The 57,671-nt window shown below is 58.2% G+C and carries 46 protein-coding genes, 7 tRNA genes and 3 pseudogenes; 47 read left to right on the forward strand and 9 right to left on the reverse strand.

Annotation, left to right across the window (positions count from 1 at the left end):
* Window positions 1-81: 81 nt before the first annotated feature.
* From HMPREF3098_RS05255 to HMPREF3098_RS05280, 6 genes are all read right to left on the reverse strand, one after another.
* Window positions 82-154, reverse strand: a tRNA-Gly gene (locus HMPREF3098_RS05255).
* Window positions 155-180: 26 nt separating this feature from the next.
* A tRNA-Val gene (locus tag HMPREF3098_RS05260) sits at window positions 181-255 on the reverse strand.
* A 19-nt stretch (window positions 256-274) separates the two neighbouring features.
* Window positions 275-346: transfer RNA gene (locus tag HMPREF3098_RS05265), tRNA-Cys, on the reverse strand.
* A 60-nt stretch (window positions 347-406) separates the two neighbouring features.
* Window positions 407-482 (reverse strand) — tRNA-Gly (locus tag HMPREF3098_RS05270).
* Between the two features lie 26 nt (window positions 483-508).
* Window positions 509-583, reverse strand: a tRNA-Val gene (locus HMPREF3098_RS05275).
* Window positions 584-621: 38 nt separating this feature from the next.
* Window positions 622-697: transfer RNA gene (locus tag HMPREF3098_RS05280), tRNA-Gly, on the reverse strand.
* A gap of 472 nt (window positions 698-1,169) precedes the next feature.
* On the opposite strand from HMPREF3098_RS05280, the gene HMPREF3098_RS05285 reads away from it, so the two are divergent.
* From HMPREF3098_RS05285 to HMPREF3098_RS05360, 16 genes are all read left to right on the forward strand, one after another.
* A tRNA-Val gene (locus HMPREF3098_RS05285) sits at window positions 1,170-1,244 on the forward strand.
* A 24-nt stretch (window positions 1,245-1,268) separates the two neighbouring features.
* Window positions 1,269-1,733 (forward strand): aminoacyl-tRNA deacylase, encoded by a 465-nt coding sequence (locus HMPREF3098_RS05290; RefSeq protein ID WP_035112946.1) that lies wholly within the window; start codon window positions 1,269-1,271, stop codon window positions 1,731-1,733.
* 556 nt (window positions 1,734-2,289) lie between these two features.
* Window positions 2,290-2,835, forward strand: a complete 546-nt coding sequence (locus HMPREF3098_RS05295; RefSeq protein WP_052094682.1) for a copper resistance CopC family protein — start codon at window positions 2,290-2,292, stop codon at window positions 2,833-2,835.
* A gap of 5 nt (window positions 2,836-2,840) precedes the next feature.
* Window positions 2,841-3,182, forward strand: a complete 342-nt coding sequence (locus tag HMPREF3098_RS05300) for a hypothetical protein (protein WP_070434267.1) — start codon at window positions 2,841-2,843, stop codon at window positions 3,180-3,182.
* Between the two features lie 110 nt (window positions 3,183-3,292).
* Window positions 3,293-3,934 carry a copper chaperone PCu(A)C gene (locus HMPREF3098_RS05305; protein WP_035112950.1) on the forward strand — a complete coding sequence of 214 codons (642 nt, stop codon included), beginning with the start codon at window positions 3,293-3,295 and terminating at the stop codon, window positions 3,932-3,934.
* 84 nt (window positions 3,935-4,018) lie between these two features.
* Window positions 4,019-5,239 carry a Dyp-type peroxidase gene (locus tag HMPREF3098_RS05310; RefSeq protein WP_070434268.1) on the forward strand — a complete coding sequence of 407 codons (1,221 nt, stop codon included), beginning with the start codon at window positions 4,019-4,021 and terminating at the stop codon, window positions 5,237-5,239.
* Window positions 5,240-5,440: 201 nt separating this feature from the next.
* Window positions 5,441-7,429: a threonine--tRNA ligase gene (thrS, locus tag HMPREF3098_RS05315; protein ID WP_246815856.1), complete on the forward strand. Its 1,989-nt coding sequence runs from the start codon at window positions 5,441-5,443 to the stop codon at window positions 7,427-7,429.
* A gap of 155 nt (window positions 7,430-7,584) precedes the next feature.
* The gene (locus HMPREF3098_RS05320) at window positions 7,585-8,145 is read left to right on the forward strand and encodes an HIT family protein (RefSeq protein ID WP_070434269.1); all 561 of its coding nucleotides are present in this window, start codon (window positions 7,585-7,587) and stop codon (window positions 8,143-8,145) included.
* On the forward strand, window positions 8,138-8,803 hold the full coding sequence (pgsA, locus tag HMPREF3098_RS05325; RefSeq protein ID WP_070434270.1) for a phosphatidylinositol phosphate synthase: 666 nt from the start codon (window positions 8,138-8,140) through the stop codon (window positions 8,801-8,803). Before HMPREF3098_RS05320 ends, pgsA begins: the two co-directional genes overlap by 8 nt.
* A 48-nt stretch (window positions 8,804-8,851) precedes the next feature.
* Window positions 8,852-9,862, forward strand: a complete 1,011-nt coding sequence (locus HMPREF3098_RS05330; RefSeq protein WP_070434271.1) for a phosphatidylinositol mannoside acyltransferase — start codon at window positions 8,852-8,854, stop codon at window positions 9,860-9,862.
* Window positions 9,863-9,868: 6 nt separating this feature from the next.
* Window positions 9,869-11,023 (forward strand): glycosyltransferase family 4 protein, encoded by a 1,155-nt coding sequence (locus HMPREF3098_RS05335; protein WP_070434272.1) that lies wholly within the window; start codon window positions 9,869-9,871, stop codon window positions 11,021-11,023.
* A 5-nt stretch (window positions 11,024-11,028) separates the two neighbouring features.
* Window positions 11,029-11,499: a hypothetical protein gene (locus HMPREF3098_RS05340; RefSeq protein ID WP_070434323.1), complete on the forward strand. Its 471-nt coding sequence runs from the start codon at window positions 11,029-11,031 to the stop codon at window positions 11,497-11,499.
* A gap of 91 nt (window positions 11,500-11,590) precedes the next feature.
* Entirely contained in the window at window positions 11,591-12,529 is a 939-nt protein-coding gene (gene pdxS, locus HMPREF3098_RS05345; protein WP_052094685.1) for a pyridoxal 5'-phosphate synthase lyase subunit PdxS, read from the forward strand.
* 12 nt (window positions 12,530-12,541) lie between these two features.
* Window positions 12,542-13,426 carry an acyl-CoA thioesterase gene (locus HMPREF3098_RS05350; RefSeq protein ID WP_070434273.1) on the forward strand — a complete coding sequence of 295 codons (885 nt, stop codon included), beginning with the start codon at window positions 12,542-12,544 and terminating at the stop codon, window positions 13,424-13,426.
* 2 nt (window positions 13,427-13,428) lie between these two features.
* Complete coding sequence (gene pdxT, locus HMPREF3098_RS05355) at window positions 13,429-14,052, forward strand: pyridoxal 5'-phosphate synthase glutaminase subunit PdxT (protein WP_246815854.1); 624 nt, start codon at window positions 13,429-13,431, stop codon at window positions 14,050-14,052.
* Window positions 14,053-14,194: 142 nt separating this feature from the next.
* The gene (locus HMPREF3098_RS05360) at window positions 14,195-14,947 is read left to right on the forward strand and encodes a YebC/PmpR family DNA-binding transcriptional regulator (protein WP_070434274.1); all 753 of its coding nucleotides are present in this window, start codon (window positions 14,195-14,197) and stop codon (window positions 14,945-14,947) included.
* A 27-nt stretch (window positions 14,948-14,974) separates the two neighbouring features.
* Here the strand turns inward: HMPREF3098_RS05360 and HMPREF3098_RS05365 are convergent, their stop codons facing one another.
* Window positions 14,975-15,448 (reverse strand): DUF3817 domain-containing protein, encoded by a 474-nt coding sequence (locus HMPREF3098_RS05365; RefSeq protein WP_070434275.1) that lies wholly within the window; start codon window positions 15,446-15,448, stop codon window positions 14,975-14,977.
* A 404-nt stretch (window positions 15,449-15,852) separates the two neighbouring features.
* On the opposite strand from HMPREF3098_RS05365, the gene ruvC reads away from it, so the two are divergent.
* From ruvC to HMPREF3098_RS05405, 9 genes and pseudogenes are all read left to right on the forward strand, one after another.
* On the forward strand, window positions 15,853-16,410 hold the full coding sequence (ruvC, locus tag HMPREF3098_RS05370; protein WP_070434276.1) for a crossover junction endodeoxyribonuclease RuvC: 558 nt from the start codon (window positions 15,853-15,855) through the stop codon (window positions 16,408-16,410).
* Between the two features lie 82 nt (window positions 16,411-16,492).
* Window positions 16,493-17,119: a Holliday junction branch migration protein RuvA gene (gene ruvA / locus HMPREF3098_RS05375; protein ID WP_070434277.1), complete on the forward strand. Its 627-nt coding sequence runs from the start codon at window positions 16,493-16,495 to the stop codon at window positions 17,117-17,119.
* Window positions 17,120-17,236: 117 nt separating this feature from the next.
* Window positions 17,237-18,325 carry a Holliday junction branch migration DNA helicase RuvB gene (ruvB, locus tag HMPREF3098_RS05380; RefSeq protein ID WP_070434278.1) on the forward strand — a complete coding sequence of 363 codons (1,089 nt, stop codon included), beginning with the start codon at window positions 17,237-17,239 and terminating at the stop codon, window positions 18,323-18,325.
* Between the two features lie 124 nt (window positions 18,326-18,449).
* A complete protein-coding gene (gene yajC / locus HMPREF3098_RS05385; protein ID WP_070434279.1) occupies window positions 18,450-18,839 on the forward strand; it encodes a preprotein translocase subunit YajC in 390 nt (129 codons plus the stop codon).
* Between the two features lie 206 nt (window positions 18,840-19,045).
* Window positions 19,046-20,815: pseudogene (gene secD / locus HMPREF3098_RS11840) on the forward strand (protein translocase subunit SecD); the annotation flags it as partial.
* Window positions 20,816-20,884: 69 nt separating this feature from the next.
* Window positions 20,885-22,315, forward strand: a pseudogene (secF, locus tag HMPREF3098_RS11845) (protein translocase subunit SecF); the annotation flags it as partial.
* Between the two features lie 68 nt (window positions 22,316-22,383).
* Window positions 22,384-24,054 carry an ABC transporter substrate-binding protein gene (locus HMPREF3098_RS05395; protein WP_070434324.1) on the forward strand — a complete coding sequence of 557 codons (1,671 nt, stop codon included), beginning with the start codon at window positions 22,384-22,386 and terminating at the stop codon, window positions 24,052-24,054.
* Window positions 24,055-24,154: 100 nt separating this feature from the next.
* Window positions 24,155-24,793 carry an adenine phosphoribosyltransferase gene (locus tag HMPREF3098_RS05400; protein WP_070434280.1) on the forward strand — a complete coding sequence of 213 codons (639 nt, stop codon included), beginning with the start codon at window positions 24,155-24,157 and terminating at the stop codon, window positions 24,791-24,793.
* The gene (locus HMPREF3098_RS05405) at window positions 24,786-27,056 is read left to right on the forward strand and encodes a RelA/SpoT family protein (RefSeq protein WP_070434281.1); all 2,271 of its coding nucleotides are present in this window, start codon (window positions 24,786-24,788) and stop codon (window positions 27,054-27,056) included. Before HMPREF3098_RS05400 ends, HMPREF3098_RS05405 begins: the two co-directional genes overlap by 8 nt.
* Window positions 27,057-27,096: 40 nt before the next feature.
* On the opposite strand, the gene HMPREF3098_RS05410 is transcribed toward HMPREF3098_RS05405, so the two are convergent.
* On the reverse strand, window positions 27,097-28,002 hold the full coding sequence (locus tag HMPREF3098_RS05410) for a peptidylprolyl isomerase (RefSeq protein ID WP_235700633.1): 906 nt from the start codon (window positions 28,000-28,002) through the stop codon (window positions 27,097-27,099).
* Between the two features lie 147 nt (window positions 28,003-28,149).
* Between HMPREF3098_RS05410 and HMPREF3098_RS05415 the strand changes: the two genes are divergently transcribed.
* The 4 genes from HMPREF3098_RS05415 to HMPREF3098_RS05430 all read left to right on the forward strand — a co-directional run bounded on the left by HMPREF3098_RS05415 (window position 28,150) and on the right by HMPREF3098_RS05430 (window position 35,447).
* Window positions 28,150-28,938 carry an MBL fold metallo-hydrolase gene (locus tag HMPREF3098_RS05415; protein ID WP_070434282.1) on the forward strand — a complete coding sequence of 263 codons (789 nt, stop codon included), beginning with the start codon at window positions 28,150-28,152 and terminating at the stop codon, window positions 28,936-28,938.
* Between the two features lie 49 nt (window positions 28,939-28,987).
* Complete coding sequence (gene hisS / locus HMPREF3098_RS05420) at window positions 28,988-30,274, forward strand: histidine--tRNA ligase (RefSeq protein ID WP_070434283.1); 1,287 nt, start codon at window positions 28,988-28,990, stop codon at window positions 30,272-30,274.
* 166 nt (window positions 30,275-30,440) lie between these two features.
* Window positions 30,441-32,585: a bifunctional metallophosphatase/5'-nucleotidase gene (locus HMPREF3098_RS05425; protein WP_070434284.1), complete on the forward strand. Its 2,145-nt coding sequence runs from the start codon at window positions 30,441-30,443 to the stop codon at window positions 32,583-32,585.
* Between the two features lie 105 nt (window positions 32,586-32,690).
* The gene (locus HMPREF3098_RS05430; protein ID WP_083284161.1) at window positions 32,691-35,447 is read left to right on the forward strand and encodes an ExeM/NucH family extracellular endonuclease; all 2,757 of its coding nucleotides are present in this window, start codon (window positions 32,691-32,693) and stop codon (window positions 35,445-35,447) included.
* Between the two features lie 254 nt (window positions 35,448-35,701).
* Here HMPREF3098_RS05430 and HMPREF3098_RS05435 read toward each other — a convergent pair whose 3' ends face one another.
* Window positions 35,702-36,631 (reverse strand): KPN_02809 family neutral zinc metallopeptidase, encoded by a 930-nt coding sequence (locus HMPREF3098_RS05435; RefSeq protein WP_070434285.1) that lies wholly within the window; start codon window positions 36,629-36,631, stop codon window positions 35,702-35,704.
* Window positions 36,632-37,605: 974 nt separating this feature from the next.
* On the opposite strand from HMPREF3098_RS05435, the gene aspS reads away from it, so the two are divergent.
* From aspS to HMPREF3098_RS05530, 18 genes and pseudogenes are all read left to right on the forward strand, one after another.
* A complete protein-coding gene (gene aspS, locus HMPREF3098_RS05445; protein ID WP_070434287.1) occupies window positions 37,606-39,393 on the forward strand; it encodes an aspartate--tRNA ligase in 1,788 nt (595 codons plus the stop codon).
* Between the two features lie 29 nt (window positions 39,394-39,422).
* On the forward strand, window positions 39,423-40,685 hold the full coding sequence (locus tag HMPREF3098_RS05450) for a phosphotransferase family protein (protein ID WP_070434288.1): 1,263 nt from the start codon (window positions 39,423-39,425) through the stop codon (window positions 40,683-40,685).
* 231 nt (window positions 40,686-40,916) lie between these two features.
* Complete coding sequence (locus tag HMPREF3098_RS05455) at window positions 40,917-42,272, forward strand: replication-associated recombination protein A (RefSeq protein ID WP_371440959.1); 1,356 nt, start codon at window positions 40,917-40,919, stop codon at window positions 42,270-42,272.
* A 90-nt stretch (window positions 42,273-42,362) separates the two neighbouring features.
* Entirely contained in the window at window positions 42,363-45,026 is a 2,664-nt protein-coding gene (gene alaS / locus HMPREF3098_RS05460) for an alanine--tRNA ligase (protein ID WP_070434289.1), read from the forward strand.
* Window positions 45,019-45,564, forward strand: a complete 546-nt coding sequence (gene ruvX, locus HMPREF3098_RS05465; RefSeq protein ID WP_070434290.1) for a Holliday junction resolvase RuvX — start codon at window positions 45,019-45,021, stop codon at window positions 45,562-45,564. Before alaS ends, ruvX begins: the two co-directional genes overlap by 8 nt.
* Before the next feature lie 92 nt (window positions 45,565-45,656).
* The gene (gene mltG / locus HMPREF3098_RS05470; protein ID WP_070434291.1) at window positions 45,657-46,793 is read left to right on the forward strand and encodes an endolytic transglycosylase MltG; all 1,137 of its coding nucleotides are present in this window, start codon (window positions 45,657-45,659) and stop codon (window positions 46,791-46,793) included.
* Complete coding sequence (locus HMPREF3098_RS05475; RefSeq protein ID WP_070434292.1) at window positions 46,794-47,861, forward strand: shikimate dehydrogenase family protein; 1,068 nt, start codon at window positions 46,794-46,796, stop codon at window positions 47,859-47,861. It abuts the gene before it with no gap.
* 206 nt (window positions 47,862-48,067) lie between these two features.
* The gene (locus tag HMPREF3098_RS05480) at window positions 48,068-48,535 is read left to right on the forward strand and encodes a prepilin peptidase (protein WP_168155993.1); all 468 of its coding nucleotides are present in this window, start codon (window positions 48,068-48,070) and stop codon (window positions 48,533-48,535) included.
* Between the two features lie 13 nt (window positions 48,536-48,548).
* Complete coding sequence (gene aroC / locus HMPREF3098_RS05485; protein WP_210385940.1) at window positions 48,549-49,775, forward strand: chorismate synthase; 1,227 nt, start codon at window positions 48,549-48,551, stop codon at window positions 49,773-49,775.
* Window positions 49,772-50,308, forward strand: coding sequence for a shikimate kinase (locus tag HMPREF3098_RS05490; protein WP_070434295.1), 537 nt, complete (start codon window positions 49,772-49,774; stop codon window positions 50,306-50,308). The genes aroC and HMPREF3098_RS05490 overlap by 4 nt, the downstream gene beginning before the upstream one ends.
* Window positions 50,309-50,332: 24 nt before the next feature.
* On the forward strand, window positions 50,333-51,406 hold the full coding sequence (gene aroB / locus HMPREF3098_RS05495) for a 3-dehydroquinate synthase (RefSeq protein WP_070434296.1): 1,074 nt from the start codon (window positions 50,333-50,335) through the stop codon (window positions 51,404-51,406).
* A gap of 22 nt (window positions 51,407-51,428) precedes the next feature.
* Complete coding sequence (gene aroQ / locus HMPREF3098_RS05500) at window positions 51,429-51,866, forward strand: type II 3-dehydroquinate dehydratase (protein ID WP_070434297.1); 438 nt, start codon at window positions 51,429-51,431, stop codon at window positions 51,864-51,866.
* Between the two features lie 35 nt (window positions 51,867-51,901).
* The gene (locus tag HMPREF3098_RS05505; protein WP_070434298.1) at window positions 51,902-52,993 is read left to right on the forward strand and encodes a M24 family metallopeptidase; all 1,092 of its coding nucleotides are present in this window, start codon (window positions 51,902-51,904) and stop codon (window positions 52,991-52,993) included.
* Between the two features lie 123 nt (window positions 52,994-53,116).
* On the forward strand, window positions 53,117-53,680 hold the full coding sequence (gene efp, locus HMPREF3098_RS05510) for an elongation factor P (RefSeq protein WP_035113131.1): 564 nt from the start codon (window positions 53,117-53,119) through the stop codon (window positions 53,678-53,680).
* 108 nt (window positions 53,681-53,788) lie between these two features.
* Window positions 53,789-54,316: pseudogene (gene nusB, locus HMPREF3098_RS05515) on the forward strand (transcription antitermination factor NusB); the annotation flags it as partial.
* Window positions 54,317-54,598: 282 nt separating this feature from the next.
* Window positions 54,599-55,192 carry a bifunctional pyr operon transcriptional regulator/uracil phosphoribosyltransferase PyrR gene (gene pyrR / locus HMPREF3098_RS05520; protein ID WP_035113132.1) on the forward strand — a complete coding sequence of 198 codons (594 nt, stop codon included), beginning with the start codon at window positions 54,599-54,601 and terminating at the stop codon, window positions 55,190-55,192.
* Window positions 55,193-55,198: 6 nt separating this feature from the next.
* Window positions 55,199-56,176, forward strand: a complete 978-nt coding sequence (locus HMPREF3098_RS05525; protein ID WP_052094730.1) for an aspartate carbamoyltransferase catalytic subunit — start codon at window positions 55,199-55,201, stop codon at window positions 56,174-56,176.
* Window positions 56,177-56,216: 40 nt separating this feature from the next.
* A complete protein-coding gene (locus HMPREF3098_RS05530; RefSeq protein WP_070434327.1) occupies window positions 56,217-57,614 on the forward strand; it encodes a dihydroorotase in 1,398 nt (465 codons plus the stop codon).
* Window positions 57,615-57,671 lie beyond the last annotated feature (57 nt).

Consider the following 57,671-nt stretch of genomic DNA (forward strand, 5'->3'; position numbering starts at 1 on the left):
CTGGCTGCGTGGATGCAGTAAACCGTGGGGTGGGTGGCGCGCAGCAAAGCCCCGAGGCTTTACGCCTTGGGGCTTTAGTTGAGCGGATGACGAGACTCGAACTCGCGACCCTCACCTTGGCAAGGTGATGCGCTACCAACTGCGCTACATCCGCATTCACCCAACGATTGCTTCGTTGGTTGGTGCGCGATACTGGGATCGAACCAGTGACCTCTTCCGTGTCAGGGAAGCGCTCTCCCGCTGAGCTAAACGCGCTTTAATTCAGTTGTTCTTGAGGTGGAAACGGGAATCGAACCCGTGTACACGGTTTTGCAGACCGTTGCCTAAGCCACTCAGCCATTCCACCAAGGCAGTGTTTGCCGTATGTGGCCCACCTTAGTGAACCTCGGTTCAACAAGGTGAACCTTGGAGCGGATGACGAGACTCGAACTCGCGACCCTCACCTTGGCAAGGTGATGCGCTACCAACTGCGCTACATCCGCATTCACCCAACGATTGCTTCGTTGGTTGGTGCGCGATACTGGGATCGAACCAGTGACCTCTTCCGTGTCAGGGAAGCGCTCTCCCGCTGAGCTAAACGCGCTTATCTTCTCTTTTCTACCCGGTGACCCTGGAGAAAAGTGGAGCGGATGACGAGACTCGAACTCGCGACCCTCACCTTGGCAAGGTGATGCGCTACCAACTGCGCTACATCCGCGTTGCAACACTGCAATGAATCGTTGCGACTCAGAACATTAGCCCGATTGTTGTTTATTTCACAAATCAGCAGGTCATAGCTAGCTGCGATGAGGGGAGAAGATGTGATCAAGGCGGAGTTCGAATTACAACGGTGACATTCAGTGGCCGAGTTAACGCCGGGGGCTACCGCGGTTGCTTTAAAGCTGGTCCCTTGAGGGGGATACGACAGTTAAGTGGTGGGCAGTGGAACAGGGAAACGGTCATGGCCAAGTGGTGTCAGCCCAAATAAAACAGACCCGCCCCCACACCGTCCAGGGTGGAACAGGGAAACGGTCATGGCCAAGTGGTGTGACAGTACGCTGAGTGTGTTGCGCTGCCGTTCACTTTTATCGGTCGTGAGCACGCCGTTTGCGGGTATGCAACGCCCAGGTGGTACATTTTCTCCACAGCACGGATGAAAACCGCGTGTTGACACGCGCAAGATTCGTTGCGGTCCTATAGCTCAGTGGGAGAGCGTTCCGTTCACACCGGAAAGGTCACTGGTTCAATCCCAGTTAGGACCACCATTCCGCGCCGGTTAGCATGGTTTCATGGCTAGTAGAACCCGCGCGATCGCCGCTGTGGCCGGTGTGCCTCACGAAGTGTTGAGCTACGTTCCAAGCAAGGATCATTTTGGGGAGCACTCGGTACAGGAACTCGGGGCGGATCCTGCAGAAGTTTTCAAAACCTTGGTCGTCGTTTCTGGTGTGGATTTCGCTATGTGCTGTGTGCCTGTCGCGGGACATCTTTCCCTGAAGGCCACGGCCAAAGCCCTTGGCTGGAAGAGGGCCGAGATGGCACGTCCGGCACACGCACAACGTATTACGGGGTACGTCGTGGGTGGAATCTCTCCGCTGGGAACGCGGAATCCACTACCTACACTCATCGATGCGAGCGCGGCTGATCTGCCCCAGATTATTATTTCCGCCGGGCAGAGGGGACTATCTTTGCGGATGGCTCCTCGGGACCTCGTAGATCTTTCCGGCGCAAGGCTTGCACCTATAGCAACTCGGTGACGGCTTCTCGCAGGATAGGTGATCCAGCGCCACAAGCGATGTCGTAATCGATCGGTGTTGCCGGGCACGGCCCATCGGCCTGATAATCCACCGCCCTTGCGTACCGCCGTCAGCCATCATGGCTTGCCACTGTCCGCCATCATGGCTTGCCACCGTCCGCCACCATGGCCTGCCGCTGTCAGCCATCATCGCCCGTTCCGCACGCCATCGGGAATATGTGATAAACAGCACATCGTTTTCAACTTGGGAACTTTGTGCGTGGCATAACCGACTACTTCGACGGGTCCGGAATAATTCCCAGTAGCAACCCTAGGGCGTCGTTCTTGGTGGGTTCTGCGCTGTTTTAAGCGTGCCGAGCCTGCACTAGCGTTAGATGGAGACGCATACAGAATGAACGCTGGACCCCTCTTTGGAGAAGGTTGTTAGGTTAGCGATCCCGCTTGCGGGGTTGCAGCGATCTTTTCGAAGTGGATGCCAGGAAGCAGAAGGGACATTGATGAAGAAGTTGGCTTTAGGGCTTACCGGTTCGCTATCGAGGTGGGGTAGGCCCGTCGCGATGACAGGCGCAACTGCGCTGACGGCAGCCACGATTTTCGCCGCTCCCGCAGTAGCCCACGACGGCGTTGTGGAATCCAATCCGGCTGCCAGTAGTACGGTTGAACAACTTCCAGGAAAAATTTCGCTCACCTTTTCTGGTGTTCCCCAGGACGGATTCAACAACATCGCCTTGACTAAGGACGGCAACCTCATCACGCGGGGCAAACCCACACAGGATGGCAAGACCCTGTCCATCGACGTGCCGGAGCAGAAGGACGCCGAGCCGGGTGAATACACAATTGGCTACCAAATCACTAGCTCCGACGGTCACGCGACCCGGGGTTCCGTGAAATTCACGCTGGCTGGTGGAAACAAGGGTTCATCTGAAGCGGGCGACAACAGCCCCTCGAACGACCGGGAAACCAATGAGTCCTCCTCACAGGGGGATGACCCCATGCGAGGACTTGGGTGGTTACTACCTCTAGCCGGTATCGTCGTTATCGGAGGTGCGCTGGTCATGGCGATCGCGCGCTGGCGAAACCTCAACGACGATAAGAGGAGTTGACGACAATGAGCGTTTTTAAAAAGGTGACAGTTGGAGCAGTTGCTCTCTGCGCGGGCGTGGCTATGGCCGCGTGCTCCCCGCCGCACGAGAATGATTCTTCCAATCGCGGATTCGGGGAAGTAACCCAAGGCCCAACCCAGCCAAGCCTGGCTGAGGTCACCAAACCCACCTCCGAACCCTCCACCGCATCTACCTCTTCCGTAGACCCATCCGCCCAGGAGACCACTGAGCCAGCTGCAACCGAGCCGGCTCGTTCTTCCGAGGCGAACAACCCTTTCACTGAAAACGCCCAGGCTCCAGCCCAGGGCACTGCTGCCGATGGTGCAGCTCAGGCGCCTGCCCAGTAGGGTGCCCCACGCTCCAGCAGGAATGTACTTCCTGTGTCGCTGCGAGTGGCGCTGCCGCTTGTGGCGTCGAGCAAAAAAACAACAACATAGAAACAGAAAGCAGGATCGCAATGCGTACCTCCACCTTTGGCCGTAATCGCCTGGCCGCCCTCTCCCTAGCCACCGTCGCTTCCGCTAGCTTGGCCTTGGCCAGCTGCTCCGCACCTGGTGAAAAGGATGGTAACACCGAGGCCGCACACTCCTCCGTTACCGAAGGATCCGATGCAGCCAAAGCTCCATCAAATGATCAGTCCAGCACCCCAGCGCAAGAATCCGGTATGAACCACGAGGGCCACGACCACATGTCTGGCGCTAAGACCATCACGTCTGGCGATCTTGCATTCGAGGATGCGTACATCACTGCAAAGCCCGCATCGAAAAAGATGACGGGTGTGTTCGGCACGTTCAAGAACACCTCCGATAAAGAAATCAACATCACCGAGGTCAGCGGTTCTCTCAAGGGTCGCTATGAAATCCACGAGACTAATAACGGTGTGATGTCCCAGATGAAGGGTGGCCTGAAGATCGCCGCCGGTCAGACTAGCGAACTCAAGCCGGGTGGAAACCACTTGATGATCATGGACAACACCGACGAGATTGCAGCCGGTGATACCCTCACGCTGAACCTCAAAGATTCCGAGGGCAACAGCTATGAGCTCAAGGACATTCCGGTGCGCGTGCAGAACTCCCAGCACGAGCACTACGGCCACTAGTTTTTAGACATGTCAAGCGCAGCGCGCATTCGCAGCGTGCTCTGCGCATCGAACGAGATCTTCGAAAAGAAGGTAGAACTAGCAATGTCCACTGGCAATGTATCCCGTCGCGGATTTTTTGCCGGTCTGGGGCTCGTGGGCACCGCAGGTGTCCTAGCAGCCTGCAATACCGACACATCCACCAACAGCACTGATGCTACGACCGCTGGGGGTGAGCAGCCACCAATTCTTTCGGCCCGCTCCACCGACCGCACGACGATTCCGTTTGATGGGGCACACCAGGCAGGCATCCAAACACCCAGTCAGGCCAATGCGGTCGTTGTTGCGTTCGATCTGAACCGCGAGGGTCTGAGTCCCCGTGAATTACGCCGTAACCTGCGGCGTCTCATGGTGATCTGGACAGGCGACGCCCGCTCCATGACCCAAGGTGAAACCGCTCTCGCTGACTTGGAAAGCGAGCTCACTGCAGCGCCGCTAAACCTCACCGTTACCGTGGGTTGGAGCCCAAAACTTATTGCCGACGCCAAGCTGGATTCGAAAACGCCTTCCTGGGTTAAGAATCATCAGCAGGGATTACCTCCATTTAAAGGCGACCGGCTCAATGAAGACTTCAGTCACGGCGATGTGGTGTTGCAGGTGTGCGGGGATGACCTCACGGCGGTGAGCCATGCTGTTCGCGTGCTGACTCGCGGGGGGCAGGACTATTGCCGTCCGCGGTGGATCCAGCGCGGATTTGTAGACTCGCCCCAGGGACAAACCCCTCGCAATTTGCTGGGCTTTAAAGACGGTACGGCCAACCCCGCTAACGACGCCGAATACGACGATACAATCTGGGACGACCAGGGTGGCACGTCGATGGTTGTCCGCCGTATCGTGTACGACATGCCCGATTGGGAAGCTCTCGATCGTCCCTCCCGTGAAGTGGTTTTCGGTCGCACGATTAAAGAAGGCGCTCCATTGGGCGGGGTAGCAGAAACCGACCCCGTGGACTTGAACAAAGTGGACCAGACCGGTCTGCCCTACATCGATCCGCGCAGCCACGTGGGGATCGCTGCCGGTAACGGCAAACGCATGCGCCGACGCGCCTACAACTGGGATGGCGAGATTTCCCCGCTTGGGAGCACGGGGTTGATTTTTATCTCTTTCCAAGATGATCCCGAACAGGGGTTTAGCGAACTGCAACGCCGGTTGGCGGACAAGGACCGCCTGAATCGCTGGATCACACACGTGGGATCCGCACTATTCTGGTGCCCACCGGGCACACAATCGGGTGCCTACTGGGGTCAGAAGGTCTTAGAGGGGTAATATCTTGTGAGTTGAAGATCGTCACCAGGTATGTGGCGATCACCGCTATCCCGAAAGGACATCCCTGCTGTGAGTGACCTCAGCCCACACAACTCGCCCCATGCCCAGCACTCTCACGGTGCTCCCACTGGACAGGCAACTACAGTGGCTACCCAGCCGGTCACCTTCACTGTTTCCGCGGGTGAGGCTGCGGGCGCAGCAATGCGTCCCCTGGAACTGCCGAACAAGGGCCCGCAGGCAATCGTGTGCGTGAAGGATTCGGATGGCAACCTTCGGGATCTCTCTTGGGCTCCTGAGCAGGAGCAACAGGTCACGGCTATCCCTGCCGATACGGAGGAAGGTCGCGGCGTCATCCGACACTCGGCAGCACACGTGCTGGCCCAAGCTGTGCAGAAGGAATTCCCCGGCACCAAGCTGGGTATTGGTCCGGCGATCGAAAACGGGTTCTACTACGACTTTGATGTGGCCGAGCCATTTACGCCGGAAGATCTGAACAAGATCGAAAAGACGATGAAGAAAATCATCAAGTCTGGCCAGAAGTTCGAGCGCAAGGCCTATGCCTCAGTGGACGATGCACGTGCGGAATACACCCACGAGCCTTTCAAGACTGAGTTGATTGATGACAAGGGCAATGTGGACCCCGATTCCGATGAGGCCACCGAGGTCGGCGCGGGCGAATTGACCGCGTACTCCAACGTCAACCCCCGCACTGGTGACGTGGAATGGTATGACCTGTGCCGCGGCCCGCACGTGCCCACCACCCGTTACATCCCCGCCTTCGCGATCACTCGATCCTCTGCAGCGTACTGGCGCGGCGATCAGTCTAAGGCGGGATTGCAGCGCGTGTACGGCACCGCGTGGGAATCTAAGGAGGCGTTAGAGACTTACCAAAAGATGCTGGCCGAGGCCGAAAAGCGCGATCATCGCCGCCTAGGCGCAGAACTGGACCTTTTCAGCTTCCCCGACGAGATCGGTTCTGGCTTCCCTGTTTTCCACCCCAACGGCGGCATCGTGCGTTTGGAGATGGAGGAACACTCTCGCCGTCGCCACATCGAAAGTGGTTACTCCTTCGTCAACACCCCGCATATCACGAAGGGCGACCTGTTCCAGAAGTCGGGCCACCTTGATTTCTATGCCGAGGGTATGTTCCCTCCCATGCAGTTGGACGGCGAAACCGATGCGGATGGCAACGTCACCAAGCAGGCACAGGATTATTACGCCAAGCCGATGAATTGCCCGATGCACAACCTGGTTTTCGCTTCTCGTGGCCGTTCTTACCGCGAATTGCCCCTGCGCCTGTTTGAGTTCGGCACGGTCTATCGTTATGAGAAGTCGGGCGTGGTTCACGGTTTGACCCGCGCGCGTGGCTTCACGCAGGACGATGCCCACATCTACTGCACCGAGGATCAGCTGGAAGAAGAGCTCACCACGGTTTTGGAATTCATCATCTCGCTGCTGCGTGATTATGGCTTGGATGATTTCTACCTAGAGCTGTCCACCAAGGACCCGAAGAAGTTCGTGGGTTCGGACGAAATCTGGGAGCGCTCTACGGAGATCCTGCAGCGCGTAGCTACCAAATCCGGCCTGGAACTGGTTCCGGATCCAGCAGGTGCGGCGTTCTATGGTCCAAAGATTTCCGTTCAGGCACGGGATGCCATTGGCCGTACGTGGCAAATGTCCACGGTACAGTTGGACTTCAACCTGCCCGAGCGCTTCAACTTGGAATACACCGCCCCCGATGGTTCTAAGCAGCGCCCTATCATGATCCACCGTGCGTTGTTCGGATCCATCGAGCGCTTCTTTGGTGTGTTGCTAGAGCACTACGCCGGCGCGTTCCCCGCGTGGCTGGCGCCTCACCAAGTGGTGGGTATTCCGGTTGCTGATGAATTCAACGAATACCTGGACGGTGTGGCGTCCAGTCTGCGCAACCGCGGTATCCGCGCAGAGGTCGATACGTCTGACGATCGTATGCAGAAGAAGATTCGTACGCACACTACCGGCAAAGTTCCTTTCATGTTGTTGGTAGGTGGCCGGGATGTTGAGGCTGACGCCATTAGCTTCCGCTTCCTCGATGGATCCCAGGTCAATGGTGTTCCGCGTGAAAAGGCAGTAGATCTAATCGCGAACTGGATTGGCGAGCGCCGGAACACTCAGCCGACAAAGGCCGAGGTAGAGGCGCTGCTCGATTAGCGCGCCGACAGTGACAGACAGCCGTTTCCCTGTGCGTACCCCGTGTATGGACAGTGGGAGTGGCTGTTTATTCGGTAAAACAGTGAGCAGGGCCTGAGTAACCTAATAGCCGGACGTGGAGAGTCGGAATATCAATCGAAAGGAGTTGGAGAGGGATGACTGATACCCCGTACGTGGATTCTGGGGTGGGAGACACCCCGAATAACCCAGACGGGTTGCTGCGCCTGTGGGCGCCATATCGCTCCACCTACCTAACGAAGTCCCCACGATCGGCCGATCCTTTTGTGGAATTGCCGAAGCAATCCGATGAAGACGCATTGATCATTGCCCGCGGCGAGACGGTGTACTGCGTATTGAATCTTTTCCCATACAACCCCGGGCACATGATGGTTGTCCCGTACCGTGCGGTAGCCGACTACACGGAGTTAACGGATGAGGAAACCGCAGAGCTCGCGCAATTTACCAAAACGGCGCTGAAGGCCCTCCGGCACAGTTCCAACCCCGATGCAGTCAACGTGGGATTGAATTTGGGTAAAGCGTCCGGTGGCAGCGTGCCCACCCATCTACATCAGCACATCGTGCCGCGATGGACCGGAGATGCTAACTTCATGACCGTTATGACCGGCACGAAGGTCCTACCACAGACATTGCGTGAAACCCGTGACTTGCTTGCGCGGGCATGGGCAGAGGTCGAGCCAGGAGAGAGCAATGCTTAGTGTGCATGGCAGAAAACCAGCTGCCGTGGTCATCGAACCTATTGCGCGGCGCCTGAGCTCGTGGGGAGTAACCCCCAACATGGTGACGATCGCGGGGACCGTCCTGGCCATAATTTTCGCCCTCTGGCTGATCCCCGCTGGCCACCTATTCATCGCCGCCGCTCTTATAGGCCTAACGGTCGCCACCGACATGGTGGACGGAACTATGGCCCGAATGCGAGGCGGCGGCACGAACTTTGGCGCTGTTTTGGACGCCACCTGCGATCGCCTTTCCGATGGCGCGATTTTCGCAGCGCTGACGGTGTATTTTGTGCTTCATGAACCGCACGAAGTTGGTTTGTTGTGCGCGGTCTTGTTGATTCTGGTCTGCAGCCAAGTCACTAGCTACGTCAAAGCTCGGGCAGAGGCCAGCGATATTAAGGTGATTGGTGGCTTAATCGAGCGCCCGGAGCGCCTCCTCATTGGGCTGGTTTCAATCGGTCTGCACGGACTTGGGCTGCCCTATATTTTGGCTATTGGCCTGTGGGCGTTGGCAGCGGGTAGCGTGTACACGGTCATCGAACGCCTGTGGATCACTGCGACCGCTGAGAATGCTGCCGCTAAGATTGCTGCGCCCACGGGGGCGCGTGAATTCTCCACGCCCGAGAACAAGGGGTAACGTCCCTTGGCACCTATTCCTACCAACGAAGAAAAACTGGCACGAACTATGAGTTCAAACACGGCACAGGAACTTCGCGATTCCTTGACAGCTTTCGCGTACAAAGCTGGCTGGAAGCTCACGGCTATCGCACCCGAGCCAGTCGCTCGATGGCTATTCACGGCGATGGCCGATGTGGCGTCGAAAAATGGAAAAGGCCCAGAACAGCTGCGCCGCAACCTCGCTCGCGTAGTTGGGCCCGAGAACGTGACCAAGCAGCTGGTGCGGGATGCCATGCGAAGTTACATGCGGTATTGGAGGGAAGCTTTCCGCCTACCCACAATGGTGGACGAATCGCTTGTCGCCCGCATCGACGCGGGATTTACCCAGGGAAGTGCGGAGCGGGTATTTGCAGCCATCGCCCGTGGCAAGGGGGTAGTAGTTACGCTGCCACACTCTGCGAACTGGGACATAGCCGGGGTGTGGCTGGTGGCCAACAATGGCGAGTTTACGACCGTGGCAGAAAGGTTGAAGCCGGAGAGCCTATTCGATGCTTTCGTAGACTACCGTGAGAGCCTGGGATTCAAGGTTATTGCCTTGACCGGAGCAGAGCGACCTCCGATGGAGTTAATGGAGGAAGTGCTGCGCGAAGGGGGTGTGGTGTGCCTGATGGGTGAACGTGACCTCACTGGCCGAGGCGTATTGACCCGTTTTTTCGGCGAAGAGGCTACTTTGCCGCCGGGTCCCGCATTGTTAGCTCAGCGAACCGGTGCTGTATTGATGACCGCGGGAATGAGCTTCACCGAACACCGGACGCGCGGTCGGTGGGGGTTGCCACGTGTGGAGGAGGGTTGGCGTATTCACGTTGGGGAACCGATTGATACCGATCGGCCGTTGGAGGACATCGTTCAGCAACAAGCCGATGAATTCGCCGCAAATATCGCGCGTGATCCAGCTGATTGGCACATCTTGCAACCGGTCTGGTTGGCGGATTTTTCCATGCGCCGGCTGCGGGCCATGGGGATGGAGCATCGGGTTAATCGGCCGGCATTCGAAGGCTCAGTAAAGCAGGAGGGGTAGCGACCATTGCGTATTGGAATGATCTGTCCCTACTCCTTTGATGAGCCAGGCGGGGTGCAGATCCATGCGATTGACCTGTGCACGGAGCTGATCAAGCGAGGCCACGAGGTCAGCCTTATAGGCCCGGGCAGCGATCGCTCCCGGGTGCCTAGTTTTGTGGAACTGGGCGGCAAGGCAGTACCCATTCGGTACAACGGCTCCGTCGCCCGGCTGAGTTTTGGACCAAAAACCGCGCGCCATGTCGATCGGTGGATTGCCGATAACAACTTCGACGTGTTGCATATCCACGAGCCGAACTCTCCGTCGTATTCCATGTTGGCCCTGCGACGGGCGGAGGGGCCGATCGTGGCTACCTATCACGCGTCGGCGAGTTCTTCGTATTTGTTGCGCCTCGCTTTACCTTTCCTTCGTCCGCTATTAGAGCGGATTCAAGGTGGCATTGCGGTCTCGGAAGAGGCCCGGCGGTGGCAGGTGGAAAACTTGGCGGGGGATCCGGTGTTGATTCCTAACGGGGTTGCCACGGGTATGTATCGACGCGCCGAACCCATTAGTGGGGTGGATCCCACCCGGCCGCGGATTATGTTTCTGGGCCGATTCGAGGAGTCACGCAAGGGTTTGAACATTCTGCTGGATGCCATGCCCGCCATCGTGCGCCAGTTGCCCGAAGTGGAGTTGGTTATCGCCGGCGGAGGCTCAGTGGATAATTTGGTCGCCCGGTTAAACAAGGTTGGGTTGTCACATTCTGTCGGGCTTGGCCCTTCGGAGGCCAATGTACGGATTTTGGGGCGGGTGTCGGACGAGGATAAGGCCCGTGCCCTCACCGCCAGTGACATTTACATTGCCCCGAATACGGGCGGGGAGAGTTTCGGCATTGTCCTCGTGGAGGCCATGGCCGCGGGTGCTGCCGTGGTCGCCAGCGATATCCCTGCCTTCGCCGCAGTGGGGCAGGACGGACACTCGGCCAGGCTTTTTCCCAACGGGGATTCTGCGGGGTTGGCTGCTGCCGTGAGTGAACTGCTAGCCAACCCTAATAAGCGGCGCGCGCTGGCGGCCCGTGGGGCGCAGCGGAGCAGAGAATTCGATTGGCAGACGGTCACCGATAAAGTCGAGGAAGTTTATTCTGCCGTCGCTGCAGCAGGGCGGAAGGTGATCGTGCGTTGATCACCATGTCAGTCTGGGCGTTGTTGGCTCTCATTGCCCTTTTCACTGCCATTGTGGTGGGGATGTGGGCTTTTGGTCTGGCGCAACGGCTCAACCGTTTGCATATTCGTACCGACGCCGCCAGGCTCAACTTGCAGGGGGCTCTGGACGCTCGCGCCGCAGTGGTGGAAGCGCTGCAACCGCAGATGGCGGAGGAGATCAATCGACTATCCGGCACGGTATTGCGCGCGACGAACATGGGCATGCGCTCCGACGCGGAAAATGCCCTGACACGCCAGCTCAGCCCAAGCGTGTTAGCCAATAGCAGTTTCGTCGCTGCGTCAACCCGTGTGGACCTAGCGGCGCGGTTTTATAACGATGCCGTGGCGGATACTCGGAACGTGCGGGCGCGTCCCATTGTGCGGGTTTTGAGGTTGGCGGGACGAGCACCGATGCCGGAGTTCTACGAGGCCTCGACAACGAATCACCACGAGTAAGAATTTCACCCCCGGCTTCTCTACCACAAAACTAGACAGGTTAGACTAGTGAAGCATTAAACAACCCATCATGTGGGGCAGGTCGTTTCTGATGGGCGACGTGCTCAGATGGCTAGAGACGGGAAGAGCGAACGTGAGTAATCAACAGGAAACTACCGGCACAGCACGTGTGAAGCGCGGCTTGGCTGACATGCTCAAGGGGGGCGTCATCATGGACGTTGTTACCCCGGAACAAGCAAAGATCGCTGAAGATGCTGGCGCTACGGCAGTGATGGCGCTGGAGCGCGTGCCTGCTGACATTCGTGCCGAGGGCGGCGTTTCCCGGATGTCCGATCCGGATATGATCCAGGGCATTATCGAGTCCGTTTCCATTCCAGTCATGGCGAAGGCGCGCATTGGCCACTTCGTTGAGGCTCAGGTTCTGCAGTCCCTCGGCGTGGACTTCATTGATGAGTCCGAGGTCCTGACCCCGGCCGACTACAAGAACCACATCGACAAGTTCGATTTCACTGTTCCATTCGTGTGTGGTGCAACCAACCTCGGTGAGGCCCTGCGTCGCATCAATGAGGGTGCTGCCATGATTCGTTCTAAAGGCGAGGCCGGCACGGGTGATGTATCCAACGCTGTGACGCACATGCGCACCATCCGCGCAGAGATTAATCGTTTGAAGTCTATGGCTGAAGACGAGCTGTACGTTGCAGCCAAGGAGCTGCAGGCCCCGTACGAATTGGTGCGCGAGGTTGCCGAAAAGGGCAAGCTGCCGGTCGTCTTGTTCACCGCTGGCGGTATCGCCACCCCAGCCGATGCTGCGATGATGATGCAGTTGGGTGCCGAAGGCGTGTTCGTCGGTTCCGGCATCTTCAAGTCTGGCGATCCTGAGAAGCGTGCTCGCGCCATTGTGCAGGCCACCCAGAACTACGATGATCCCGAGACCATTGCAAATGTTTCCCGCGGTTTGGGCGAGGCCATGGTCGGTATCAACGTGGACGAGATTCCTCAGCCTCACCGCTTGGCTGAACGCGGCTGGTAAAAACTAGGACCGATGAGTTCGACAACACCACAACCACCGCGCATTCTCGAGGTCCTCGACCTAGAACGTGTGGATCGTGACATTTATCGAGGCCAGGTCATTCCCTCCAAGCTGGCGCGCACCTTCGGAGGACAGGTGGCCGCACAGGCTCTAGTGGCGGCCACCAACACAGTCGAAGATACGAAGGGTGTGCACTCATTGCACGCCTACTTCTTGGCGCCGGGTAATCCCGACGCCCCCACCACCTATTTGGTCGATCGCGTACGGGATGGGCGATCGTTTGCTTCGCGCAGTGTAAAAGCCGTGCAAAACGGGCGGGCGATCTTCATCATGCAAGCGAGTTTTCACGTGCGCGATGATGAGGGGCCAGAGCACTCGGACACGATGCGTGCGGTTCCCGACCCAGATTCCATCGTGGTGGACCACGACCGGATGACGGATACGCGCCGCAAACTCATGGAGGAGTGGAGTGACTGGGATATCCGATACGTGGACCCAGAGCACTTTGAGCACAACAAGTACACCGCTAGCCAGCAGCTAGTGTGGTTCCGTTCAAAGCAGCAGCTACCCGATGACGAAACATTCCACATCTGCACATTGGCGTATATGTCGGATATGACCCTTTTGTCGTCAGCGTTGGTTCCGCACCAGTCTGAGCAGGTCCAGGAAGCCTCGTTGGATCACGCGATGTGGTTCCTCCGTCCGTTCCGCGCAGACGAATGGCTATTGTATGACCAGATATCTCCATCGGCGCATGCAGGACGTGCACTTACCCACGGGAGGTTGTTTAACCAACAGGGGGACTTAGTGGCTGTGGTGACCCAGGAAGGGCTTACCCGAACGCTCCACGAGGGAAAGATCGCCGTGCCTTTCAAGCAGGAACAGGATCGCGGCTAAGGATGGTTCAAACGAACACCATGAACAACGAATTCTCTGGATTCACCGTAGGAGTACTCTCGCTACAGGGAGGCTTCGCGGAGCACACTCGCGCGCTGGAGCGACTCGGGGTGAAAGTGGTCGCAGTGCGCCGGCCGGCCCACCTAGAAGGGCTCGACGGGATCATCCTGCCCGGCGGCGAATCCACCACGATGAGCAAACTGCTGGAGCTCGGGGGATTGTTGCAACCACTGCAAGAGGCCATCGCTGCCGGACTGCCCGCGTTCGGCACCTGTGCAGGGTTGATTCTCCTAGCCGATGAGGTTCTCGACACCCGTGCGGACGCGCACAGTCTTCATAGCCTAGACATCAGTGTTCGTCGGAATGCTTTCGGGCGTCAAAAAGATAGTTTTGAAACCACCTTGCAATTCGGACATCGCGGCAGACAAGTAGAAGCCGTGTTTATCCGCGCACCACAGGTCGAGCGCGTGGGAGATGACGTCGTTGTCCTGAGCACCCTGGCTGACGGAACCGTCGTAGCTGTACGCAGCGGTCACGTGATGGGCTGCAGTTTTCACCCAGAGCTCACTAGTGATGATGGGGTACACGAGTACTTTTTACGGGAGCTGGTTGTCCCAGCCGCGTAGAAAGAGGCAACACGTATAGCTCGCTGTCCCAACTCAAAGGCTCGTCAACTCACCAAAGTTTTTAGGGTGGGTTCATTGGGCTTGGGCAGCCCACGGCGTAAAGTAGAACAAGTACCAGTTAGTTAGATGATGGAAGAGGACGATGGCAGGCCACTCAAAATGGGCAACCACAAAGCACAAGAAAGCAGCTAACGATGCCAAGCGCGGCAAGGAATTTGCCAAGCTGATCAAAAACATCGAAGTAGCCGCTCGTACCGGTGGTGGCGATCCCAGCGCAAACCCGACGCTGCAGGACGCCATTACGAAAGCGAAGAAGTCCTCTGTCCCGAACGACAACATCGATCGTGCCGTTAAGCGTGGTTCAGGCGAAGAAGCCGGTGGCGCTGACTGGGAAACCATCATGTACGAAGGCTACGGCTCCGGTGGCGTGGCGATGCTCATTGAATGCCTTACCGATAACCGAAATCGCGCGGCTACCGATGTTCGCACCGCTATGAGCAAGAACGGCGGCAACATGGCAGATGCCGGTTCAGTGTCTTACCAATTCACCCGCAAGGGGGTGGTGATTCTCGATAAGGGCGAGCACACCGAAGATGACATCCTCATGGCTGTGTTAGATGCCGGTGCGGAGGAAGTTAATGACCTGGGCGAAAAGTTCGAAGTTGTCAGTGAACCTACGGATCTTTCCGCTGTGCGTGATGCGCTGCAGGAAGCCGGGATCGAATACGACTCCGTGGAGCCGGACTTCCGCGCGTCTACCGAAGTACCAGTAGACGCGACAACCGCTAGGAAGAACCTCAAGCTCATTGACGTGCTAGAGGACTGTGACGATGTACAGAACATCTTCACGAATATGGATATCCCAGCCGACGTTATGGCCGAACTGGAAGATTAGAGGAATCCGGGTTCAAGTGAACCCGGATTAGTTTTTAAACCACTCCAGTGGAGATCCCAGCGCCAGCAGGCCGCTGAACAACAGAGCCACGGCGATCAGTACGACGATTAAGGTCACAATTGGTTTGCTTACCGCAAAGGCCAGTCCGTGTTCAGCCACGTTACTGGGGCGTTCGTGGGGATCGAGCGCATCAGCGGTGAACCGCCACGCGCCGTTGAGCACACCTGCTTTATCTGCCTGCTTTTCGAATGGAATGGTGGCAAAGGGGATCACGGAGGACAGTAAGCCTAGAATTCCTCGGCCGAAGCTCCAGCGATTATTGATCCAAAGCAGCACAGTGGCAACGCAGTAGGTGAGGAACACAAAGCCGTGGATTCCCCCGGCTATGCGCACTCCAAGTGGGGTAACGTCCGTGTATTTCAGGATCATTCCCCCGATAAGCAGCGCCCAAGTGATGGTTTCGGCTACCGCTAGGGTGGAGTAGAGCTTCTTTGGTGTCATGTATGAAAACATACCGTAGGTTCGGTTGAAGTCCGAAGTAACGGCGCGGTAGCAGGATGTCGGCAACCGTAGCTGGTGGCCAGTGTTGGCAACTGTAGCTGGTGGCTGGAGTTGGCAACTGTAGCTGGTGGCCGAAGTTGGCAACTGTAGCCGGGGTTGGAGTTGGCAACCGTAGCTGGGGGCCGTAGTTGGCAACTGTAGCCGGCAACCGTAGCTGGGGGCCGGAGGTCGGGTGGGGGTGATGAGAAGGTGCGCCCCCCGAGGTGGATAGGATTTCACTGACCGCGCACAGCACACTCCATTTTTGGAACACGTGTGCTAAATTAGTGAGCGCTATGAATAAATCGCCATCACATCCTGCCCCCCATGCGCGCCCAGGAGTCGATTCCCGCGCGCTTGCAGGGATGGGTGAGGGAGGGGTGGCGCGTGGCGTCGGCCAACGAACCCGCAACCTGGCCGGCCTGCGAGTGATGGGGATTGACCCAGGTTTGACGCGGTGCGGGCTGTCTGTCGTCCAAGCAGGTCGCGGGCGTTCTGTACTGCCAATAGCCGTGGGGGTAGTCCGCACGCCCGCCACCGATAGCCTCACCTCTCGCTTATTGCGCTTGTCGAATGCGGTGGAAGAATGGATGGACGAATATCGCCCGGACGTAGTGGCTCTGGAGCGGGTTTTCGAACGATCGAATGTGTCGACGGTGATGAATACTGCTCACGCCTCCGGTGTATTGATGCTCGCGGCAGCCAAACGCGGGCTGGATGTGCACATGTACACCCCCAGTGAGGTGAAGAAGGCGATCACAGGCAACGGGCGGGCCGATAAACCGCAAATGACCACGATGGTAACTCGCATTCTTGGTCTTGGTGAGCCGCCTAAGCCCGCCGATGCTGCCGATGCGCTTGCCCTCGCCGTCTGCCATTGTTGGCGCGCACCGTTGAACCATATCGTAAAAGGACAGTCATGAGTGGTTCCATGTATATCTCGTTGCGTGAACCCGCTATGGGTAGTCGGTACTCCTCGTTAAAATCCCTTGAGAAAGGACATTCATGATTGCCTCGTTGCGTGGAATCGTTATTGATAAAGGTCTCGATTACGTCGTAGTGGAATGTGGTGGCGTTGGGTATCACTGCCACACCACCCCAGCGATTGTCGGATCGCTGGAGCGTGGTTCCGAAGCCTTCGTCCTCACCACCTTGGTGGTTCGCGAGGACGCACAGATGTTGTATGCGTTCACCGATTCCGACCAGCGCCAAACCTTCGTGGCCCTACAAAAGGTTTCCGGGGTGGGCGCCCGGGTTGCTTTGGCGATTATGAGTGTTCTCACTCCCGCTGAATTAGCCGCTGCGGTGGCCGATGGCGATGCTAAAACACTGCAACGCGCCCCAGGTGTGGGAAAACGGCTGGCCGAACGCATGGTCGTAGACCTCAAGGGCAAGCTGGGTGCGTTGTCTTCTGATCTATCGACGCCTAGCGCTGCCACGAACGGTTCTCCACAGGAGTTAAGTGATTCCGTGCGAGCACAGGTGGAAGAAGCTCTGGTGGGCCTCGGCTTCACGGAAGCAAAGGCGGCATCTACTGTCTCGCAGGTCGCATCTCGGACTGAGGGTGCGGGGCTTTTGGAAGCTTCGAGCTTACTCCGAGCGGCGCTGTCGCACCTCGGTGGTAGTAAATAGGCGCGTGGCGGTCCGACGGGAGATGGCCACGAGGCTCTGTCACTTCGACACAGTCTTATGGGAGTGGCTATGCGTAGTGACGAAGAGTGTCCGCGGGCAGAGGTAAGGTAGGCAAACATGAGTGACGTGGAAAAAACTGAATTCGAGTTACCCTCGGGTGCTTTCGAGTTCAGTGGCGCTAACGCAGGTGGCGGAATCAACCCGGACCTCAGCGGTGGACAGGTGCCGGGGGATTCCGATGTAGAAAGCTCGCTGCGCCCCAAATCTCTGGGTGAGTTTATCGGCCAGCCGAAGGTCCGCACTCAGCTTGATCTGGTTTTGGGTGGCGCTCGTGCGCGTGGAGTAGTTCCGGATCACGTGTTGTTGGCCGGGCCGCCGGGCTTGGGTAAAACCACTATGGCCATGATTATTGCCCAGGAGCTGGGAACGTCACTGCGTATGACCAGTGGCCCGGCGCTGGAACGGGCGGGTGATCTCGCCGCGATGCTATCCAACTTGATGGAAGGCGATGTCCTGTTCATTGACGAGATCCACCGTATTGCCAGGCCAGCGGAAGAAATGCTGTACATGGCAATGGAGGACTTTCGCATTGATGTGATCGTCGGAAAGGGGCCGGGAGCCACTTCCATTCCCATTGAAGTTGCCCCGTTTACGTTGGTCGGTGCTACTACGCGCGCCGGTATGCTGACAGGTCCATTGCGGGATCGCTTTGGTTTCACCGCCCAAATGGAGTTTTACGACGTGGAGGACCTCACACGCGTGGTCACTCGCGCTGCAGGAATTCTGGGTGTGCACATCAGTCACGATGCTGCCTGGGAAATCGCTTCGCGTTCGCGTGGCACCCCGCGTATTGCGAACCGTTTGCTGCGTCGAGTCCGCGATTTCGCTGATGTGAATGCGGACGGCAAGGTCAACTTGGAAGTGGCTAAAGCAGCGCTACTGGTGTTTGACGTGGACGAATCCGGTTTGGACCGCCTCGACCGCGCAGTGCTCGATGCCCTCGTGAGAGGCCATGGCGGAGGGCCTGTGGGCGTCAATACACTAGCGATAGCCGTGGGTGAAGAACCCTCCACCGTAGAAGAAGTGTGCGAGCCTTACCTAGTGCGAGCCGGCATGCTAGCGCGTACGCCACGCGGAAGAGTGGCTACGGCCATGGCATGGAGACACGTGGGGCTGGAACCTCCAGAGGGCACTATTGGTCTGTAATTATTCGCTGTGCCGGTAGCGGCGCCCGCATGGCTACGCAAGCGTTAGCTTCAGCGAAAGCGGTGGTTAAGAACGGTGGGGTGCGGTAATTAGGTCACCGCAAGGATATGGCACACTGGCAGGTATGGATCCTCTCATTCTTATTCTTGTCCTACTGGTTTTCATTGCACTCCCGTTATTCCAAATGCGGAAGCAAAACCAAAGGCTCAAGGAGATTCGCGCCTTCCAAGAACAACTGCGCCCCGGCATGGTGGTGCGTATGACCTCCGGACTACAGGGGCGCATTCACAACGTGGGTGAAAAGACGATCGACCTAGAAATCGCTCCTAGCGTGGTAACCACCTGGGACCGCACCGCGGTGCTCAACCCAGTTGATTCCGTCGATACCGGTTCGGTGCAAGGGGATGCGTTGCAGCAGAGCAACCCCAGCACTTCCAGCCCGGTTGATCAGCACGAGGTCGACGGCCCGTCCACGGACGACAACCCGAAGGGTTCGCCCGAGGATCGTCGCTAAAGTGTTTGACCGCGCGGTTTATGGAGAGTTTCCCAGACTCCCCACCGCGCGGTTCTTACGTAATCGCCCCTCAAGGGTTAGAATCATCAGGTTACGATTCGATCTGCTTGTAGAGTGCGGTTAACGCACGCTTTTCTCATCCGGCGCAGGCAGTCCGTATTCATTTCACGTCAGTAGTTCCCGATATACGCCCAGGAGTCTTTACTGTGGCCACGAAACGCTCCACACGAGCTGCCAAAAACAACTCGTTTGCATGGCCGAAGCGAGCACTAGCGCTCTTCGCCCTTATCCTCGTCATTGTTTTTGGCTTGATTTTCTTCACCGGCAGCAAGTCGCTCTCGCCCAAGTTGGGCATCGACTTGCAGGGTGGCACCCGCATCACCCTTGTCCCGCAGGGTGCCAAGCCCAGTTCGGAGCAGCTGGACCAAGCACGCCGTATCCTCAGCGACCGCGTCAACGGCATGGGTGTTTCCGGCGCGGAAGTACGTGCGGACGGCAGTAACCTCGTGATCACCGTTCCTGGTGAAAACGTGGAGGAAGCCCGTGCGTTGGGCAAGACGTCACAGCTTGTTTTCCGCCCGGTGGTGCAGCAGCCCGCACAGCCAGACAAGGGTGTGTTTAAAGAAGTCGAGGCAATGGCGAACCGCTGGGTAGAGGTCGGGGCGATCACGCCCGAGGTCGGCCAGCAAAAGCTGGACGACCTCATGAAGTTCCTCAAGCAACAAAAGGTGCCAGATGCGCCGAAGGACTTAAAGGTCACCGCCAAGGCCCCCGCTGAAGGCAAAACAAGTGTGGAGCAGCAGAAAAACCGTGACAAGATGGTCAAGGTATTGCTGGAAGACCGCCAGTCAGACAAGGCTAATAAGCAGGAGGCTGCTCGTGCCCTCTTGACGTGTGAGGGCAGCGATAAGTTGGCCGGTGCCGATGACCCGTCGAAGCCCTTTGTGACCTGCGATAACGAAGGTCAGGTTCAAGTGCTGGGCCCTGCGCCGCTACTGGAGGGCTCGAAGCCAGGCCCCGATGCCAAGTTCCTCACTGGCGCAATGATCGACGGGAACGCCCCCATCACAGGTGGTCTCAACCCACAGACCGCCCAGATGTCCATCTCCTTTAAGTTCAAGACCGGTAAGCAGACCCCCGGTGGCGAGACTTGGTTCAAATTTGGGCAACAGATGCTGCAGCAGCAAGTCGCCATCACCCTGGACTCGAAGGTGATTTCCGCTCCGGTGATCCAGGAGCCAACCCCTCCGGGCAATACCTCGCAGATTACTGGTGAGTTCAGCGAGAAGGAAGCTCAGGACATCGCCAATAACCTGCGCTACGGCGCTTTGCCCATCAGCTTTGTGGGTGAAAATGGTGAGCCCGGCGGTACAACCACCACGATTTCCCCAACTCTGGGTGAGGCCTCCCTGAAGGCCGGTCTGATCGCCGGCGCTGTCGGTTTGGCGCTCATCGCAATCTACGCCCTGGTCTACTACCGCGGTTTGGGCGTCATTGCGATTGTCTCCCTGTTGGCCGCGTTCGCTCTGGTCTATGGCCTGATCGTGTTGCTGGGTCGCTGGATTGGCTACAGCTTGGACCTCGCAGGTATCGCTGGTCTAATCATTGGTTTGGGCACCACGGCCGATTCGTTCGTTATCTACTTCGAACGCATCAAGGACGAAATCCGCGATGGGTCTACGTTCCGCTCGTCCGTTCCACGCGCATGGCAGCGCGCCCGTCGCACGATCGTCACGGGTAAGGCCGTGAGCTTGTTCGGAGCGCTCGTGTTGTACTTCCTGGCCATTGGCGAGGTCAAGGGCTTCGCCTTCACCCTTGGCCTGACCACTATCTTCGACCTTCTGATTGCTTTCTTGGTCTCTGCTCCACTGGTTATTTTGGCATCTCGACGCCCCGCGTTTGCAGCACCGCGGCTCAATGGCCTGGGATCGGCATTCCGTGCGGCAGAGGCCAATAAGTCTCAGCGCGACGATGAGGGCGACAAGGATTCTTCCATGGGATTCTTCGGCAAGATGTATAACGGCATGGGCGGGTTCCGGATTATTCCGAACCGCCGCAAGTTGTACTCCCTCATGGCCGCGATGCTGGTTGTAGCCATCGGTGCGATCCTGATTCGTGGGTTCACACTGGGCATTGACTTCCAGGGAGGCACAAGGATTGCCATGCCACCGGCGCAAAACGTCACGCAGTCACAGGTGGAAGAGACGTTTAAGGATGCCATTGGCATTGCCCCTCAGTCCGCCCAGACTGTGGGTAGTGGCGATTCGCGCGTCATCGAGGTGACCTCTGAGCGCCTGAGTGAAGATCAGATTCGTCAGGTTCGTTCCGCTCTATTTGAGAAGTTCCATCCTAAGAATGCCGCGGGCGAGGTCAGCGAGAACGCAGTGACGGATTCCACGGTCTCCGAATCGTGGGGTAAATCCATCACGCAGCGCATGCTGTTGTCGCTGGGCGTATTCTTGCTGATCGTCTTTACCTACATCACTATCCGCTTGGAACGGGACATGGCCCTGGCTGCCATCGTCACAATCTTGCTGGATCTCGCCGTGGTGGCCGGCCTGTATGCCCTCATTGGTTTCGAGGTCTCGCCAGCAACGGTGATTGGTTTGCTCACGATCTTGGCATTCTCCCTCTACGACGTGGTGGTGGTGTTCGACAAGATTCGCGAGAACACTTCGGGCCTGTTTGGGTCCACCCGCTCTACGTTCGATGAACAAGCCAACCTGGCGTTGAATCAGACCATTATGCGCTCGATCAACACCTCCATCTTCTCGGCAGTGCCTATCGTGTCGTTGCTGGTGGTGGCGGTAGGTTTGATGGGCGTAGGAACGCTCAAGGACTTGGCGCTGGTGCAGTTCATTGGTGTGATTGTCGGTACGTTTAACTCCATCTTCTTCGCGGCTCCACTGTTGGCCACGATTAAGTCCCGTCAGCGTAAGTACCGGGAGCACAACGAACGCGTTCGCAAGGCTCGCGAAGGTGGTGAAGGTAAAAACGACCAAGCTGTTGAGATGGCAGGTGTCGCCGCAGTTGGCGCTACGAGCGCTTCCGATGTGGCCGGCCTGGATCGCAACGCCGGCGGGACAGCGGCGCAGCGAACCGCCGACACCCAGCACAGTGCCAACATCCAGCACAGCGCAAGTCCCGATACAGATGGGGACCGCGGGGGCGACTTTGATTCTGCAAGCGAGGACGCGATTAACCGCGCGCGTGCAGCCGACTCCACCGGGCGCGGTGCATCAACCGAAGTCGGTGCTGATAATGGCAACCCATTGAATTCGGCGGTGGGTTCCAGCGGGGCGTCGAGTAAAAATGGTGGTCGCAAGGTTCAGTTCCCCAGTAATGCCAGCCGGGTGACTAAGCCAGCAAAAAATGACCAGGCCGAAGGCACAGGTAGGGAAGCAACGCACGATTCAGCCCGCCATGACGGGCCAGAGACCGGTGCAGCCGGGCAAACGTGGCGCCCGGGAATGTAGCACGGAGAACTCAGTGATCGTGGATCTGGTTCGCTGCTCGCGGTGGGCGACAAGGTAGGAAGGTGTTTGTGAAAGGCTCGGTTGGCAAGAAAATCGCGGCGACCGCGGGGGCGGCGGCGATCACGGTTGCGGTGGCTTCCTGCGCCGGTGATCGAGGCCCCGGCGATAGCGCTGCTCCCGAAGAGCAATTCGGGTACGCGTTGCCACAAGAACTGGTTACGACGAACGCCGGCACCGCGTTGGGTGTAGCCACGGACGCCGGCAAAATCAGCGCCCGACTGTATCCAGGAGCTTTCATTGAAGGTCCCGATGAGCAATTGTTGCCAAATCCGGACATTGTGAAGGCCTTTCCCAGCAAACGTAACCAAGCGGTCATCAACTACCAGATCAACAGCCAAGCCGAGTATTCCGACGGGAAACCGGTGGTGTGCGATGACTTCCTGTTGACGTATGAGGCCTCCAAGCGTCCGGACTTATTCGGCTCGGATATGCCATTATTCTCGCAGGTTCAGAGCCTGGACTGCCAGCCCGGATCCAAACGGTTCGTAGTGAATTTCAAGCCGGGATTCGGCGAGCGGTACAGGGAACTGTTTAGCGCGGGCAGCGTGCTGCCCATGCATACGGTTGCCGAGCGCGCGAAGCTGCCCGATGCAGCCCAAGCACTGCGATCGGGCGACGAGGCAATGCTTACCGAAATGGGGAAGCAGTGGCAAGAGACTTTTTTGCTCAGCAAAACCGATCCGACAAGCGTGCCCACGTCGGGTCCGTACAAGATCGCATCCCGCGGGGAAGATGGGCACCTCGAATTGACCGCCAACCCTGGGTGGTCGGGTGTAAAACCCGTCGAGGAGCCGATCCATGTGTGGCCACGGCGGGCAGACCTAGCCACGCTCCGGGAGCACAACCAACTAAAGGTTGCAGATATTGACGCGGGTAAGAATCTTGAAGAGCTGGGATTGAAGGAGCCGGACTGGCGCGTCACGCGTGTGCAGTCTTCCCGGGTGGACACTTTGCGTATTTCCGATCTGGGCCCACTGGGCACCCCCGAAGCCCGAAGCGCCCTCAACTACTGCATCGATCAGCGTGGCTTGGCTGATGCCGTGACTAAACACTCTGGTGCGCGCGTGAAACCAGCTGGTTTGCGCGTGATTGGGCCATCGCACCCACTTTCCAGCCAACTGACCCGCACATCCCAAGAGAATACCGTTTTCGCGCCGGATAAAGTGGCAGCGTTGACAGGCCAGACGATCCGTATCGGATACCTAGAAACCACGTCCCGGTACAAAGTCATCGTGGACAAGATTAAACAGACGTGTGGCGCTGCCGGTGTGAATGTGGAGCCAGTGCCCCGCGGCATAAGTGATTACGGGGTATTGGGAGTTGATTACGACGTGTTGTTGGATACCCGCACCACTTTTGGGCGCAATGCGGCGGTGGCCCACGGTGTTTCCGGGCGCCTGACAGAAATCCAGCGAGAGGAAAAGAAGCTGCAGGCCGCCAGCTACTCGATTCCATTGGTGACCGAAGCCCGCACGATTGCGTTTGAGGGCCACTTGCACAACGTCATGGACAATGGGGCAGATGGGGGGGTCAGCTGGAACATGGACCGGTGGATCACCCGTATTACGCCGGTTCCTGATGATGCGCCCGCTGCTGCAGATCCGGATGCCAAAACCCCCTCGAACAATCCCAACCAATCGGGTGCGAGCGGTACCTCTAACCCCGGAAAAGGTAGTTAATCCTCACGTGTTCGCTAAAGTAAGCGACACGTAGTGTTGCCTCGTGTGCGGGGCAGCACCATCGAATCTTTGACGACCGACGCGCAAGAGGTTTTAGTCCGTGCATAATCCCGTTACTCCACCCACCGCGCAGCCCAAGACGGCTAAGGAGGCGCTGGAGAAATTCACGCGCATAGTCCCAGATTTCCCCAAACCCGGCATTGTGTTTGAGGATCTCACACCCGTTTTGGCCGACCCCGATTGCTACCGCGTGCTGGTGCACGATTTGGCCGATGCGTGCCGAGATGCAGGCGCGGATCTGATAGGTGGACTAGATGCCCGTGGCTTCCTGCTCGGTAGCGCTGTTGCGCACGAATTAGGTGTGGGAGTGCTGGCCGTGCGCAAGGGGGGAAAGCTGCCGCCTCCGGTCCACCAAGTGAACTACGACTTGGAATATGGCAGTGCCACGTTGGAGATCCCGGCTAGCGGCATTCCCCTCGACGGCAAACGCATCATCCTCATCGACGATGTGTTGGCCACCGGTGGCACACTACGAGCTTCCCAAGAACTCCTGGAGAAGGCTGGTGCTCACGTCGTGGGCCTAGCCGTTGTCCTTGAGGTTGAAGGCTTGCACGGTCGCGACAAGCTGCGCGATCTGCCTCTATACGTCGTCGCCCAAGGAGATTCGCGGTCGCTGGCGCAGCTGGGCGTCGAACCAAAAGAAACAGCCAGTGGTGCAACGGTGAGCAGTCATGAGTAACGAAAAGGGATCGTTATGGATGGCAGCGCGAATAGCGCGCAGCCTGACCGGCGGTGGCCGCACCCGCGTGAACCCCGTGCTGGGACCACTTGTGGCGATTCACCGCAAGTATCATCCGAAAGCCGACGTGGACGCGCTGGGGCGGGCCTATGAGGTCGCCGAACGTTTACACCGAGGCGTGACGCGTAAATCGGGGGAACCATACATTACCCATCCGCTGGCAGTAGCCACGATTGCTGCGGAGATCGGCATGGATACGACCACCCTGGTGGCTGCGCTGTTGCACGATACTGTCGAGGACACGGACTATACCCTCGATGAATTGACGGCCGATTTTGGCGCGGAAGTTGCTCGGCTGGTCGACGGAGTAACCAAGTTAGACAAGATGGTGCTGGGGTCCGCAGCGGAAGCCGAAACCATTCGCAAGATGATTGTAGCAATCGCCAACGATCCCCGGGTGCTGGTGATTAAGGTCGCTGACCGGTTGCACAACATGCGAACCATGCGCTTTTTGCCACCGGAAAAGCAGGCCAAGAAAGCCCGGCAAACCCTCGAAGTGATCGCCCCGCTGGCACACCGACTGGGAATGGCGACCGTGAAGTGGGAGCTGGAGGATCTATCCTTCGCCATTTTGTATCCGAAGAAATACGACGAGATCGTGCGGATGGTCGCTGATCGCGCGCCCAAGCGAAATTCGTACATCGCGGATGTGAAGCGCGAGATCGAGGAAGCGTTGCGACGTTCCGGTATTCAGGCCACCGTGGTGGGACGGCCTAAACACTACTGGTCGATCTATCAGAAGATGATCGTGCGAGGGCGAGATTTTGATGAGATTTTCGACCTCGTAGGCATCCGTATCTTGGTTGATTCCGTGCGCGATTGCTATGGCGCCGTGGGCGCGATCCACACCTTATACCACCCGATGCCAGGCCGGTTTAAGGACTACATCTCCGCGCCACGCTTTGGGGTGTATCAATCGCTGCACACCACCGTGGTCGGGCCCAAAGCCAAGCCACTGGAGGTGCAGATTCGTACACACGAAATGCATCACAAGGCCGAGTTCGGTATCGCGGCGCACTGGCGGTACAAGGAAACCAAGGGTAGCCACAAGGGCGATAGTGGTGAAGTCGACCAGATGGCCTGGATGCGCCAGCTTCTGGATTGGCAAAAAGAAGCCGCTGATCCGAATGAGTTCCTTGACAACCTACGTTACGATCTATCGACTAATCAGATCTTCGTGTTCACGCCGAAGGGTGATGCCGTGACTCTGCCGGCGGAGGCTACCCCGCTGGACTTTGCGTACGCGGTGCACACCGAAGTGGGGCACCGGTGCATCGGTGCCAAGGTCAACGGCAAGCTGGTCGCGCTGGAATCCAAGCTCAAGACCGGCGATAAGGTCGAGATTTTCACCTCGAAGGACCAATCCGCCGGCCCCAATCGAGATTGGCTGGACATCGTTGTATCCCCACGGGCCAAGAACAAAATCCGCGCGTGGTTTGCCAAAGAGCGCCGTGAGGAAGCGACGGAGAAAGGCCGCGATATGCTGGCGGCCGAAGTTCAGCGCGGCGGCCTGCCACTGCATCGGTTGTTTACCGCAGATTCCATGCGGGCCATTGCCTCGCAGCTGGGTTACAGCGATGTTGATGCGCTATACGCCGCGATCGGGCGTTCTGAAGTGGGCGCCGACCACGTGGTCAAGCTACTCATCGAGACTTTCGGAAGCCCCGAAGAGGCCGAGGACGAACTGCTTCGGCGAACCCCAGCAGTTTCCAGAATCGCGAATACTCCGCAAGAGGGCCGCGGCGATGGATCGGGAATCCTCGTGCAGGGCCAGGCAGATTTTTCGGCGAAGTTGGCGAAATGCTGCACTCCGGTGCCGGGGGACGAAGTGTTCGGCTTCATCACCAAAGGCGGGGGAGTATCTGTTCACCGTACGGACTGTACGAATGCTCCGAAGCTGCACGCGGAACCAGCGCGTTTGGTGGAGGTGCAGTGGGCCAGCTCGTTTAACAACGCGGTGTTCTTGGTGACAATTCAAATTGAAGGGTTGGACCGCAACGGTTTACTCTCGGAGGTCACCCGCGTGATCTCTGACCAGAAAGTGCCCATCGTGGCGACCAGTTCGCACACCGCGGACGATCGGGTGGCGAATATCCGCTTCACCTTCGAGGTTTCGGATACCAAGCAGCTGGGCTACACCATGAACCAGTTGCGCAACGTTGAGGGTGTCTTTGACGTCTATCGCGTGACCACGGGTGGTTAAAGAAAAGAGGAGCAGCCCCCGGGCGGGCTGCTCCTTATAATTAAGCCTTGGTGGCCGAGGTGATGCGCACCTCGTCCTTTGGCTTGCCATCGTCTTGCGGTGCCTTCTCCAATATCTTGTCCAAGGTCTTTAGGCCCTCGTCAGTGATCTTGCCGAACATGTTGTAGGTCGGAGGCAGGGTGGAATCCTGATCCACCAGGAAGAACTGGGAACCATTGGTTTCTGGCTGACCGGTGTTGGCCATAGCTAGGGAGCCGCGTGGGTACTTCACTGGTTTTTGCAGACCCTCTGGTGGGTTCATCGGATCCACCTTTTCACCCTTCTTCACGAAGGCGTTCTCGGGGAACTCGTTGGCAAATCGGTAGCCAGGGCCACCGTTGCCCTTTGCAGTGGGGTCACCACACTGCAAGATTGTCAGTCCATCGGATTTCACCGAACGGTGGCATACGGTGTTGTCGAAGAACTTCGCTTCCACTAGGTGAACGAAGGAATTCACGGTACAAGGGGACTGCGCCGCATCAACCTCGAGGGGTATATCGCCCTCGTTGGTCTTGATGATGACTTTCTGCGTACCGGTGGTTGCAATTCCATCACCGTTTGGCGCGGACACGGGCTTTGCAGCCTTCCCGTCCTTCTTGTACTCACATTTCACCGTCTGGCCGTAAGGCTCCAGCGGCTTGTCCGGCATTGCCGCGGCCTCGGGCGTTTGCTGTTCGGAGGAGGTCTGGTCAGCCGCTTCAGTCGATTTCTCGTCGCTGTTCCACGTAACAGCCATGTAAATACCGCCGACCAGCAAAACCAATACAGCTAGGGTAGCGAAAATCACGCCCAGTGGCGCAGCCTTAGCGCGCCGTTCGCGGGATCGAAGGGTTTTTTCCAGCTCGTTGAGAGCTTCATCGCGCCGTCCCTTATTGGGCATATCGCGGTCGAGGTTCTTCTGGGACACGCTAATTAGCGACCTTTCTACAACGGTTACGACGGCAAAGTTTTCGCGCCATCCAGCTTGCAACTATCAATAGGCCATTATGCCTTAGCGCTGCCAATGTGCCTAAGGTAACGCACCCAAAACACTCAGCTCGCTAAGGTTGGATACATGACTGACTTGTTTAATCCCTCGACCAGCCCCAGCGCGCCCGTCTCTGTGGATGCCGTTTCACCATCGGTGGACATCCTCACGTTTTCGGCAGGTCCTTTCCAGACTAATTGCTATGTTCTCATCAATCGCTCTGTTGCTGCCGGCACCCCTGCGGGTTCTTCTATTACCGACGCCGCCACGGGATCCAGCTCCTCTGCTTCTACATCGGGGTACGACACATCCGCTCCCGCACCGGCCGTGGTCATTGATCCTGGCCTGGGCGCTTTCGATACGGTCACCAGCTTGGGCCGTGAACTGAACTTCCACGTGGAAAAAGTTGTCCTCACGCATGGTCACATTGATCACATCCGCGATGCTGCGGACTTTAATGCACCTGTTTATGTCCACCCGTTAGACCGTCCATTCTTGGAAATGGATCAATCAGCTTCCCCCTTTGCCCAAATTTTTGATGTCGCCACCATGAAACCGGTTGCCGACCTGCGCGAGTTGACGGAAGACAGCATCGACATCGCGGGAGTGCAATTTGATATCCACCACATGCCGGGGCACTCTCCAGGCCACGTGATGTTCCGCGTGCCGGGATTCATCATCGGCGGTGACGTCCTCTTCCGGGGCGGGGTGGGCCGAACTGATCTGCCGGGTAGCTCGCCGGAGGATATGGTGTTGTCCCTCAAAAAACTCACCCATGAGTTCGACGACAACGATGTCGTTGTTACCGGCCATGGCCAAGCTACGACCATTGGTGAAGAAAAGCGCACCAACGGGTACCTGCAGGCGGTTCGTTAGTACTACCTGCACCCTGCGCGTCAAAAGGCAATGGTTAAACTTTGTACTTGTGAATGACAGCGCAGCGAAGAAAAAATTACAGGCATTAAGCGCGCCCAAGGGCGTGCAAGAGTATTTCCCGCCGAACTCGCATGAGTTCCTAGCGATCCGCGAGGCGTTTACGAATGCCGCCCGCCAAGCCGGTTACGAACACATCGAGCTGCCTATCTTTGAAGACACGAATCTGTTTGCCCGGGGCGTCGGTGAATCAACCGACGTGGTGAGCAAGGAAATGTATACGTTCGCAGACCGCGGCGGCCGCAGTGTGACCTTGCGCCCGGAGGGGACCGCTGGGGTTATTCGTTCAGTCATTGAAAACAACTTGGATCGCGGACAATTGCCCGTCAAGCTGGTCTACGCGGGCCCCTTTTTCCGTTATGAACGGCCCCAAGCAGGCCGCTATCGCCAGTTGCAGCAAGTCGGCGTGGAGGCCGTGGGGGTTGATGATCCTTACCTCGATGCCGAGGTGATTGCCCTGGCCGATCGTTGCTACCGCAGCGTCGGGCTCACCGGCCAGCGCTTGGAACTGACCTCCTTGGGCGATAATTCCGATCGCCCTGCATACCGAGCCAAGTTGCAAGAATACCTGCGCAATCTGCCCTTGGACGAGGAAACGACTCGGCGCGCGGAACTCAATCCACTGCGCGTATTGGACGACAAGCGCCCGGAAATGCAGGAGATGCTGGCCGATGCTCCGCTGATGCTCGACCACCTGAGTGCTAGTTCTCGCGAGCACTTTGAGACCGTGACTGGAATGCTGGACGATCTTGGCGTGCAGTACGTTATCAACCCCCGTATGGTGCGCGGGTTGGACTACTACACCAAAACCTGTTTCGAGTTCGTTCACGATGGATTGGGCGCGCAGTCCGGTATCGGTGGCGGTGGCCGTTATGACGGTTTGATGGCTCAGCTGGGCGGACAAGACCTCTCGGGCATCGGTTTTGGGTTGGGTGTAGACCGCACCTTGCTGGCGTTGCAGGCAGAGGGCACGCAGGCATCCGAGGGGCGACGGGTGGATGTTTATGGCGTGGCCCTGGGAAGTGCTGCCAAGGCCAGGATGGCTCGGTTGATTGACGAGCTGCGGGCTGCGGGGCTCAGCGCCGATATGTCCTATGGAGATCGGGGGCTCAAGGGTGCGATGAAGGGCGCCGATCGCGCAGGCGCCAAATTCGCCCTCGTGATGGGTGATGCAGAGCTGGAAGCAGGAACGGTAGCACTGAAAGACCTAGCTGCACACGAGCAGCGCGATACGGCGGTCGATTCGGTGGTCGCCGAACTGGCGACTGCATTGAAATAGGTTTAGTTTGACCCCAAAACGGGGGCGAGCCAAGTAAACGCAGGGCTAAATCTTTCTGACACGAGGGCAAAGGCGCAAGACCGCGTGAATCGTCACCGAGCGAAGAGGAGCTAACGGGTGGTTAGCTCCTCTTGTCGTTTCAATACTCTGAAGAGGAGCCCTACCTATGTCGCGAAAGCTCTCGCGTGCCGCGCTGGCGCTTGTTGTTACCCCAAGTGTCGCCTTCACTTCGCTGTCTGTTCCCGCATATGCAGCGGAGGTCGACCAAGTAAGCCTGAACATCCTGGGCGTGACCGACTTCCACGGTCACATCCAGCAGAAGACGTCCAAGAGTGGCGCAGTGACCGAAATCGGTGCTGGCGCATTGGCGTGCTTCTTGGATAAGGAGCGCCAGGCTAACCCGAACACCAGCTTTGTTTCGGCTGGTGACAACATCGGTGGTTCTCCTTTTGAGTCCTCCATTTTAAAAGACAAGCCAACCGTGGAGGTTCTCAATGCCATGGGGTTGGAAGCTTCGGCAGTTGGTAACCACGAGCTGGACAAGGGTTGGGATGACCTTAACGGTCGCGTGGGCGTTGACGGCAGCAAGCTGGCCAAGTTCCCATACTTGGCGGCAAATATGAAAGGTGTGCAGGTTGCACCTAGCCGCATCGTTGAAAAGGACGGTGTGAAAATCGCCTACATTGGCGCCATCACCGATACGACGAATCAGCTGGTAAGCCCTGCCGGTATCCCCGGAATCACCTTTTCTAAGCCCATCGAGGCCGTGAACGCTGAGGCCGCCCGTTTGAAGCAGCAAGGACAGGCCGACGTGGTCATCGGACTGGTTCACGAAGGTGTCACCTCCGAGGGATTCAGCAAGGATGTCGATGCCGTCAACGCTGGCCATACCCACCAAAACCGAAATCTCGAAGGCCAGCCACCTGTGGTACAGCCTGCGAACTACGGCATGCTGATTGGCGACATCGATGTTGTTTTCGACAAGAAAGAAAAGCGCGTGGTCAGCGTAAAGACCACCAACCGCACCTCCGATGAGGTTGTGAAGGCCTGTAACGGTGAGAAGGATGCGGAAGTCGAAAAGATCGTGCAGGCCGCAGCCACCGCTGCTAAGGAAGAGGGGCAGAAGGTCGTCGCGACGACTAGGACCACCTTCTTCCGTGGGTCGAACGCTGGGGCGGACTCGGGCAGCAACCGTGGTACGGAATCCACGTTGAACTCGATGATCGCCGATGCCACCTTGGAGTCGGTTAATAAGTCCACCGATTTCAAGGCCGATATCGGCATTATGAATGCCGGCGGTGTTCGCGAGGATTTGATGTCTGGAGAGGTTACCTTCTCGGATGCATACGCAGTTCAGCCTTTCAACAACACCCTGGGTGTCGTGGATGTCACGGGCGCACAGTTTAAGAAGGTCCTCGAGCAGCAGTGGCGCAACGCTGCAGCTGACGAGCGCCCCGTTTTGGTACTGGGTCTGTCCAAGAACGTGGAGTACACCTACGATCCTACGGCTCCAATCGGTTCTCGCATCACCTCGGTGAAGGTTGATGGCAAGGTCCTGGACGAGAACAAGACTTACCGCATTGCAGGTAATAACTTCCTGCTCGCCGAAGGCGATGGCTTCACCGGCTTCGATACCCATGAGGGTGGCTCGAACAAGATTAAGGACACGGGCCTAGTCGACGTGGATGCCTTCAACAAGTACCTCGCATCCAGTAAGGACTTGGCAGCACGTACCGATCAGACCAGCGTGGGCGTGCACTTCGTGGATGCCAACCCAGCCGAGCTGACGGCGGATCAGAAGGTAAAGATTGAGCTATCGTCCCTGAGCTACACCACCCAGGGTGAGCCAATGGCCAAGACCGTTAAGGTTTCCTTCGCGTACGAGGAGGGCGAGCAGATTAAGTGGGCCCCGGCCGTGAGTGGGGATGTGGACAACACCATCACCAATGACAACAACGAAACCGGTAAGGCCTCCCTCGAGGTTACGGTTCCGGCCAACGCGGTGGCACTGCGAGTGAAAACCGACAATGGCACCGACCAGATGATGCCGGTCAACGGCGCCGCACTCCCGGCCGGGCCAACCCCAGGCGATAACGTACCTGGCTCCTCCGACCAGCCCGGCTCTTCCGATTCCGCTGGATCCTCCAAGGAGCAGCAACGTGGCTTCTGGGCGTTCCTCTTCGGTGGTCTGCTGTCCGTCTTAGCAGGCGCAGGTCTGCTGGCATGGGCTTATGACAACGGCATGATCCCACAGTGGATGATCCCATCCTGGGTGAAGCTGCCGAAGCGAATTCTGCCACAAGCCCGCTAGTCGGGGCTCGTTCACTCAATCTCTCGTTAATTCCCACCCCGGGGCGCCAATGACATCCGCGATGGTCGGCTCCGGGGGTTTACCTTGAAGAAAGGCTTGATTTCCTTGTTTTCTGCTCAGCGAAAGCTGTTTTCGGCCCTCACTGTATCCGGTTTGACGTTATGCACGCTGGTTGTTCCTGGGGCATTCGGCGCGTCAGTATCAACAGGTGTTGCAAGCGCTGCATCCACCGGTGACAACGTTGTCATCAACGAGGTCTACGGTGGCGGTGGTAACACTGGCGCCACTCTCACGCACGACTTCATCGAACTGTACAACCCCACCTCTCAAGCCATTTCGCTTGACGGCTGGGCCGTGCACTATCTGTCCTCGAAGGGGACCACCGCCAGCACTACCGTGACTCTGGCCGGTGAGATCGCTCCCGGAGGGTACTACCTCATCCAAGGTGCTAAGGGATCAGGTGGCACAACTTCCTTTTCTTCCGACGCCCAAAGCAACCAGCTCACCATGTCCGGATCCAAGGGCACCGTGGTCCTCACCAACACCTCCGCACAGTGGTCTCAGGGGGATAGCGCAGTAGACATCGTCGGATTTGGTGCCACCACTGTGGCGGAAGGAACTCCAGCCAGCACGCTGTCCAACACCACTTCGGCTTCGCGCAAGCAGGCCGGTGCCGATACCGATGACAATGCACAGGACTTCCTGGCTGGTGATCCCACCCCGCAGTTCACTGGTGGAGATGCCCTGACGGGCGACTCGTCGAATCCCGGTACGGATCCAGATACGAACCCCGGCACGGATCCCGGCAACGATTCAGAGTCCAATCCGCAAAAGATCACCCCCATTTCGGATATTCAGTCCACGGGTGAAAAATCTCCCCTGGTTGACAAGTCCGTCACCACAGCGGGTTGGGTTACAGCGTCCTACCCAACGGGAGGCCTCAAGGGTTTCGTGATTCAAATGGGCGGCACCGGAGGCAAGGCACGACAGGCAGGGGAGGCCTCTCAGGCCGTGTTCGTATACACCGGTAATACCGCTCCCAGTGAGCTCGATAAGTGTGTCATTGTCACGGGTAACGTGTCCGAATTCAACACGTCCACGCAGATCACGGCGGCGTCGACCAAACAATCCACTGACCCAGCGGTAGACTGCGGTGAAAAGCCGAAGCCCATCGGCGATAATGTGCCAACCGATCCGGCGCAGCGCGAAGCTAACGAGCACATGCTGTTCAAGCCCACAGGCGGATACACCGTTACCAACAACTACGAGGTCTCTAGCTTCGGCAGTGTGGACTTAGTGGCTGGAGACAAGCCGCTGTACCAAGCAACGCAGATGGTGGCCCCCGGGGCAGATGCGCAGAAATATGAGGATAACAACCTCAAGCAGGTGATCACCCTCGACGATGCCGCAACGCGTAATTACTTCCTTAACGATGCGGCCAAGGACGTGCCTTTGCCATACTTATCCACACAAGAGGGCATTCGTTCCTTGCGCACCGGTGACAAGGTGACTTTCCAGAACCCAGTGGTGCTGAGCTACAACTTCAAGAAGTGGGGCTTGCAGCCCACCGGCGAAGTCACTGGTGATACCAAGCGGGCAGAGCTGCCGATTGCGTGGGACGACTCCCGGGCAGCAGAAGCGAACGGTCCCCGCGAAGTTGGCGGCCAGCTGTCCATCGCGAGCTTCAATGTGTTGAACTACTTTACCGATCTGGGCGCGGATGAAGCAGGTTGTGGCGCGTACAAGGACCGTGATGGCAAGGCGGTTACGGCGAATGGGTGCAAGGTGCGTGGAGCTTACAACCAGGAGGCATTCAACGATCAGCAGGCGAAGATCGTCGCGGCGATCAACCAGCTGGACGTGAGCGTACTCGGTTTGGAAGAGATCGAGAACTCCGCGAAGTTCGGTCACGATCGGGATGAATCGTTGAAGCGACTGGTCGACGCGCTGAATGCTGCTGGTGGCAATTGGAAGTTCGTACCCAGCCCCAAGACCTTGCCAGACGATGAGGACGTAATCCGTACCGCATTCATCTACAACCCCGACAAGGTGACCCCGGTAGGGGAATCCCGCGTTCTGGACCACGAAGCCTTCAACGGAATTGCGCGCCAGCCTCTGGCCCAGGAGTTTCGGACGGACGAGGAGGGTCAGAGCTTTGTGGCTGTAGTGAACCACTACAAGTCCAAGGGTTCGGTGGCCCGTGGCGATGCTGACACTGGCGATGGACAGGGCAATAATGCCCGGTTGCGTACAGAGATGTCCAAGCAGCTCAACGAGTGGTTGGGAACGCAGGAGGATTGGCAGGACAAGGCGCAATTCGTGATGGGCGACTTCAATGCCTACGCGAAGGAGGATGCCATTCGCGTTCTGGAGGAAAGCGGGTTTACTAACCTGGATACTAACTTCGATGCGGGCTTGTCTTACCAATTCAGTGGTCGGCTGGGTTCCCTGGACCACGTGATGGCCAATGCCGCAGCATTGAAGCTCGTCACTGGAGCCGACGTTTGGGATATCAACAGTGACGAAGCCACGAGCTTCGAATACTCCCGGCGCAACTACAACGCGGTAGATTTCTATAGCCCGGACGTCTTCCGCGCGAGCGATCACGACCCAATCAAGGTCGGTTTCAATGCTCCAGGCGGAAAGCCCGGGACCGGAGACCCACAACCACCGGTCGAGCCTGGTAACCCAGAGAAGCCAGGCTCTGACGGGACCAGTGGCTCCGATGCAGCTCCTTCATCATCCAAGGGATGGTTCCTAAAGTTGCTGGCCGGCGTGGCTGGCGCAGGTGCACTGTTTGCAGCTCTGTACGGTATCGGTGCGCTGCTGGGCTGGGTCAAACCCATGAGGTTCATGCGTTAGTGGTCCTGCAAGAGAAGTTTGTGCTTGCGTGATTTGTGCTTGCTGGATTTGAGCTTGTTGTACTCGCATGGCGGATTCCGTTTTACGGATTACGCCCTGTAGTGGTTGCGACATGAGGAACCAGTGCTCGTTGCATGGGTGCTGCGGCGCCCGTCATCTGCTGTTCGCACCTGGAAGACTAGGCCCTGCGCAACACCAGAAGCATAGAAAAAGGGCGCGGCGGTGAGAAATCACCCGCCGGCCCTCTTTCCGGTTTAGCGCTTGAAATTTTGGCGACAGCTATCAACCGTGCCGCCTTGGTAGCCCCGCATGAACCATTCCACGCGCTGCTTAGAAGATCCGTGGGTCCACTTATCGGGCTGAACGCCGCCACCGGAGCTTTCCTGGATATGATCGTCTCCGATGGATTGTGCGGAACGAACGGCCTCATCAACCTGGTTTTGGGTGATCGGATCCAGCACTGCATCTGGCCCCTTGTCCGCGTTCTGTGCCCAAACACCCGCGTAGCAATCGGCTTGTAGTTCCATCTTTACTGCATTGGAATCTGGACCAGGCTGGTTGTAATCCGAAAGACCCAAATTGCCCTCGATGTTTTGAATGTGGTGGCCAAACTCGTGGGCTACAACGTACTCCTGGGAAAACGGTGCGTCCGAACCACCGAGCTTCTTCAACTCACTGAAGAACTTTGTGGAGATGTACACAGTTTGATCGGAGGGACAGTAGAACGGACCCGTTTGGGCCATATTCGCGGCGCCACAACCGGTGTTGACCTGGCCATCGCCCAGCTTCAAACCCGGCTGAGAGTAGTCTTGGCCGATTTCAGCTGGAGCGGCCTTGCTCCAGAATTTATCCAGGGACTTCGCCGTGGCTAGCATGCGACAATCATCGTTGTTGTTGGCATCTTCTGCGGTTTTACAGTGAGCGAAGGAACCCGAGCCACCCTGTTGACTAGCTTGTTGGCCGCCACCTCCACCGAACATACCCAAGCCACCGTTCATGAAGAAAAGGATGGCGCCGAAAATCAGAATGCCGGGGATGCCGAACTTGCGGCCGATGACGCTGCCGAGGATCCACATCAGTGGACCACCACCGCCGCCGCCACCACGCATGCCGCCACCAAAACCAGCGCCACCTGCAGAGCTTCCGCGGTCGCTGTAGTCGCCAAGGTTGTTGTTAAAAGTCACACGTTAAATCGTGCCACATTTCCGCATTTCCCGCGTCATCTTCTAGGCGCAGCCTATAGGGAAATGATCGCAAACCGATACGGCGCGGGGCGCTGCGATCATCTTTTACTTGCACCCTAGGCGAGATCGCTGCGGAGGTGAAATGGGTGTTTTGGTATGGGTTTTCAACTCTGCGGGCGAGGTTGTTAAGGGTGTAGGAATCCTGCAGCTTTGCACAGGTGAAGTGGTTTGCCGCATTGCGAAGAGTCGATTGGAATTGGCGCACCCGAGGCTGCTTGTAAAAGAGCGGGGGCTTGGCAGGGTGGAAGGGATTAGAGAGGAACGACAGGATGTGCAGGGTGGAAGGGATTAAGGAGGAACGACAGGATGTGCGGGGTGGAAGGGATTAAGGAGGAACGACAGGATGTGCAGGGTGGAAGGGCATAGGGGCCTCTTCTGAACACTCAGGTACCAATAGTCTCGCGCTGAACCACGAATGTGCAGCAGAAGTCCAACAAAAATGATTCATTTTGTCAGAGTTCTGCTGCACATTGTGAGAATGAGGGCGTGGGTTAGTGCGTGGGGCGGTGGGTACCCAGCCCCCAGTCCCGTTTGCTTCCCGAGGGGTGCGAACTTGGGCGTGGGCTAGTGCGTGGGGTGGTGGGTACCCAGTCCCCAATGCTGGTCGTTGCTGGGATGGGAGAGGGGGGCGTCGGAAAAAATCGTGAACCTCCACACCGTGCCGGGCGGATTAGCGGGCGCTGCAACAAGGGTCAAATGGTTGGGCCGGAAAATGCCAGGAAGGTTGTCAGCTGTGAGAGAGTCCCACCCAACGCGTTGAGGGGATGAGGCAGTAGTAAAGAAAGTGCACGCATCCAGTTAGGTCCCACCCACCGCGTTGAGGGGATGAGACTGGGCCGGAGAGAGGGCTACAGAGCACATGCGGTAAGCTGAGGGGTCGATTGCACACTTAGAGGAAAAGGAACGTTGTAAACGTGTTGCGGACGCATCTTGCGGGCGAACTTCGTCCAGAAAACATTGGCCAAGAAGTTACCCTTACCGGTTGGGTGGGGCGCCGTCGTGATCACGGTGGCGTGATCTTTATCGACATGCGCGATCGCTCCGGCATCGCACAAGTAGTCTTCCGCGAGTCGGAAGTAGCCGAGCGCGCGCATGATCTCCGCAGCGAATACTGCATCAAGGTCACCGGTATCGTTGAGGCCCGTCCTGAGGGCTCAGAAAACCCCAATCTTCCATCGGGCGGCATCGAAGTCAACGTTTCGGCTCTTGAGGTTCTCAACGCTTCGGCCGCTCTACCATTCCAGATTGACGATCCTTCTTCTGCTGGTGAAGTGGGCGAGGAAACCCGCCTGAAGTACCGCTACCTGGATCTGCGCCGCAAGACCCAGGGTGATGCGCTGCGCTTGCGCTCCAAGGTCAATGCAGCAGCCCGTAGTGTGCTAGCACGTCACGATTTCACGGAGATCGAAACCCCTACGCTGACCCGCTCCACCCCTGAGGGCGCCCGTGACTTCCTAGTTCCCGCGCGTCTAAAGCCGGGCACGTTTTATGCACTGCCGCAGTCTCCACAGCTGTTCAAGCAGCTACTGATGGTCGCGGGTATGGAGCGTTATTACCAGATCGCCCGCTGTTACCGCGACGAGGATTTCCGTGCTGACCGCCAGCCGGAGTTCACTCAGCTGGACGTTGAGATGAGCTTCGTGGATCAGGAAGATGTCATCGCCCTGGCCGAGGAAATCTTGGTGGCCATTTGGAAAGAAATCGGTTACGAAATCTCCACGCCGATTCCACGCATGACGTACGCCGATGCGATGCGCCTGTACGGTTCCGATAAGCCGGACCTGCGCTTCGACATTCAGATCACCGAGTGCACCGACTTTTTCAAGGACACGACGTTCCGCGTGTTCCAGAATGAGTACGTGGGCGCAGTCGTCATGGAAGGTGGCGCTGGGCAGCCTCGCCGTCAGCTGGATGCTTGGCAGGAGTGGGCTAAGCAGCGTGGCGCCAAGGGCTTGGCATACATCCTAGTGGGCGAGGACGGTGAGCTGTCCGGCCCTGTGGCCAAGAACATCACCGAAGAAGAGCGCGCGGGCGTCGCCGATCACGTGGGCGCAAAGCCAGGCGACTGCATCTTCTTCGCCGCCGGCGAGACCAAGTCTTCTCGCGCTCTGCTCGGTGCAGCTCGCGGTGAGATCGCAAACAAGTTGGGCTTGATCAAGGAAGGGGACTGGGCCTTCACGTGGGTTGTGGATGCTCCTCTGTTCGAGCCCGCAGCTGATGCCACTGCATCCGGTGACGTGGCGCTGGGCAATAGCGCGTGGACGGCAGTGCACCACGCATTTACTTCCCCAAAGCCGGAGTTTCTGGACACATTCGATACGGATCCCGGCTCCGCACTAGCTTACGCTTACGACATCGTGTGTAACGGCAATGAGATCGGGGGCGGTTCTATTCGTATCCACCGTCACGATATCCAGGAGCGTGTATTCAAGGTCATGGGCATCTCTGAGGAGGAGGCGCAGGAGAAGTTCGGCTTCCTGCTGGATGCCTTCGCGTTCGGTGCCCCACCACACGGCGGTATCGCATTCGGATGGGACCGTATCGTGAGCCTGCTGGGTGGGTTCTCCTCCATCCGCGATGTGATTGCCTTCCCGAAGTCCGGTGGTGGTGTGGATCCGCTTACCGATGCCCCAGGCGAGATTTCTGCAGCTCAGCGGAAGGAATCCGGCATCGATTTCAAGCCAAAGAGCAAGCCTCAGTAGCAGGTCCCGCGAGGAAAGGTACAACCCACGTGCAATCGGTAGAAGCCACCATGGAAGCGGCCCGCCACCTGCTGGCGGCCCGTTTTGGTGGCACCCCGGAGCTTTCTATGCCCGAGGATTTGGGAGGGGATGGCCCGGCTTTAGTTCTCCGTTGCCGTGTGACGCCCAACCCTTTCCTGCACGAACGCACGGTTGTCATCAAACAGTTGCCTCCGGCCACTGGTGGCACGGCACGGGTAGTCGACGGGCAACCTGAGCCTGATAGCACGAACGCCGGTGGAATCGACTCCGTCGCGATGAACAACCTTAGCCTCATCAGGGAAGTGGTAGCCTACCAGTACACGAATACCCTTCCTGAGGCTTGCCGCCCGGGTCCCTTGCTGTTGGCTTACGACATCGAGCAACGCATTCTTATTCTTTCTGACGCCGGCGACGGGCCGAACTACACCGATATCCTCACGCTTCATGAGCCTGAGGAACGGTTGGTGGCGGTGCGTAAACTGGGACGACGGTTGGGCAAAATGCACGCCAATACGTTTGGGGGGCATTCGTCTTATGAAACTTTGATGAAGCGCCAGTGTATAAAACACGGGATGGATTCCGGTTTCATCGCTGAATCTGATGTGGATATTGCCAAGCTAATCCGGCAAGGATTAGGGCTGCTTCGGGAGAATCAGGTGGTGATCCCTGCTGAGGTAGTTGCCTTTGCTGAGGAGTCCGCGGATCGTCAGTCGCGTAATGACCTGCTAGCATTCACGCCCTTCGACCTCACTCCAGACAACATTATGTTGGCAAACCAGGTGGTTTTCCTCGATTACGAATGGGCGAGTTTCCGTGACATAGCGTTCGACGTGGCGTGCGTGATCGCGGGATTCCCTCAGGATAACTCCACGCCGGCGTTGGAAGACCGCGAAATTCAGGACTTCATTTCCGCGTGGCGCGCCGAAGTATGGTCGGTGTGGCCCGCAGCCAAAGACGATGAGGTCGTTGCCCGTGGTTTGATGACCGCGCTCATTGGCTGGGCTTTTATGTCCCTGATGATGCTGCACTATGGTCGGCTCAATCTGGAGCGCAGCCGTGGATTCTATCCAGCCGAGGCCGCCGATCTCAGCCGGGATCTCGCCCAGTTGTCAGATGCTCAGCTGCAGGACCTCGCCACAACTGTCGATGCGATCAAACGGGTCGCCGACATTTATACCGTGGTGGATTTCTCTGCTGTTCGCGATTGGACCGTAGAGTTACTGCGGATTCTTGCGCGCCTTGGGGCGCATCCGCAATCGCGGGTGGTGTAACCGTTGGGGGACGACTTGTTCAACCAAGGCTGGGATTCCGCTTCCGATGCCGGCCAGTTCGGTGCTGACCACCCCAATTCGAATCAGTTCACCGCAGGCCGATTCAGAGCAAGCTCCCCAGCGGCCGCGGACGTGCACCGTTCTAACCACCAGCAGTCTCCCTACGGTGGTGCAAGTAGTGCTGCTCGTCGCTATTTCCATCCCGGTTCGCATGCCCCCTTAGCGGTGCGCATGCGCCCGCGTAGTCTAGATGAGGTCGTAGGACAGGAGAGTGTTCTAGGCGAGGGATCCCCCTTGCGTCGGCTCATCGAGGGGCGCGGGGATAGTTCGGTGATACTCTACGGCCCACCAGGCACAGGTAAAACAACGATCGCTAGCTTGATTTCGGCCGCCTCCGATCGTCATTTCGAAGCGCTCAGTGCTCTCAACTCCGGGGTGAAAGAGGTACGCGCGGTTATCGAGTCTGCCCGTCAGCGTCTCGTCCACGGCCGTTCCACTGTGTTGTTCATCGATGAGGTCCATCGTTTTTCCAAAACGCAGCAGGATGCCCTGCTTTCTGCCGTCGAAAATCGCACGGTGTTGCTCGTCGCCGCGACCACGGAAAACCCCAGTTTTTCCGTGGTTTCCCCGCTACTGAGCCGTTCCTTACTGGTCCAGCTCCAGCCACTGTCGGATGCGAACATCGCCGATGTACTCACCCGTGCTATCTCGGATCCGCGTGGATTGGCTGGGGCAGTTTCTCTTTCCGACGCCGCCCTGGGCCAACTGGTTGCACTGTCAGCTGGGGATGCGCGCCGCAGCTTGACGTATCTGGAGGCCGCCTCCGAATCCGTGCTGGCGGAACGGGCACACAGCGGCGCACCAGATACTGCAGCGAACGGACGGGCACACAGCGGCGCACCGGATACTGCAGCAAACGAAAGGGCACACAGCGGCGCACCAGATGCCCCAGTGGAAATCACGCTGGGCGATATTAAGCGATCCATCAACAAAGCCGTGGTTCGTTACGATCGCGATGGCGATCAGCACTATGACGTTACGAGTGCTTTTATCAAGTCCATCCGTGGCTCGGACCCCGATGCTGCGCTTCACTACTTAGCGCGCATGATCGCGGCAGGGGAGGATCCGCGGTTCATTGCGCGACGACTGGTTATTCATGCCAGTGAGGACATTGGTATGGCCGATCCCACTGCGATACAGGTGGCGGTAGCTGCCCACCAAGCAGTTAGCTTCATTGGTATGCCGGAGGGGCGCCTGTCCCTGGCGCAGGCCACATTGCACTTGGCGACCGCTCCCAAGTCCAACTCGGTAATCAACTCTATTGGCAAGGCTCTGGCGGACGTGAACGCGGGCAAGGGGACTACCGTGCCGCCGCATCTGCGCGACGGTCATTATCAGGGTGCGCGTGAGATGGGCAACGCCGTGGGTTATGACTATCCCCATGATGATCCACGGGGAGTGGTGCAACAGCAGTACTTGCCCGATGATTTGCAGGACGCGCGTTATTACGAGCCCACTATGCACGGCAATGAACGCACGATAAACCAGCGGATGGAAAAGGTGCGCCGCATCGTGCGTGGCGAGTAGTCATTGCACCTCAATACCCCAACGTTTCATCCTCGGTCTAGAATAGGAACGTTGTAGTTACCCGTCGCCGAGATTTGAGGGATTAGTCACGTGCAAACGCATGAAATTCGCGAGCGCTTTATCAAGCACTTCACCAACGCTGGGCACACCGAGGTCCCCAGCGCCTCGCTGATTCTCGACGATCCAAACCTGCTGTTCGTCAACGCCGGCATGGTTCCCTTCAAGCCCTACTTCCTGGGCCAGCAAAACCCACCATTCAACACGGCCACCAGCATTCAGAAATGCGTTCGCACTCTCGACATTGAAGAAGTTGGCGTGACTACCCGTCACAACACGTTCTTCCAGATGGCGGGCAACTTTTCTTTTGGCGACTACTTCAAGGAAGGTGCCATTAAGCACGCATGGGCCCTGTTGACGAACTCTCTAGAAGACGGTGGATTTGGTCTCGATCCAGACCGCCTGTGGGTCACTGTATTCACCGATGATGATGAAGCAGCACACATCTGGGAGAAGAAGGTCGGTGTTCCCGCCGAACGCATTCAGCGCTTGGGAATGGCTGATAACTACTGGTCGATGGGTATCCCTGGTCCCTGTGGACCTTGTTCGGAAATCTACTATGACCGCGGTCCAGAGCACGGCCAAGAGGGCGGACCGGTCGTGGACGATACCCGATACATCGAAATCTGGAATCTCGTGTTTATGGAAAACGAGCGCGGTGAGGGCATCGGCAAAGACAACTTCGAGATCATTGGGCCCCTGCCCAAGAAGAACATCGACACCGGCATGGGCGTCGAACGAGTGGCTTGCATTCTCCAAGATGTGGAGAACGTCTACGAAACTGACCTTCTGCGCCCAGTGATTGATGAGGCAGAAAAGCTAACGGGTGCGGGCTATGGAGTGAACGACGTCGACAATATTCGTTTCCGCGTGATCGCTGATCACTGCCGCACCGGATTGATGCTGATGCTGGACGGTGTGACCCCGGGTAACGAGGGGCGTGGATACATTCTGCGCCGATTGCTGCGCCGCATCATTCGTTCTGCGCGTTTGCTCGGTGCGACCGGTGAGACCATGGAGCGGTTGATGGATACTGTGCGCCAGACCATGACCCCCTCCTATCCAGAGATCGCCAACAATTGGGAGCGCATCCGTTCCGTGGCTGTGGGTGAGGAGAAGGCATTCCTCAAGACGTTGGAATCGGGCTCCCAGTTGTTCGAGAATGCGGCGGCCCAAGCTAAGGCCGAAGGCAAGACCGTCGTGGACGGCGCCACCGCGTTCTCGCTACACGATACGCACGGCTTCCCCTTCGATTTGACCCTCGAAATGGCGAATGAAGCCGGCCTCTCCGTGGACGAGGAGGGTTTCCACTCCCTCATGGCCGAGCAAAAGGCTCGTGCCAAGGCTGATAACAACGCCAAGAAGATGGGGCATGCAGACGAATCCGTTTACCGGCCTTTCGTGGATAACCACCCGACCGTGTTCACGGGATACACCCAGCTGGAAGACGAGTCGGCAGTGCTAGCAATCATCAAGGATGGGCAACTTGTTGACCGCGTGGGGCAAAACGAGCAAGCCCAAGTGATTGTGGATCGCACCCCGTTCTACGCCGAGGCCGGTGGTCAGATGGCTGATCGCGGTGAGTTCCGCGGACAGTCTGGCGCAGCGGACGTACACGACGTACAAAAGGTGGGCAAGAAGGTCTGGGTACACTTCGCGACCGTTACCGGTGGCGAGCTAGCTGTGGGCCAGAAGCTCACCGCATCGGTAGACAATGCGTGGCGGCACCAGGCGCGCCAGGCACACTCCGGCACTCACCTGATTCACGCTGCATTGCGTGACGTGCTGGGACCAACAGCCGTGCAGGCCGGTTCCATGAACCGTCCTGGCTACCTGCGTTTTGATTTCCAGTACGGCGAGCAGTTGACGGCTGATCAGATGACCCGCATCGAAAACATCGCCAACGGCGCCGTGGATAGTGACTACAAGGTCAACACCATTGAAACCTCGTTAGAAGAAGCCAAGGCCATGGGCGCAATGGCTCTGTTCGGTGAGAACTACGGTGACCACGTTCGAGTCGTGGAAATCGGTGGACCTTTCTCCATGGAGTTGTGTGGCGGTATCCACGTGGATCACTCGTCGCAGATTGGCCCCATTGCCGTGCTTGGTGAATCCTCCGTTGGCTCTGGGGTACGCCGCATCGAGGCTTACACGGGTATGGACTCGTTCCGCTTCCTCTCCGGTGGAAAAAACGTCGTGGCCGATCTATCTGCCAACCTCAAGGCGCCTACCGAGGAACTGCCAGAGCGCGTGGACGCGTTGACTGCCAAGCTCAAGGCAGCGGAAAAGCAGATCCAACAGTTACGCAACCAACAATTGCTAGCAGGTGTGGGCGAGATCGTGGCGAAGGCAGAAACGATCTCAGGCATCAAGGTTGTGGCCTCTCAGCTGCCGGATGGTGTGAGTGCAGGCGATGTGCGCACTATGGTGACCGATGCGAAGGCGCGATTCGGTACTGAAGCCGCCGTCGTATTCTTCGCATCCTCCGATGGGGGGAAAGTCCCATTCGTCGCCGCTGTTACCGATGCAGCAGTGGATCGCGGCGTGAAGGCCGGCGACCTCGTGAAGACCTTCGGGGAGAAGGTAGGCGGGCGTGGCGGCGGAAAGCCTGCTTTGGCCCAAGGCTCCGGATCCGATCAAGCGGGCATTGCCTCTGGCCTAGAGGCAGTGAAGGCGATGGTTCAGTCCAATGGCTAACCCGCCTTTGGACGGCTCGGACCGGGTCGCCACTTTCTATGAATCGCAGCGCCCAGCAGCAGATGACGACCCCGGCCGGGGCCGTCGGCTGGGCATCGACGTGGGCACAGTGCGAATCGGTTTAGCTCTCAGCGATCCCGATGGCATTTTGGCATCCCCGCTACGCACCGTTCGTGCTACCGACGACGGGGGTGATGTGCGCCAGGTAGCAACGGAAGTCGAAGAGAACTTCGTAGTCGAAGTCATCATCGGCCTGCCCGTAGCCCTGCGGGGTAATTCCACCGCAAGCACAGACAAGGCATCCGCCTTTGCGGCGGCCCTCGCCGAAGAACTCGATTCGCGTCTTGGCCAGCGCGTACCTATCCGAATGGTCGATGAAAGAATGTCTACTGTGGCAGCCACAGCAGCCATGCATGCCTCTGGCGTCAATACAAAGAAGGGGCGCAAACGCATCGACCAAGCGGCGGCCGTCCACATTCTGCAGGGGTGGCTGGATGGACGTAAGCGTGTACTCAACACGCCGTATTCGGGCGAGTAATTGCCGAATTTGACTGTTTGTCATGTAACAATAGGCTCTACCATTCTTATGACGTGGTAGAGGACCTGACTGCGAGGAAAGGGAAGCAACGGATGCAACCGAAGTACAGGCGCCGTCGGCAATGGGCCGGTGCCTTATCGATAGCGCTTGTGCTCTTGCTTGTCGGCACACTGGGATACATCTGGTACCAGCGTGAGGTTGTCGGTACCCGAGACTACGCGGGTACGGGAAACGGGCGGATCGTGATGGTCCGCGTGGACGAAGGCGACTCGGTCGCGTCATTGGTTCCCGAGCTTGTTGAAAAGAACGTCGTTGGCTCCCGCCGCGCTTTGATGGCCGAAGTCTCCAAGGAAGCTCCAACACTACAAGCTGGTTACTACCCTCTCCAAGAGGAAATGTCGGCGAAGTCCGCTTTGGAAAAGCTGTCCGATGACAAGAATCGACGCGGTGTGGTAGATATCCCAACCGGTTTGACCCTCGAGGATGTCACCGTCGTCGGTGGTAAAACCCGCGAAGGCATCTACACCTTGGTCTCTAAGCAGACGTGCCAGGATGAAAACACCTGCATTAGTAAGGAAAAGCTGCGCGAGGCGGTGTCCCAGACGTCCCCCGCAGACCTCGGGGTACCGGAGTGGGCGCGTGAGCCCGTGAGTCGCCGAGGTGATGATCCTAAGCGAATTGAAGGCCTCGTTGCTCCGGGAATCCACTTGTTCAATCCCACCAGTGATCCGATTTCGATCATGCGCACGCTGTTGGATTCCTCAGCGGAGCAATACGAGAACACCGGGTTGGTTTCTGCTGCGGGCAAGATTGGGCTGACCCCCTACGAGATGGTCACGGCCGCGTCCTTGATTGAGCGCGAGGCCCCGGCTAACGACTTCGACAAGGTGGGGCGTGTCATCCTCAACCGCCTGAAGATCGATCAGAAACTGGAGTTCGACTCTACGGTCAACTACTCTCTTTCCGAGCAGGAGGTCGCCACGACTGACAGCGACCGTAAGCGCGTTACCCCATGGAATACCTACGCGAAGCAAGGCCTGCCGGATACTCCGATCGCATCCCCGGGTCTCAAGGCACTGCATGCGATCGAGAACCCAGCCATGGGCGACTGGCTGTATTTCGTGACTATCGACAAGGACGGCACCACCGTCTTTAACCGCGAATTTAGTGAGCACGAAAAGGCTATCGAACAATCCCGCGCTAACGGTGTTCTGGACTCTGGACGGTAAATGAGTACGCAAGAGCTTCCGGATAGCGGCTTCCTCACAGTTGATGAATTCTTGGGGTTGGCAAACCCTCGGTGCGCGGTACTGGGCCGCCCCATTGCCCATTCGCTATCTCCGCAGTTGCACACCGCCGGTTACCGTGCGGTGGGATTAGACGATATGTCCTACTACCGCGTGGAAGCGGGGGAAGCCAAGGAAATCCGCCGTGTGATGAAGGCAGCCCACAATGTGCCGGGGATGAGGGGGTTTTCGGTCACTATGCCGGGCAAGCAAGCCGCGCTTGAACTTGCCGATATGGCGACCGAGCGGGCCTTGAGGATTGGTTCCGCTAACACCCTGGTTCCATGTTTCATTGATGGCGCGCCAGTTCAGGCAGCAATGCAGGCACCAGGCCAGCCGCCGAACCTAGCAGGGGACCAAGTATTAGACCAGGGGGCAATGGGATTCGCGGACCAGCCGTTCGACCAGACCCCGGCCCAAGCTCTTGTATCCGCCACGACGTCTTCCGCGGAACCTCGCGTGCAGTGGCTGGCGGACAACACCGATGTCGATGGTGTGTCACGCTGTCTGGAACACGTGACCGCCACCGGGGCCCCGGATCTTCCTGGAACTTCCGCGGTGGTCATTGGCAATGGTGGCACTGCACGCCCGACAGTAGCAGCCCTGGCGGCGGCGGGCGTGCGCGGCATCACCGTCCTGGCGCGTTCTGAGCGTGCTCTGAACTTGCAATCTCTCGTCGAGGGCCTGGGGATGGAATTCACTTGGGCACGCTTTGATGATGTAGCCCTAGAGGCCTCGGTCCGCGGCTCCAGCGTGGTGATCTCCACAGTGCCCGCCGAGGCCGCCGAGCCCCTTGTCCCCGCCCTGCTGACGGCACATGCCATTGTGGACGTGATCTATGATCCCTATCCCACACCATTACTCAGCGCCGCCCGCGATGCCGGTCTGCCCCACGCGGATGGCTTACGTATGCTGGCGGGTCAAGCCGAGGAGCAGTTTCGCCTTTTCACCGGGCACACTAGCCCCGCCGGTCTTATGCTAGAGACCGTGCTGCACCACAGAGTGCAGTAACCGCCGGTTTGCGCTGCAGCGCGCTAGCACATTCGCGGCTTGGGGGTCTGTCCGTGCACTCGACGATGGTGGCGCAGTGTCCGCCGGTCTCGCTAAGGGTATTGGGGTCTGTCCGTTCACTCGATGATGGTGGCGCCGTCGCAGCACGCTAGTGGATTTTCGATCCCGGACCGGGGAATGTGCGTCAATTTTTTGGGGGAAACGTTGTGGTCAGCACCGTGCCGTCGTGGACGGAATCTGTTGTGTGGGTGGCTTACGCAATCTGGGCTGGGTGGATCTTTTGGTTCGACGCCACCACGCGTCGCATTCCCAACAACCTCACCGGGCCGCCGGCGGTCGTCACCGCGGTGTTGACCTGTGTTTTGCCCGGGTGGCATCCTTGGCAACTCATCGGGGGAGTGATATGGGCGGGATTTATCGTGGTCGCACCGATCCTCAACAGCCGGATGACGGTCGGTGGAGGGGATGCGAAGCTCGCCTTTACTTTGGGCACATTGGCTATGAGCCTTGGATTTTGGGGCCTATGGATCGCAATGGCAGTGACGGGCGCGGTGGGCGTCGGAATAAGTATGGTGGTAACAGCCAACCGAAAGGATCCGTACACACCACACGGTCCCGCGATGATCCTCGGGACTAGTGCTGTGGTAGTGGGGATGGTTCTGATGGGGTCGTAGTAATATGTACGGCATGCTCAGATGGACCACTGCCGGTGAATCGCACGGCCAAGCCCTGATTTCTCTCATTGAAAACCTCCCTGCAGGTTTGAGTGTGACCCGCGAAGAGGTATCTCGTCAGCTCGCCCGCCGCCGTCTTGGTTATGGTCGCGGTGCCCGCATGAAGTTCGAAGCCGATGAGGTGACATTCCTTTCCGGTGTGCGCCATGGGCTCACACTGGGCAGTCCGGTTGCGGTGATGATTGGCAATACCGAATGGCCCAAGTGGACCACGATCATGTCTGCCGATCCCATTGATACCTCCGATCCGGACATCGTTAAGGAGATGGACAGTGGCCGCGGCGCCCGCTTGACCCGCCCACGCCCAGGTCATGCTGATTTCTCCGGCATGATCAAATACGGTCACACGGAAGCTCGGCCGATCCTAGAGCGCTCCAGTGCCCGCGAAACCGCGGCTCGAGTGGCTGCGGGCACGTTTGCGCGGGCGCTACTGCGCGAGGTCCTAGGTGTGGAAGTGTTCAGCCACGTGGTGTCAATCGGCCGATCCACCCCTTACACCGGCCCGGTGCCGGACTTCGACCAATTGGAGGACATCGACGCCTCCCCGGTCCGCGCGTGCAATGCTGACTCGGCCGAGGAAATGATTGACGAGATCAAGGCCGCGAAGAAGTCCGGTGACACGCTAGGAGGCATCGTCGAGGTTGTCGTTAAGGGCTTGCCCATTGGATTAGGGTCACACACTTCCGGTGAGGCTCGGCTGGACGCGCAGCTCGCAGCTGCGCTCATGGGTATTCAAGCTATCAAGGGCGTGGAAATCGGCGATGGCTTCGAAGAAGCCCGTCGCCGTGGATCGGAAGCCCACGATGAAATTGTGCGGTCTGAAAATGGCGGGGGTGTTTCTCGCTTGTCTAACCGTGCTGGTGGCATCGAAGGCGGAATGACTAATGGGGAAACCCTCATTGTTCGCGCTGCCATGAAGCCCATCAGCACCGTGCCCCGCGCATTGAAAACGGTTGACATGGATAACGGTGAAGCCGCGACGGGCATCCACCAGCGCTCCGATGTGTGCGCGGTTCCCGCAGCAGGAGTGGTAGCCGAAACCATGGTCGCCCTTGTACTAGCGCGGGCCGTGGTGGAGAAATTCGGTGGTGATAGCGTGGCTGAAACGAGACGCAACTTCGATAATTACCAGGCCTATGTACGTCAACGGCTGGCTTGGGGGGAAGGGCAAGAATCATGAGTCCCCGCGTTGTGCTCGTCGGCATGCCCGGCAGCGGGAAAACCACCATCGGCCAGCGCGTGGCCCACGCACTTGGAACCAGCTTCACCGATAGTGATCAACTCATCGCCGAAAAGTACGGCATGCCGTGTGGAAAGGTTTTAGAGACCTTTGGTGAGGAGGAGTTTCGGCGCATCGAGCATGAAGTCGTTGCTGAAGCCCTCGGTGGACACGGAGTTCTGGCCTTGGGCGGGGGAGCTGTGGTCCATCCCGGTACCCGGGAACTATTGAACGATCAGGTGGTCGTGCGTCTAGAGATCCCCATTGACGATGCCATGCAACGGCTAGCAGGTAATCGTAGCCGTCCGCTGTTGAATGTGGCCGATCCCCGGGCGGCCTATGAGAGGCTGCTTGCCCAGCGTGGACCGTTGTATGAGGAAGTGTCCGATTACACCATCACTGGTGGTAACAAATCCTCCCAGCGCGTGGTGACCGAGATCCTCACCTTTATGGAGGATATTTACCCAGATCAGATGCGGCCGGAACGCCCGTAACCGCCCATTATTGGAAGTAAAGCAATGACCCAAATTCCCGTACATTCCCTCAACCCCTACGTGGTTCATATTGACCGCGGACTACAGTTCGTTGCTGAGCAGGCGATGAGGGCTACGCAGAACGCGCAGACGTATTTGCTCGTTCATCAGCCGGCGCTGGCTGGGCGCGCTGCGGCGCTGGCGCAGATCCTTCGCGATAGTGACCGGTCGGTTCACCTCGTAGAGCTAGCCGATGCGGAGCGCGGTAAGACTATCGACGAAGCCGCACGACTGTGGGCCGCGTGCGCTGATGCGGGTCTCACCCGGCACGATGCCGTTATCGGCTTGGGGGGAGGCGCTGCCACGGACGTGGCGGGCTTCATCGCTGCCACGTGGATGCGTGGGGTAGCCGTTATCCAGTGCCCAACCACTTTGCTGGCCATGGTTGACGCCGCGGTGGGCGGAAAAACCGGCATCAACACGGAAGCGGGGAAAAACCTTGTGGGTGCGTTCCATGAGCCAGCCACCGTTATAGTGGATTTGGATGTGCTGGAAACTTTGCCATTGGCGGAGATCGTGGCGGGAAGCGCTGAGATCATTAAGGCCGGATTTATTCGCGATACCTCTATTTTGGATATCTACCTCAATGATCCCGATGCGGCGCTTGCTCCCCGGGGAACCTTGCCCGAGCTCATCGAAAAAGCCATTAAGGTAAAAGCGGATGTGGTTGGCAAGGATCTTAAAGAAAGCCACTTACGCGAAATACTGAATTACGGGCACACATATGGTCATGCCGTGGAACACCATGAAAACTACACGTGGCCCCACGGTCACGCAGTGGCTGTAGGAATGGTGTTCGAAGCCGAGCTCGCACACGCGGCAGGGCTCCTCGACGGCGAGGCTGTGAAACTGCACCGACAAATCTTGCAATCGGTGGGTCTTTCCATTCGTTACGACGGGGCGGATCTGCCGACGTTGAATGAAGCAATGTCTCGCGATAAGAAGAACAAAGCCGGTGTGACCCGTTTTGTGGTGCTGGATGGCATTGGCAGCCCAACCAGGCTGGAAGGGCCCAGTAACGAGCAGTTGGAAACCGCCTACGAACGTACTAGCCGCTAGTCAAGAATTGAGGAGAATCCCCATGCCACACGCGCCCGGTGTCGTCATCATCAATGGTCCCAACCTCAACCGGTTGGGCAAACGCCAACCGGAGGTGTATGGTTCCACGACCCTCGAGGATATTGAGAACATGGTGGCCAAAGAAGCCGAGCGGCTGGGCATTGCGGCGGACTTTTTCCAGTCAAATATCGAAGGTGAGTTGATCGAGCGCATTCACCGAGCCGCTGATGAAGGACACGCAGTCATCATTAACCCGGGCGGTTTTACGCATACCTCGGTAGCGTTGCGCGACGCATTGGCGGAAATAGCCGACGCGCAAGGCTTTATTGAGGTGCACATTTCTAATGTCCATGCCCGCGAGGAATTCCGGCACCATAGTTACCTTAGCCCTATTGCTGCCGGGGTTATTGCCGGTTTGGGCACCTATGGCTACGTAGCCGCACTACGCTATTTCGCTTAAGCAGATATTGCTTGTTTTTCATGGAAGGAAACAAAATGTCACTGACTATTTCAAACGACGTCGTTGCTAATTTCCAATCCCGACGCCACCGCGTTGCCAGCAGGATTCAAGATGCAGGGGAAAACGCGCTCCTCGTCACCGATTTGAAGAATATTCAATACCTCACAGGATTTACAGGTTCCAATGCCGTCCTACTCTTGCGTGCGGACGGGACTGCCGTGCTCGGTACTGATGGTCGGTACGACACGCAGATTCGCCTAGAGACTGGTGCGCCGGAAGACGTCGATATTCGCATTGAAAACCGCCTGCTGCCAATGATGAAGGAGGTGGCCGGCGATCGGGGTTTCGCGGTGGAAGCTAGCATGCCCATCGGTAGTGCCCGCGAATTGGGCGCCCCAGCGGTTCTTTCCCAAGCTGTGGAATCTGAGCGTTTGGTGAAGGACGAGGCGGAAGTACGCGCCCTGCTCGCCGCCGGTGAGCTTGCCGATTCCGTGTGGACCCAATTCCTCGCCGAAGGTGGTATCCGCGAAGGGCTCACGGAAATTGAAGCTGCTGCGGACTTAGAGAACCGCCTTCGCTTGGCCGGGGCGCAAGCATTGAGTTTCGACACCATCCTGGCCAGCGGGGCGAACGGTGCTAAACCACACGCTGGCGTGTCTCAGGACAAGATCGTGCCAGGATTGGTGACGGTTGACTTCGGTGTTTACTTAGACGGATACGCCTCCGATCAAACGCGCGCCGTTTGCGTTGGAGAGCCCGACGAATTGGCCTATGAGATTTACGACACCGTATACCGTGCCCAGAAGGCGGGAGAAGCTGTAGTGCAGCCCGGCACCAGGTTGCGCGCGGTTGATGCAGCCTGCCGTGACCTGATCACGGATGCCGGCTATGGGGAGTACTTCGTGCACTCCACCGGACACGGCGTGGGACTTGACGTTCACGAATCCCCGCGTGCCGCAGCCGGCGTGGACGAGACTTCCATTTTGGAGCCGGGCATGACCATTACCGTGGAGCCCGGGATTTACCTTCCCGGCAAAACAGGGCTCCGAATTGAAAACACCTACGTGGTGACCAAGGACGGTCACATCAGCTGCAACGCCTCGCCCACGGAATTGGTGGTCGTCTAGAGCGTGGCGTCGAGGTGATAGAATACGTCACCGGTCAACTAAAGCGAGCCGCCAGGATAGCGCGATCGTCTGCAACAACCGCAGATATAAAACCCAGATAGCAACCATCGAGGAGATAGACACGTGGCAACTACCGCGGATTTCAAGAACGGTCTGGTTTTGAAGCTGGACAACAAACTGGTCCAGATCATCGAGTTCCAGCACGTTAAGCCAGGCAAGGGCCCAGCATTCGTCCGCACGAAGCTGAAGGAAATCCTGTCGGGTAAAACCATCGACAAGACTTTCAACGCCGGTGTCAAGGTAGAAACCGCTAACGTGGACCGTCGCGATATGACCTACCTTTACAACGACGGCACCAATTTCGTTCTCATGGACGAGAAGGACTACGAGCAAATCGAGCTATCCCCGCACCTCATGGGTGAGGGCGCACGTTTCCTGCTGGAAAACACCACCGTGCAGGTTTCCTTCCACGAGGGCGAGGCGCTGTTCGCCGAACTGCCCGTCTCCGTTGACCTGCGCATCGAACACACTGATCCAGGCCTGCAGGGCGACCGTTCCACCGGCGGCACCAAGCCCGCTACTTTGGAAACTGGTGCGGAGATCCAGGTGCCACTGTTCTTGGAGACCGGCAACGTGGTCCGCGTGGATACCCGTGACGGCTCCTACCTGTCGCGCGTCAGCAACTAAGTCGCGCACGTTAATCCCCAACCCGCAGCCGCCGCGATATTCACGGTCGGTTGCGGTCGATTTTTCCACCCCTCCATTTCGATCAGCGGAAAGCGGTTAATCCCCACTGTGAGCGGAAACAAGAACAACTACAGGCGACACGGCAGCAGGTTCAAGGCCCGCCGTCGTGCAGTAGACATCATCTTTGAAGCCGAGTTCCGTGATCTGGATCCCGTAAAGATCGTCGAAGAGCGCCGCGACCTATCGCGCGATCCCGCCAATGCGGTTAAGCCGGTCCCGGAGTACACCGCCACCATCGTGGAGGGAACCGCTACACACCTGGATGCCATCGACGATGCGATCGCCTTGAACCTGGCTAGCGAGTGGCGCTTGGATCGCCTGCCTGCCGTCGATAGGGCTGTGTTACGCGTGGCCACGTGGGAGTTGCTGTTCAACAGTGATGTTCCCAACCAGGTTGCCATGACCGAGGGAATCGAGTTGGCGGCGCAGTACTCCCACGACAAGGCACCTTCCTACGTCAACGCGGTACTGGACGGGGTGGCACGCGCGGCTGATTTGAAGTTGGCCGACGCCGCCGAAGCCAAAGCAACCGGATCTGATCGCGGGCCGGAGGAAGCCGAGGACGCGGAGCTGGATGCGCTCATAGGCAACGTTATCTCCGACGACGGTCTCCAAGGCACTGAGGCCGCGCGCTCCGACTTTGCGGCTGGCGTTACCGACTCCGGTGCAGAAACAGCGTCCACAGAGGGTGCAGAGGCCGCTGGCACTACTAGTGGCGCCGGAACCGACTCGCCTGGGGAGTAACCCCAGCCCTAAGGGGTAACCTCAGTTTCTATTCAGCGCAGCCGTGCTAAGGTTTACAACCGTAAAGAGACATCCTTTAACAGACCGCACAGAGAGGCGGGAAAGGAGGTCACGATGAACACGGCAGATGCATCGAACACGACTGTCCTACTCAATGAGGCAGACGTGGCACGTACTGTCGCGAGAATCGCGCACCAAATCATCGAGAAGACTGCCCTCGACAGCCAGGGCAGCAACCGCGTTGTGCTTTTGGGAATTCCATCGGGGGGTGTTCCGCTGGCCGAGCGTCTCGCGGAGCGCATCACCGCCTTTTCCGGGGTAGAGGTATTCCACGGCTCATTAGACATCACCTTGTACCGGGATGACTTGCGTACCAAAGCCCATCGCGCGCTGAAACCCACCCATATTCCCCGTGAGGGAATCGACGGCACCACGGTAGTGCTGGTTGACGATGTGTTGTACTCCGGGCGTTCCATCCGGGCCGCCCTGGACGCGCTGCGAGATCTTGGGCGCGCTCACATGGTCCAGGTTGCAGTGCTGGTAGACCGCGGGCATCGCCAATTACCCATCCGGGCGGACTACGTGGGCAAGAACATTCCCACCTCCACCACGGAGGACATCACTGTTAGCCTCACGGAGCTCGACGGCCAAGATTTGGTTGAGTTGCACAAGCCGTGGGCGTCGGATGAAGAGAAAGCAGGGGAGTAGAAGCCAATGCAGCACCTGTTGAGTATCGCGGACCTGAGCCGCAACGAGATTGTGGGACTGTTGGATGAGGCGGATCGATTTGCCGAGGTGCTGGATGGGCGTGAACTGAAGAAGCTACCGACATTGCGGGGGCGCACGATCTTCACCATGTTTTACGAGAACTCCACCCGCACCCGTTCCTCTTTCGAGACCGCAGGCAAGTGGATGAGCGCGGACGTCATCAACGTCTCAGCTTCCGGATCCAGCGTGAAGAAGGGCGAGTCCCTCAAGGACACGGCGCTGACGCTGAAAGCAGTCGGTGCCGATGCCATCGTCATGCGGCACCCGTCATCTGGAGCGGCACGTCAAGTGGCCAATTGGTTGGGGGAAACGGCGATCATCAACGCCGGTGATGGCTCCAACCAGCACCCCACACAAGCCCTGTTGGACGCGGTGACGATGCGCCGCCACCTGGGGGAAATCGAAGGCAAGCACGTGGTGATCGTGGGCGATATTTTGCACTCGCGAGTGGCGCGCTCCAACGCACAGTTGCTGACCCGCCTGGGTGCCGATGTGACGTTCGTGGCCCCTCCTACCTTGCTTCCCTTTGGAGTTGAAAAGTGGGGCATGGACGGCAGTGAAGTGCGCGTGGCCCACGATATGGACACCCAACTGTCTACCGCCGATGCCGTCATGATGCTGCGCGTACAAGCTGAGCGCATGAACGGCGGGTTCTTCCCATCGCACCGGGAGTATGCGACCCGTTACGGCATGAGCAAGGCCCGCTTGGCGAAACTGCAGGACGATGCCATCGTCATGCACCCCGGCCCCATGCTGCGCGGCATGGAGATCAACGACGACGTGGCCGATGACCCACGTACCGTAGTCCTCGACCAGGTAACAGCGGGTGTGCAGGTACGCATGGCCGTGCTGTTTACCTTGCTGGTCGGCACGGATTCTTCACAGGTTATCGACGCCCCCCAGTCCCGCGAACCACGCCCGTGAGTGGGGTAGGAATCTTTCAATGAACGAGGAGATTATTGCCATGACCAACAACGACAAATCACCTGCGGCTACCTACCCCGATGATCGTGCGTACCCCGTCACCGGCGACCTCGCCCCGGTACCGACGGGCGCTGAGGCCGAGGTCCTGCTGCAAGGGGTGCTGATTTACGGTGAAGGAGAGCCCACCGATGTCCTCCTGCGCGATGGCGTGATCGCAGAAATCGGCCAGGCCGCCGGTAAAACTGCTGCGGCGAATGCTGAGGTACTGGACCTCACCGGCCAAATCCTACTTCCGGGGTTAGTGGATATGCATGTTCATCTTCGCGAACCAGGCCGCGAGGATACGGAGACCGTGGCGACTGGTTCGGCAGCGGCCGCTCAGGGCGGTTTCACGGCCGTTTTCACAATGGCCAACACCGCGCCGGTGATGGACAACCCGACGATCGCCGAAACCGTATGGTACAAGGGCCAGAAGACCAACCTGTGCGACGTCCACCCCGTGGGTTCCATCTCCAAGGGCTTGCAGGGTAAAGAACTAACCGAGTTCGGCATGATGGCCGATTCCGATGCCAAGGTGCGCATGTTCTCCGATGACGGAAAGTGTGTAGACGATCCGCGCCTCATGCGCCGTGCCATCGAGTACTCCCGCGGTGTAGATGTGCTGCTGGCTCAGCACTGCGAAGAACCGCGCCTCACCGAAGGCGCAGTCGCGCACGAGGGCGATCATGCAGCGCGCTTGGGTTTGCGCGGTTGGCCCCGCGTGGCGGAGGAATCCATCGTGGCGCGCGATGCCATCATGGCCCGCGACTACGGTGGGCGCGTGCATATCTGTCACGCATCCACCGAGGGAACCGTGGAGTTGCTGAAATGGGCGAAGGCCCAAAACATCCCACTGACCGCTGAGGTCACCCCGCACCACCTGATTCTTACGGATGAGCGACTGGAAACCTTCGATGGCGTAAACCGCGTGAACCCGCCACTTCGCGAAGAGCGCGACACGCGCGCTCTGCGGCAAGCCCTGGTCGATGGCATCATCGACTGCGTGGCTACCGATCATGCACCACACGGATCCGAAGAAAAGTGCTGCGAGTTCGACAAGGCCCGACCAGGCATGTTGGGTCTGGAGACCTCACTGGCGCTGATTGCACAGATCTTCGTACTCAACGGCGATCAGGACTGGCGATTCGTCGCCCGCGTGATGTCCGAGCGCCCAGCGCAGATCACCAAGCTGCCAGGTCACGGTCGCCCCATCGCAGTGGGCGAGCCCGCCAACCTCTGTGTGGTCGATACGACCACATCGTGGGTTGCCGAGGGCGAGAAAATGGCATCCAAATCCCGCAACACTCCCTACGAGGGGATGGACATGCCCGTGAAAATTAGCACCACCATCCTGCGAGGCAAGGTCACTTGTCGCGAGGGCCTAGCGGTAACCGAGTAAAGGGATTTCCGTGGCGGCGTCGGTCAAAAAAGGCGCCAACCGCGTACACACCACGCA

Source organism: Corynebacterium sp. HMSC28B08, from assembly GCF_001806865.1.
In the GTDB taxonomy this organism is placed as follows: Bacteria; Actinomycetota; Actinomycetes; order Mycobacteriales; family Mycobacteriaceae; genus Corynebacterium; species Corynebacterium auriscanis.

Coding starts and splice junctions, on each gene's coding strand:
- HMPREF3098_RS05310 (WP_070434268.1), top strand. CDS start 4,019: ATGTCCACTGGCAATGTATCCCGTCGCGGATTTTTTGCCGGTCTGGGG.
- HMPREF3098_RS05295 (WP_052094682.1), top strand. CDS start 2,290: ATGACAGGCGCAACTGCGCTGACGGCAGCCACGATTTTCGCCGCTCCC.
- pdxS (WP_052094685.1), top strand. CDS start 11,591: ATGGGCGACGTGCTCAGATGGCTAGAGACGGGAAGAGCGAACGTGAGT.
- HMPREF3098_RS05300 (WP_070434267.1), top strand. CDS start 2,841: ATGAGCGTTTTTAAAAAGGTGACAGTTGGAGCAGTTGCTCTCTGCGCG.
- HMPREF3098_RS05425 (WP_070434284.1), top strand. CDS start 30,441: ATGTCGCGAAAGCTCTCGCGTGCCGCGCTGGCGCTTGTTGTTACCCCA.
- mltG (WP_070434291.1), top strand. CDS start 45,657: ATGCAACCGAAGTACAGGCGCCGTCGGCAATGGGCCGGTGCCTTATCG.
- HMPREF3098_RS05305 (WP_035112950.1), top strand. CDS start 3,293: ATGCGTACCTCCACCTTTGGCCGTAATCGCCTGGCCGCCCTCTCCCTA.
- HMPREF3098_RS05365 (WP_070434275.1), bottom strand. CDS start 15,448: ATGACACCAAAGAAGCTCTACTCCACCCTAGCGGTAGCCGAAACCATC.
- HMPREF3098_RS05320 (WP_070434269.1), top strand. CDS start 7,585: ATGACTGATACCCCGTACGTGGATTCTGGGGTGGGAGACACCCCGAAT.
- HMPREF3098_RS05475 (WP_070434292.1), top strand. CDS start 46,794: ATGAGTACGCAAGAGCTTCCGGATAGCGGCTTCCTCACAGTTGATGAA.
- HMPREF3098_RS05455 (WP_371440959.1), top strand. CDS start 40,917: ATGCGCCCGCGTAGTCTAGATGAGGTCGTAGGACAGGAGAGTGTTCTA.
- HMPREF3098_RS05290 (WP_035112946.1), top strand. CDS start 1,269: ATGGCTAGTAGAACCCGCGCGATCGCCGCTGTGGCCGGTGTGCCTCAC.
- HMPREF3098_RS05340 (WP_070434323.1), top strand. CDS start 11,029: ATGTCAGTCTGGGCGTTGTTGGCTCTCATTGCCCTTTTCACTGCCATT.
- aroC (WP_210385940.1), top strand. CDS start 48,549: ATGCTCAGATGGACCACTGCCGGTGAATCGCACGGCCAAGCCCTGATT.
- HMPREF3098_RS05405 (WP_070434281.1), top strand. CDS start 24,786: ATGAGTAACGAAAAGGGATCGTTATGGATGGCAGCGCGAATAGCGCGC.
- aroB (WP_070434296.1), top strand. CDS start 50,333: ATGACCCAAATTCCCGTACATTCCCTCAACCCCTACGTGGTTCATATT.
- HMPREF3098_RS05330 (WP_070434271.1), top strand. CDS start 8,852: ATGAGTTCAAACACGGCACAGGAACTTCGCGATTCCTTGACAGCTTTC.
- HMPREF3098_RS05525 (WP_052094730.1), top strand. CDS start 55,199: ATGCAGCACCTGTTGAGTATCGCGGACCTGAGCCGCAACGAGATTGTG.
- ruvX (WP_070434290.1), top strand. CDS start 45,019: ATGGCTAACCCGCCTTTGGACGGCTCGGACCGGGTCGCCACTTTCTAT.
- ruvB (WP_070434278.1), top strand. CDS start 17,237: ATGAGTGACGTGGAAAAAACTGAATTCGAGTTACCCTCGGGTGCTTTC.
- HMPREF3098_RS05530 (WP_070434327.1), top strand. CDS start 56,217: ATGACCAACAACGACAAATCACCTGCGGCTACCTACCCCGATGATCGT.
- yajC (WP_070434279.1), top strand. CDS start 18,450: ATGGATCCTCTCATTCTTATTCTTGTCCTACTGGTTTTCATTGCACTC.
- ruvA (WP_070434277.1), top strand. CDS start 16,493: ATGATTGCCTCGTTGCGTGGAATCGTTATTGATAAAGGTCTCGATTAC.
- aroQ (WP_070434297.1), top strand. CDS start 51,429: ATGCCACACGCGCCCGGTGTCGTCATCATCAATGGTCCCAACCTCAAC.
- HMPREF3098_RS05490 (WP_070434295.1), top strand. CDS start 49,772: ATGAGTCCCCGCGTTGTGCTCGTCGGCATGCCCGGCAGCGGGAAAACC.
- pgsA (WP_070434270.1), top strand. CDS start 8,138: ATGCTTAGTGTGCATGGCAGAAAACCAGCTGCCGTGGTCATCGAACCT.
- HMPREF3098_RS05505 (WP_070434298.1), top strand. CDS start 51,902: ATGTCACTGACTATTTCAAACGACGTCGTTGCTAATTTCCAATCCCGA.
- HMPREF3098_RS05360 (WP_070434274.1), top strand. CDS start 14,195: ATGGCAGGCCACTCAAAATGGGCAACCACAAAGCACAAGAAAGCAGCT.
- thrS (WP_246815856.1), top strand. CDS start 5,441: ATGCGTCCCCTGGAACTGCCGAACAAGGGCCCGCAGGCAATCGTGTGC.
- HMPREF3098_RS05350 (WP_070434273.1), top strand. CDS start 12,542: ATGAGTTCGACAACACCACAACCACCGCGCATTCTCGAGGTCCTCGAC.
- pyrR (WP_035113132.1), top strand. CDS start 54,599: ATGAACACGGCAGATGCATCGAACACGACTGTCCTACTCAATGAGGCA.
- pdxT (WP_246815854.1), top strand. CDS start 13,429: ATGGTTCAAACGAACACCATGAACAACGAATTCTCTGGATTCACCGTA.
- ruvC (WP_070434276.1), top strand. CDS start 15,853: ATGGGTGAGGGAGGGGTGGCGCGTGGCGTCGGCCAACGAACCCGCAAC.
- HMPREF3098_RS05415 (WP_070434282.1), top strand. CDS start 28,150: ATGACTGACTTGTTTAATCCCTCGACCAGCCCCAGCGCGCCCGTCTCT.